The 54,958-nt window shown below is 59.0% G+C and carries 57 protein-coding genes, 7 tRNA genes and 1 pseudogene (1 of these 65 cut by a window edge); 42 read left to right on the top strand and 23 right to left on the bottom strand.

All coding sequences use genetic code 11. The features are described from left to right. Nucleotides 1–641: the 5' portion of a LysM peptidoglycan-binding domain-containing protein gene (locus AWT75_RS06700; protein WP_275575695.1), read on the bottom strand. Its footprint begins 235 nt before the window's first position; the window shows 641 of its 876 coding nt (coding positions 1–641); it begins with the start codon at nucleotides 639–641; the stop codon falls past the left edge of the window. Further along, on the bottom strand, nucleotides 620–802 hold the full coding sequence (locus tag AWT75_RS22705; protein ID WP_239689492.1) for a LysM peptidoglycan-binding domain-containing protein: 183 nt from the start codon (nucleotides 800–802) through the stop codon (nucleotides 620–622). The genes AWT75_RS06700 and AWT75_RS22705 overlap by 22 nt, the downstream gene beginning before the upstream one ends. Nucleotides 803–927: 125 nt before the next feature. Between AWT75_RS22705 and def the strand changes: the two genes are divergently transcribed. The 8 genes from def (at nucleotide 928) to AWT75_RS06660 (ending at nucleotide 9,482) form a co-directional block, all read left to right on the top strand. Further along, nucleotides 928–1,431, top strand: coding sequence for a peptide deformylase (gene def / locus AWT75_RS06695; protein WP_045846404.1), 504 nt, complete (start codon nucleotides 928–930; stop codon nucleotides 1,429–1,431). 82 nt (nucleotides 1,432–1,513) lie between these two features. Then, on the top strand, nucleotides 1,514–2,434 hold the full coding sequence (gene fmt / locus AWT75_RS06690; RefSeq protein ID WP_062788388.1) for a methionyl-tRNA formyltransferase: 921 nt from the start codon (nucleotides 1,514–1,516) through the stop codon (nucleotides 2,432–2,434). 34 nt (nucleotides 2,435–2,468) lie between these two features. After that, on the top strand, nucleotides 2,469–3,320 hold the full coding sequence (htpX, locus tag AWT75_RS06685) for a zinc metalloprotease HtpX (RefSeq protein ID WP_062788386.1): 852 nt from the start codon (nucleotides 2,469–2,471) through the stop codon (nucleotides 3,318–3,320). Between the two features lie 112 nt (nucleotides 3,321–3,432). After that, nucleotides 3,433–4,686, top strand: coding sequence for a 16S rRNA (cytosine(967)-C(5))-methyltransferase RsmB (gene rsmB, locus AWT75_RS06680; protein ID WP_062788384.1), 1,254 nt, complete (start codon nucleotides 3,433–3,435; stop codon nucleotides 4,684–4,686). 4 nt (nucleotides 4,687–4,690) lie between these two features. Then, a complete protein-coding gene (locus tag AWT75_RS06675; RefSeq protein ID WP_239689491.1) occupies nucleotides 4,691–5,245 on the top strand; it encodes a DUF4390 domain-containing protein in 555 nt (184 codons plus the stop codon). After that, nucleotides 5,245–7,350, top strand: a complete 2,106-nt coding sequence (locus tag AWT75_RS06670) for a sensor histidine kinase (protein ID WP_062788380.1) — start codon at nucleotides 5,245–5,247, stop codon at nucleotides 7,348–7,350. The genes AWT75_RS06675 and AWT75_RS06670 overlap by 1 nt, the downstream gene beginning before the upstream one ends. Then, on the top strand, nucleotides 7,350–8,618 hold the full coding sequence (locus AWT75_RS06665) for a sigma-54-dependent transcriptional regulator (RefSeq protein WP_045846398.1): 1,269 nt from the start codon (nucleotides 7,350–7,352) through the stop codon (nucleotides 8,616–8,618). The genes AWT75_RS06670 and AWT75_RS06665 overlap by 1 nt, the downstream gene beginning before the upstream one ends. Before the next feature lie 108 nt (nucleotides 8,619–8,726). After that, on the top strand, nucleotides 8,727–9,482 hold the full coding sequence (locus tag AWT75_RS06660; protein WP_062788377.1) for a HesA/MoeB/ThiF family protein: 756 nt from the start codon (nucleotides 8,727–8,729) through the stop codon (nucleotides 9,480–9,482). 213 nt (nucleotides 9,483–9,695) lie between these two features. On the opposite strand, the gene AWT75_RS06655 is transcribed toward AWT75_RS06660, so the two are convergent. From AWT75_RS06655 to AWT75_RS06635, 5 genes are all read right to left on the bottom strand, one after another. Then, on the bottom strand, nucleotides 9,696–10,187 hold the full coding sequence (locus AWT75_RS06655) for a TlpA disulfide reductase family protein (protein ID WP_045846396.1): 492 nt from the start codon (nucleotides 10,185–10,187) through the stop codon (nucleotides 9,696–9,698). 57 nt (nucleotides 10,188–10,244) lie between these two features. Next, nucleotides 10,245–10,652, bottom strand: a complete 408-nt coding sequence (locus AWT75_RS06650; protein WP_045846395.1) for an acyl-CoA thioesterase — start codon at nucleotides 10,650–10,652, stop codon at nucleotides 10,245–10,247. Nucleotides 10,653–10,680: 28 nt separating this feature from the next. Next, on the bottom strand, nucleotides 10,681–11,055 hold the full coding sequence (locus AWT75_RS06645; protein WP_045846394.1) for a hypothetical protein: 375 nt from the start codon (nucleotides 11,053–11,055) through the stop codon (nucleotides 10,681–10,683). 14 nt (nucleotides 11,056–11,069) lie between these two features. After that, entirely contained in the window at nucleotides 11,070–11,942 is an 873-nt protein-coding gene (locus AWT75_RS06640) for an energy transducer TonB (RefSeq protein ID WP_062788374.1), read from the bottom strand. Nucleotides 11,943–12,046: 104 nt separating this feature from the next. Next, the gene (locus tag AWT75_RS06635; RefSeq protein WP_062788372.1) at nucleotides 12,047–12,511 is read right to left on the bottom strand and encodes a Dps family protein; all 465 of its coding nucleotides are present in this window, start codon (nucleotides 12,509–12,511) and stop codon (nucleotides 12,047–12,049) included. A gap of 93 nt (nucleotides 12,512–12,604) precedes the next feature. Between AWT75_RS06635 and AWT75_RS06630 the strand changes: the two genes are divergently transcribed. Beyond that, nucleotides 12,605–12,901: a DUF167 domain-containing protein gene (locus AWT75_RS06630; RefSeq protein ID WP_045846391.1), complete on the top strand. Its 297-nt coding sequence runs from the start codon at nucleotides 12,605–12,607 to the stop codon at nucleotides 12,899–12,901. An 8-nt stretch (nucleotides 12,902–12,909) separates the two neighbouring features. On the opposite strand, the gene AWT75_RS06625 is transcribed toward AWT75_RS06630, so the two are convergent. Further along, nucleotides 12,910–13,335 (bottom strand): FxsA family protein, encoded by a 426-nt coding sequence (locus AWT75_RS06625; protein ID WP_045846390.1) that lies wholly within the window; start codon nucleotides 13,333–13,335, stop codon nucleotides 12,910–12,912. Here AWT75_RS06625 and cutA point away from each other — a divergent pair. From cutA to AWT75_RS06595, 6 genes are all read left to right on the top strand, one after another. Further along, entirely contained in the window at nucleotides 13,334–13,678 is a 345-nt protein-coding gene (gene cutA, locus AWT75_RS06620; RefSeq protein WP_062788369.1) for a divalent-cation tolerance protein CutA, read from the top strand. The two genes, AWT75_RS06625 and cutA, sit on opposite strands and share 2 nt — an antisense overlap. 153 nt (nucleotides 13,679–13,831) lie before the next feature. Beyond that, nucleotides 13,832–13,907, top strand: a tRNA-Lys gene (locus tag AWT75_RS06615). 10 nt (nucleotides 13,908–13,917) lie between these two features. Beyond that, nucleotides 13,918–13,993 (top strand) — tRNA-Lys (locus AWT75_RS06610). Between the two features lie 31 nt (nucleotides 13,994–14,024). Further along, nucleotides 14,025–14,100 (top strand) — tRNA-Lys (locus AWT75_RS06605). Between the two features lie 11 nt (nucleotides 14,101–14,111). Continuing rightward, a tRNA-Lys gene (locus tag AWT75_RS06600) sits at nucleotides 14,112–14,187 on the top strand. A gap of 130 nt (nucleotides 14,188–14,317) precedes the next feature. Continuing rightward, nucleotides 14,318–14,644 (top strand): hypothetical protein, encoded by a 327-nt coding sequence (locus AWT75_RS06595; RefSeq protein WP_062788367.1) that lies wholly within the window; start codon nucleotides 14,318–14,320, stop codon nucleotides 14,642–14,644. A 47-nt stretch (nucleotides 14,645–14,691) separates the two neighbouring features. On the opposite strand, the gene AWT75_RS06590 is transcribed toward AWT75_RS06595, so the two are convergent. Both AWT75_RS06590 and pyrE read right to left on the bottom strand, forming a co-directional pair. Then, complete coding sequence (locus tag AWT75_RS06590; RefSeq protein WP_062788365.1) at nucleotides 14,692–15,297, bottom strand: DUF4124 domain-containing protein; 606 nt, start codon at nucleotides 15,295–15,297, stop codon at nucleotides 14,692–14,694. Continuing rightward, nucleotides 15,298–15,942, bottom strand: a complete 645-nt coding sequence (pyrE, locus tag AWT75_RS06585; RefSeq protein WP_062788363.1) for an orotate phosphoribosyltransferase — start codon at nucleotides 15,940–15,942, stop codon at nucleotides 15,298–15,300. It abuts the gene before it with no gap. A 76-nt stretch (nucleotides 15,943–16,018) separates the two neighbouring features. On the opposite strand from pyrE, the gene AWT75_RS06580 reads away from it, so the two are divergent. From AWT75_RS06580 to AWT75_RS22695, 4 genes are all read left to right on the top strand, one after another. Continuing rightward, a complete protein-coding gene (locus tag AWT75_RS06580) occupies nucleotides 16,019–16,801 on the top strand; it encodes an exodeoxyribonuclease III (RefSeq protein WP_062788360.1) in 783 nt (260 codons plus the stop codon). Between the two features lie 182 nt (nucleotides 16,802–16,983). Continuing rightward, nucleotides 16,984–17,436 (top strand): hypothetical protein, encoded by a 453-nt coding sequence (locus AWT75_RS06575; protein ID WP_062788358.1) that lies wholly within the window; start codon nucleotides 16,984–16,986, stop codon nucleotides 17,434–17,436. Between the two features lie 137 nt (nucleotides 17,437–17,573). Continuing rightward, nucleotides 17,574–17,996, top strand: coding sequence for an alpha/beta fold hydrolase (locus AWT75_RS22700; protein WP_239689490.1), 423 nt, complete (start codon nucleotides 17,574–17,576; stop codon nucleotides 17,994–17,996). Further along, the gene (locus tag AWT75_RS22695; protein ID WP_239689489.1) at nucleotides 17,965–18,198 is read left to right on the top strand and encodes an alpha/beta hydrolase; all 234 of its coding nucleotides are present in this window, start codon (nucleotides 17,965–17,967) and stop codon (nucleotides 18,196–18,198) included. Before AWT75_RS22700 ends, AWT75_RS22695 begins: the two co-directional genes overlap by 32 nt. Before the next feature lie 74 nt (nucleotides 18,199–18,272). Here the strand turns inward: AWT75_RS22695 and AWT75_RS06565 are convergent, their stop codons facing one another. Together AWT75_RS06565 and AWT75_RS06560 are read right to left on the bottom strand one after the other, a co-directional pair. Then, complete coding sequence (locus AWT75_RS06565; protein ID WP_062788356.1) at nucleotides 18,273–19,109, bottom strand: sulfurtransferase; 837 nt, start codon at nucleotides 19,107–19,109, stop codon at nucleotides 18,273–18,275. Between the two features lie 190 nt (nucleotides 19,110–19,299). Then, entirely contained in the window at nucleotides 19,300–19,710 is a 411-nt protein-coding gene (locus tag AWT75_RS06560; RefSeq protein ID WP_062788354.1) for an HIT family protein, read from the bottom strand. A 169-nt stretch (nucleotides 19,711–19,879) separates the two neighbouring features. Between AWT75_RS06560 and paeA the strand changes: the two genes are divergently transcribed. The 3 genes from paeA to AWT75_RS06545 all read left to right on the top strand — a co-directional run bounded on the left by paeA (nucleotide 19,880) and on the right by AWT75_RS06545 (nucleotide 22,562). Further along, the gene (paeA, locus tag AWT75_RS06555) at nucleotides 19,880–21,187 is read left to right on the top strand and encodes a polyamine export protein PaeA (protein ID WP_204376893.1); all 1,308 of its coding nucleotides are present in this window, start codon (nucleotides 19,880–19,882) and stop codon (nucleotides 21,185–21,187) included. Nucleotides 21,188–21,323: 136 nt separating this feature from the next. Continuing rightward, entirely contained in the window at nucleotides 21,324–21,617 is a 294-nt protein-coding gene (locus AWT75_RS06550) for a hypothetical protein (RefSeq protein WP_045846384.1), read from the top strand. 192 nt (nucleotides 21,618–21,809) lie between these two features. Further along, on the top strand, nucleotides 21,810–22,562 hold the full coding sequence (locus AWT75_RS06545) for a glutathione S-transferase family protein (protein ID WP_062788351.1): 753 nt from the start codon (nucleotides 21,810–21,812) through the stop codon (nucleotides 22,560–22,562). Between the two features lie 52 nt (nucleotides 22,563–22,614). Here the strand turns inward: AWT75_RS06545 and AWT75_RS06540 are convergent, their stop codons facing one another. From AWT75_RS06540 to AWT75_RS06525, 4 genes are all read right to left on the bottom strand, one after another. Then, a complete protein-coding gene (locus AWT75_RS06540) occupies nucleotides 22,615–26,457 on the bottom strand; it encodes a DUF3683 domain-containing protein (RefSeq protein WP_062788347.1) in 3,843 nt (1,280 codons plus the stop codon). A gap of 218 nt (nucleotides 26,458–26,675) precedes the next feature. Beyond that, nucleotides 26,676–27,665, bottom strand: coding sequence for a 4-hydroxythreonine-4-phosphate dehydrogenase PdxA (pdxA, locus tag AWT75_RS06535; protein WP_062788345.1), 990 nt, complete (start codon nucleotides 27,663–27,665; stop codon nucleotides 26,676–26,678). 3 nt (nucleotides 27,666–27,668) lie between these two features. Beyond that, complete coding sequence (locus tag AWT75_RS06530; RefSeq protein ID WP_239689488.1) at nucleotides 27,669–28,958, bottom strand: peptidylprolyl isomerase; 1,290 nt, start codon at nucleotides 28,956–28,958, stop codon at nucleotides 27,669–27,671. A 2-nt stretch (nucleotides 28,959–28,960) separates the two neighbouring features. Further along, nucleotides 28,961–31,264 carry an LPS-assembly protein LptD gene (locus AWT75_RS06525; protein ID WP_062788434.1) on the bottom strand — a complete coding sequence of 768 codons (2,304 nt, stop codon included), beginning with the start codon at nucleotides 31,262–31,264 and terminating at the stop codon, nucleotides 28,961–28,963. 74 nt (nucleotides 31,265–31,338) lie between these two features. Between AWT75_RS06525 and amgK the strand changes: the two genes are divergently transcribed. From amgK to AWT75_RS06485, 8 genes and pseudogenes are all read left to right on the top strand, one after another. Beyond that, nucleotides 31,339–32,370: an N-acetylmuramate/N-acetylglucosamine kinase AmgK gene (amgK, locus tag AWT75_RS06520; protein WP_062788340.1), complete on the top strand. Its 1,032-nt coding sequence runs from the start codon at nucleotides 31,339–31,341 to the stop codon at nucleotides 32,368–32,370. Nucleotides 32,371–32,380: 10 nt separating this feature from the next. Next, nucleotides 32,381–33,079 (top strand): N-acetylmuramate alpha-1-phosphate uridylyltransferase MurU, encoded by a 699-nt coding sequence (gene murU / locus AWT75_RS06515; RefSeq protein ID WP_062788338.1) that lies wholly within the window; start codon nucleotides 32,381–32,383, stop codon nucleotides 33,077–33,079. Then, the gene (gene ruvC / locus AWT75_RS06510) at nucleotides 33,076–33,606 is read left to right on the top strand and encodes a crossover junction endodeoxyribonuclease RuvC (protein WP_045846364.1); all 531 of its coding nucleotides are present in this window, start codon (nucleotides 33,076–33,078) and stop codon (nucleotides 33,604–33,606) included. Before murU ends, ruvC begins: the two co-directional genes overlap by 4 nt. A gap of 60 nt (nucleotides 33,607–33,666) precedes the next feature. Then, entirely contained in the window at nucleotides 33,667–34,614 is a 948-nt protein-coding gene (locus AWT75_RS06505) for a prenyltransferase (RefSeq protein ID WP_082695991.1), read from the top strand. A 29-nt stretch (nucleotides 34,615–34,643) separates the two neighbouring features. After that, nucleotides 34,644–35,237 (top strand): Holliday junction branch migration protein RuvA, encoded by a 594-nt coding sequence (gene ruvA, locus AWT75_RS06500; protein WP_045846366.1) that lies wholly within the window; start codon nucleotides 34,644–34,646, stop codon nucleotides 35,235–35,237. A gap of 66 nt (nucleotides 35,238–35,303) precedes the next feature. After that, nucleotides 35,304–36,337: pseudogene (gene ruvB / locus AWT75_RS06495) on the top strand (Holliday junction branch migration DNA helicase RuvB). Between the two features lie 4 nt (nucleotides 36,338–36,341). After that, nucleotides 36,342–37,058: a glutamine amidotransferase gene (locus AWT75_RS06490; protein WP_062788333.1), complete on the top strand. Its 717-nt coding sequence runs from the start codon at nucleotides 36,342–36,344 to the stop codon at nucleotides 37,056–37,058. A gap of 68 nt (nucleotides 37,059–37,126) precedes the next feature. Beyond that, nucleotides 37,127–37,561, top strand: a complete 435-nt coding sequence (locus tag AWT75_RS06485) for a hypothetical protein (protein ID WP_062788331.1) — start codon at nucleotides 37,127–37,129, stop codon at nucleotides 37,559–37,561. Between the two features lie 105 nt (nucleotides 37,562–37,666). Here the strand turns inward: AWT75_RS06485 and proB are convergent, their stop codons facing one another. From proB to AWT75_RS06470, 3 genes are all read right to left on the bottom strand, one after another. After that, nucleotides 37,667–38,785: a glutamate 5-kinase gene (gene proB, locus AWT75_RS06480; protein ID WP_045846370.1), complete on the bottom strand. Its 1,119-nt coding sequence runs from the start codon at nucleotides 38,783–38,785 to the stop codon at nucleotides 37,667–37,669. Between the two features lie 71 nt (nucleotides 38,786–38,856). Beyond that, nucleotides 38,857–40,395 carry a hypothetical protein gene (locus AWT75_RS06475; protein WP_062788328.1) on the bottom strand — a complete coding sequence of 513 codons (1,539 nt, stop codon included), beginning with the start codon at nucleotides 40,393–40,395 and terminating at the stop codon, nucleotides 38,857–38,859. 129 nt (nucleotides 40,396–40,524) lie between these two features. Then, on the bottom strand, nucleotides 40,525–41,874 hold the full coding sequence (locus tag AWT75_RS06470) for an adenosylmethionine--8-amino-7-oxononanoate transaminase (RefSeq protein WP_062788326.1): 1,350 nt from the start codon (nucleotides 41,872–41,874) through the stop codon (nucleotides 40,525–40,527). Between the two features lie 188 nt (nucleotides 41,875–42,062). Here AWT75_RS06470 and AWT75_RS20780 point away from each other — a divergent pair, with 188 nt between their 5' ends. From AWT75_RS20780 to AWT75_RS06455, 4 genes are all read left to right on the top strand, one after another. Beyond that, on the top strand, nucleotides 42,063–42,485 hold the full coding sequence (locus AWT75_RS20780; protein ID WP_082695990.1) for a pilin: 423 nt from the start codon (nucleotides 42,063–42,065) through the stop codon (nucleotides 42,483–42,485). A gap of 17 nt (nucleotides 42,486–42,502) precedes the next feature. Then, nucleotides 42,503–42,943 (top strand): pilin, encoded by a 441-nt coding sequence (locus AWT75_RS23425; RefSeq protein WP_082695985.1) that lies wholly within the window; start codon nucleotides 42,503–42,505, stop codon nucleotides 42,941–42,943. A gap of 67 nt (nucleotides 42,944–43,010) precedes the next feature. After that, nucleotides 43,011–44,819 (top strand): PglL family O-oligosaccharyltransferase, encoded by a 1,809-nt coding sequence (locus tag AWT75_RS20770; protein WP_082695984.1) that lies wholly within the window; start codon nucleotides 43,011–43,013, stop codon nucleotides 44,817–44,819. Between the two features lie 93 nt (nucleotides 44,820–44,912). Continuing rightward, nucleotides 44,913–46,700 carry a PglL family O-oligosaccharyltransferase gene (locus AWT75_RS06455; protein WP_062788318.1) on the top strand — a complete coding sequence of 596 codons (1,788 nt, stop codon included), beginning with the start codon at nucleotides 44,913–44,915 and terminating at the stop codon, nucleotides 46,698–46,700. A gap of 120 nt (nucleotides 46,701–46,820) precedes the next feature. On the opposite strand, the gene rpoH is transcribed toward AWT75_RS06455, so the two are convergent. The 4 genes from rpoH to ftsY form a co-directional block, all read right to left on the bottom strand. Then, on the bottom strand, nucleotides 46,821–47,684 hold the full coding sequence (gene rpoH, locus AWT75_RS06450; protein ID WP_045846375.1) for an RNA polymerase sigma factor RpoH: 864 nt from the start codon (nucleotides 47,682–47,684) through the stop codon (nucleotides 46,821–46,823). Between the two features lie 192 nt (nucleotides 47,685–47,876). Further along, entirely contained in the window at nucleotides 47,877–48,785 is a 909-nt protein-coding gene (gene ftsX, locus AWT75_RS06445) for a permease-like cell division protein FtsX (RefSeq protein ID WP_062788316.1), read from the bottom strand. Beyond that, a complete protein-coding gene (gene ftsE, locus AWT75_RS06440; RefSeq protein ID WP_045846377.1) occupies nucleotides 48,782–49,435 on the bottom strand; it encodes a cell division ATP-binding protein FtsE in 654 nt (217 codons plus the stop codon). The genes ftsX and ftsE overlap by 4 nt, the downstream gene beginning before the upstream one ends. A gap of 74 nt (nucleotides 49,436–49,509) precedes the next feature. Further along, entirely contained in the window at nucleotides 49,510–50,634 is a 1,125-nt protein-coding gene (gene ftsY / locus AWT75_RS06435; RefSeq protein ID WP_062788314.1) for a signal recognition particle-docking protein FtsY, read from the bottom strand. Nucleotides 50,635–50,710: 76 nt separating this feature from the next. Between ftsY and AWT75_RS06430 the strand changes: the two genes are divergently transcribed. The 8 genes from AWT75_RS06430 to AWT75_RS06395 form a co-directional block, all read left to right on the top strand. Next, on the top strand, nucleotides 50,711–52,069 hold the full coding sequence (locus AWT75_RS06430; RefSeq protein ID WP_239689487.1) for a M16 family metallopeptidase: 1,359 nt from the start codon (nucleotides 50,711–50,713) through the stop codon (nucleotides 52,067–52,069). Further along, nucleotides 52,059–53,363: a M16 family metallopeptidase gene (locus AWT75_RS06425; protein ID WP_239689486.1), complete on the top strand. Its 1,305-nt coding sequence runs from the start codon at nucleotides 52,059–52,061 to the stop codon at nucleotides 53,361–53,363. Before AWT75_RS06430 ends, AWT75_RS06425 begins: the two co-directional genes overlap by 11 nt. A gap of 78 nt (nucleotides 53,364–53,441) precedes the next feature. Next, a complete protein-coding gene (gene rsmD / locus AWT75_RS06420) occupies nucleotides 53,442–54,002 on the top strand; it encodes a 16S rRNA (guanine(966)-N(2))-methyltransferase RsmD (protein WP_062788309.1) in 561 nt (186 codons plus the stop codon). A gap of 99 nt (nucleotides 54,003–54,101) precedes the next feature. Further along, on the top strand, nucleotides 54,102–54,353 hold the full coding sequence (locus tag AWT75_RS06415) for a YfhL family 4Fe-4S dicluster ferredoxin (RefSeq protein ID WP_045846381.1): 252 nt from the start codon (nucleotides 54,102–54,104) through the stop codon (nucleotides 54,351–54,353). A 139-nt stretch (nucleotides 54,354–54,492) separates the two neighbouring features. Further along, a tRNA-Tyr gene (locus AWT75_RS06410) sits at nucleotides 54,493–54,578 on the top strand. Nucleotides 54,579–54,631: 53 nt separating this feature from the next. Then, a tRNA-Gly gene (locus AWT75_RS06405) sits at nucleotides 54,632–54,705 on the top strand. 21 nt (nucleotides 54,706–54,726) lie between these two features. Beyond that, nucleotides 54,727–54,801 (top strand) — tRNA-Thr (locus AWT75_RS06400). A gap of 40 nt (nucleotides 54,802–54,841) precedes the next feature. Next, nucleotides 54,842–54,958: GTP-binding protein (locus AWT75_RS06395; protein WP_040724515.1), on the top strand; the 117-nt coding region annotated here is incomplete at its 3' end.

The raw sequence follows: 54,958 nt of genomic DNA, 5'->3' as shown, positions 1-54,958 counted from the left end.
TTGATCACTACGTTGGAGTATTGGGCCGCGCCGTCCACACCGTCATAGACCGAGATGATCTGTCCCTGGATATTGGCATCCGGGCTATGCGGTACATAGCTGACAAACTGGTCCCTGGGGGCCTTGATCAGGCGGTCGCCTACCAGAATCTCGCTGTTCACCTTGGTCAGGTGCATGGTCTGGATTTCTTCGCCCAGCTTGTCCACCACGGCATCACCGCCATACATCACCTCGTAGCCGAGGTTTTCCTTGGTAACCGGATCAATCAGCGGCTTGCTGGCACGGTACACCTGCCAGGTGCCGGTGCTGGCAACGCCATTGGCAAAAATGCGATCGCCAGAGCCAAAAGCCAGACGTTCTCCCGGACCGGCCACCAGGCGCGGCGAGCTCAGGAATTCTTCTTCGTTCACCACCAGCGGACGGTACAGGAAAGGCTCGATGGCCTTGGCCGGAATGCTGGCGATGGCCTTGTCGATGTCGGACATGCGGACCTGCGGCGACAGGCGTACATCACCCTGACGGCCTTTTTCCAGCGTCAGGCGCGGTTGGCCGTTGACATAGGTCAGTACCAGTACGTCGCCCGGGTAGATCCAGTGCGGGTTCTTGATTTCGCTCTTGTTCATCTGCCACAGGCGGGCCATTTCCACGGGCTCTTGAGATAACGGCCGGAAATACCCCACAGCGTGTCACCCTTCACCACGGTATAACGCGCCGGTGCGCCGGGCTTGATGGTCAGGGTGTCGGAAAAAGCCGGGAGAGCCAGTCCCAGAGCCAAAGCAAGCGATATAATACTTTTACGCATGAAAAGTGCCCCAATATTGAGTGTAATGAGCGCCCGCGAGCGCTCCTTTGACAAACGAGCATGCGTCAGACATGTCTATTATCGACGTGCTGATGGCATTACGACAACTTGGAGCAATAAAACCGATGGCGCTGCTGAACATTTTGCATTATCCGGATGCGCGTCTGCATACCGTGGCCACGCCGGTCGAGACCTTTGACGCTGCCTTGCAGACCCAGATCGACAACATGTTTGAAACCATGTACGAGGCCAAGGGTATCGGCCTGGCTGCCACCCAGGTGGACTATCACAAGCGGCTGGTGGTAATGGATATTTCCGAGGACCACAACGAACGCCGTGTCTTCATCAACCCGGTCATCATCGAAAAAGAAGGTGAAACCGTATACGAAGAAGGCTGCCTGTCGGTGCCCGGCATCTACGACAAGGTTACCCGGGCCGAGCGGGTCAAGGTGCGTGCACAGGATGCCACCGGTGCCCAGTATGAACTGGAAGCCGACGGCTTGCTGGCCATTTGCATTCAGCATGAAATTGATCATCTGGATGGCAAGGTGTTTGTCGAATACCTGTCCGAACTCAAGCAAGGCCGGATTCGCACCAAGCTGAAAAAGCGCGAAAAACAGAATATGTGATGAATGAACCTGTCCGGTACTGGTCGGACAGGTGATGCTGATAAAGACAGGCGCGTCCTGTCTTGCTGATTGCGGGTTGACGATGAAACTGATTTTTGCCGGTACGCCGGAATTTGCCGCGGCCGCGCTGCGCGCCTTGCTGGCCGCCGGTCATGAAATTGCCCTGGTGCTGACCCAGCCGGACCGTCCGGCCGGGCGTGGCATGAAGCTCAAGCCCAGTCCGGTGAAGGAAGTGGCGCTGGAACACGGCTTGCGGGTGGAGCAGCCGCTATCGCTCAAGACCGACGAAGCCCAGGCCATGCTGCGGGAGATCGGTGCCGAACTGATGGTGGTGGCGGCCTACGGCCTGCTGCTGCCCAAGGCGGTGCTGGACATTCCGCCGCGTGGTTGCCTGAACATCCATGCCTCCTTGCTGCCGCGCTGGCGCGGTGCCGCTCCCATTCAGCGCGCCATTCTGGCTGGCGATAGTGAAACCGGCATCACCATCATGCAGATGGATGTGGGGCTGGATACCGGTGCCATGTTATCGGTACACCCGCTGGCCATTAGCCAGGACGACACCGCGGCCAGCCTGCATGACAAGCTGGCTGTGTGCGGGGCCGAAGCCATTGTCAGCACCCTGGCGACACTGGATGGCCTGAATGCGCAGCCGCAGCCGGAACAAGGCGTCACCTACGCGCACAAGCTGACCAAGGCAGAAGCCGAGGTGAACTGGCAACTGCCAGCCGCCGACATTGCCCGTGCCATCCGTGCCTACAACCCGGCACCGGGTGCCTTTACCCAGCTGGCTGGCGAGCCGCTGAAACTGTGGCAGGCCCATGCCATTACCGGTCAGGCCGAGCCTGGCCTGGTGGTGCGTGCGGATGCCGATGGCGTGGTGGTGGGCAGTGGCGAGGGACTAGTGGTGCTGACGCAACTGCAGGCTGCTGGTGGCAAACGTCTGGGCGCACGCGACTTTGCCGCAGGCCGCGCCACGCTGGCGGGAACCCGTCTGGGACAGTAAGCGTCTTTCAACGGTCACAGCAAAAGGAGGGTAAATGAACAATATGTTCAAGACGGCCATGCTGATGGCCGCGTTTGTCGCTTTTCTCGGTGTGATCGGTGCCCTCATCGGGGGGCGGAACGGCTTGATGCTGGCATTGTTGTTTGCTGGCGGGATGAATCTGTTTGCCTACTGGAATTCAGACCAAATGGTGTTGCGTATGTACAACGCCCAGGAGGTGGATGCCCGGTCGGCACCCGAGTTTTACGGCATGGTGGCCGAGCTGGCACAGCGTGCCGGCCTGCCCATGCCACGGGTTTACGTCATCCACGAAGAGCAACCCAATGCCTTTGCCACCGGGCGAGACCCGGAACATGCCGCCGTCGCAGCCACCACGGGCATCATGCGCATGCTGGACTATCGCGAGCTGCGTGGCGTGATGGCGCATGAGCTGGCCCATGTGCGGCATCGTGACACCCTGATTTCCACCATCAGCGCCACCATGGCCGGTGCGGTGTCGGCGCTGGCCAACTTTGCCATGTTCTTTGGCGGGCGGGACGAAAACGGTCGACCGGTCAATCCGCTGGCCGGCATCTTGCTGGCCATCCTGGCGCCGCTGGCGGCCAGCCTGATCCAGATGGCCATTTCCCGCGCCCGCGAATTCGAGGCAGACCGCGGCGGAGCCGAAATTTCCGGCGATCCGCTCGCGTTGGCGGGTGCATTGCAGAAAATCGAGTACTACGCTCAAGGTATTGCCATGCCCACTGCGCAGGCCCATCCGGAAACCGCCCAGATGATGATCATCAACCCGCTGGCCGGGCTGGATGTGGGCGAGTTGTTCCGTACCCACCCGCATACCGAGGAGCGCATTGCCCGCTTGCACGCTATGGCGCGCGGCGTGGGCTGAACGTATCATGCGCATCTGAACGAACACACGGGCCGGTACCGCCAGACGGATACCGGCCGTTTTCATACGGCGAGAGCACAGTCCTCGCCGTTTGCCATTTCAAGGTTTTGACATGCATCGCATACAGCAACTGGCCGCCGAAGTGCTGGGCCAGGTGGAATCCGGCCGTACCCTGACCGAGGCGCTGGCCCAGGCACAACGCCAGAGCGCAGACCTGACTGCGCAAGAGCGCGCGGCCTTGCAGGACATTTGCTACGGCAGCCTGCGTCAACTGGCACGCTTGCGCTTCTGGTTGCGCCGCCTGGTGCCCAAGGCCTTGCCGGATGCCCAGCTGGAGCGGGTATTGCAGGTGGCTTTCTATCAGCTGGTATACACCCGCGCGGCCGATTACGCCGTCGTCAACGAGGCAGTGAAGCTGGCAGAGCGGCTGGCCCGCGGCAAGTTCAAGGCGCTGGTTAATGGCGTGCTGCGCAACTTCTTGCGCCAGCGCGAGGAAATGCTGCGCCTGGCGCAGAAAGATCTGGAAGCTGCCACCAATCACCCGCGCTGGTGGGTGAAAGCCATCCAGCAGGCCTACCCGCAAGAGTGGTCGTCCATCCTGGAGTGGAATAACAGCCATCCGCCGATGACGCTGCGCGTTAACGTCCTCAAGAGCACGGTGGCCGCCTATCTGGCCCAGCTCGAAGCGCTGGGCATGGGGGCAACAGCACTGGATGACGCCAGCGGCATCCTGCTGGACAAGCCGGTGAATGTGCGCGAACTGCCCGGCTTTGCTGACGGCGTGGTGTCGGTACAGGACTGGGGCGCACAGCAGGCTGCCCGCCTGCTGGACCTGCACGCCGGACAGCGCGTGCTGGATGCCTGTGCCGCGCCGGGTGGCAAAACATGTCATATGCTGGAAATGGCAGATGTGGAGATGACCGCGCTGGATATCGACCCGCAGCGATTGCAACGGGTGGCGGAAAACCTGCAGCGCGGTGGCTTGCACGCCAACCTGCACGCGGCCGATGCCGGGCAGGCGGCTGACTGGTGGGATGGCAAGCCGTTCGACCGCATTCTGGCCGATGTGCCTTGTTCGGCCTCCGGGGTGGTTCGCCGTCATCCTGACATCAAGTGGCTGCGCCGTCCGGGCGATTTTGCCACCCTGGCTGCCCAGCAGGCGCAGATGGTTGACACGCTATGGGGGCTACTCGCGCCCGGCGGGAAAATGCTATACGCTACGTGCTCGATTTTTCCGGAAGAAAATCAGCAGCAGTTGGCTGCATTCCTGGCGCGTCATGCCGATGCCGAATGCCTGAATCAGCAACAACTGTTGCCCTGTGAGCGTCATGACGGTTTCTATTACGCGCTGCTTGCGAAGCATTAGCCTGGTGTTATGGCTACTGGTCTGTGCCGTTCCCACGGCGCAGGCCGATGGCATTCTGGCGCGGCGTGCCGATGCCGAGCTGACGCAAGATGGCCAGCTTTCGCTCAGCACCCGCTTCCAGACCAAGTTATCCAGCAGCCTGAATGATGCGCTGGCACAAGGTGTCACCTTGACCTTCCGGCTGGAGTTCGAACTGACCCGGCCGCGCAGTACCGCCTATTACCTCAATCTGAAAGAGTGGTTCGAGCCACACGCCAGCCTCACGTTCAAGCTGTCCTATCAGTCCCTGACCAGTCGTTATCGCGTCACCATCGGCAGTTTTTCAAATTATTACCGCTCCCTGTCCGAGGCCATGGGTGCCCTGGGTTCCATTCAGGACTGGCGCGTCCTGCAAAGCGGTGCGCTCGATCCGCGCAACCCCGGCAGCGTGGCAGGCCGGGTGCGACTGGTGCTGGATATCAGCGAGCTGCCCAAACCCTTCCAGCTCAATGCCCTTGGCTCCGGCGAATGGAGCCTGTCCTCCAACTGGACCAGCATCACCATGAAAGAAGCTAGCTGATGCGCTACGCCGCCATTGCGCTGGCGACGTTCGGGGCCATCATGCTCTACCTGCTGGCCATTGCCACCGGCAATGCCTCCAAGCTGGCGGAATACTACTGGTGGGTGTTCGGGCTCAACAGCCTGTTGCTGGTTGGCCTGCTGGCCGTGGTGGGGCGGCAGCTCTTGCGGCTGCGCCAGCGGGTGAAGGGCCGGGTGTTCGGTGCCAAGCTGACCCAGCGTCTGGTGATGATGTTTGCCATGGTCGCCCTGGTGCCGGGCATGCTGGTGTTCACCATTTCCGCACAATTCCTGACGCGCAGTATCGAAAGCTGGTTTGACGTGCGGGTAGAGTCCGCGCTGGATCGCGGGCTGGAGCTGGGCAAGGGCGCGCTCAACTACGTACTGGAAGATGTGGCCCGCAAGAGCCGCGTGGTGCTGGACGATATTGACGGCATGCCGTCCCTGATGCTGCCGTCCCGGTTGGAGCGCCTGCGCGAACAACTGGGTTTGCGCGAGGTGGCCATCTTCAACAAATCCGGACAACTGCTCAACTTTGCCAGCAGCAATACCCGGCAATTGCCGCAGGCCCCATCCCGCGATGCCCTGCGCGGCCTGAAGCTGCGGCAGGGCAGCAAATCGGTGGAGAATGACGCCGCCGGACTCACCTTACGCGTATTGCTGCCCTATCGCACGCTGGAAGGCGAATGGCGCGTGTTGCAAGTGGTGCAGGCCGCGCCGCAATCCATTGCCCGCGATGCCGAGCAGATCGAAACCGCGCGTGCCGAATACCACCAGCTACTGTTGTCGCGCGATGGCCTGAAAACCTTCTACATGCTCACCCTGGCGCTAGCCTGTCTGCTGGCCCTGACCTCAGCGCTGGCATTTGCCCTGTTTCTGTCAGAACGCCTGTCCGCGCCGCTGTCCGAGCTGGCCGCAGGTACGCGTGCGGTGGCGCAAGGTGACTTCTCCAAACGCCACCCGGTATACCGGCGTGACGAGCTGGGCATGCTCACCACGCTGTTTAACCGCATGACCCAGCAGCTGGATGAAGCACGCCAGACGGCCAACCAGACCCAACAGGCGCTGGAAAGCGGCAAGCTTTACCTGGAAAGTATTCTGGCCAATCTCTCCGCCGGGGTGATTGCACTGGATGCGGCCTGGCAGCTGCGCGCGGCCAATACCAGTGCCGGACGCATTCTGGGTGTGGATTTTTCCGAGCTGGTGCCCTACCCGGTAGAGCAGTGGTCCACCCGGGTACCGGCCTTGATTCCCCTGGTGGATACCATGCTGCAGCATGGTGAAAACAAGCAGGAAGAAGAGTGGCAAACCCAGCTGGACTACATGACCGGGCAGGGCGCGCGCAGCCTGCTGGTACGCGGTGCCCGCTTGCCCGAACGCTCCGGAAGCGGTTATGTTGTGGTGTTCGACGACATTACCGAGCTGGCGCGGGCGCAGCGGGATGCGGCCTGGGGCGAAGTGGCCAAGCGGCTGGCGCATGAAATCCGCAATCCGCTCACGCCCATCCAGCTGTCGGCCGAGCGCCTGGCGATGAAGCTTTCCGCCAAGCTTGAAACTGCCGATGCGGACATGCTCAAACGCTCTACCGACACCATCATCAAGCAGGTGGCGGCACTGAAGAACATGGTGGATGCCTTCCGCGATTATGCCCGGGCACCGCGCATCAAACTCAGTGAACTTGATCTCAATCAGGTGGTGCGAGAGGTAAGTACGCTGTACGAATCCAATCCGGCTGTTAAGATTGAACTGGAAGAAAGGCCGCTGATGATCATGGGGGATGCCGCACTGCTGCGGCAGGTATTGCATAACCTGATGCAGAATGCACAGGATGCGGTCCTTGACGTTGACATCCCGATGATTCACATTAGCAGCCGACAAGAAGGAAGAAACGCGATCGTCTGCGTGCAGGACAACGGTTCGGGCTTTCCTGCCGAGCTCCTGCCACGCGCGTTCGAGCCCTATGTGACCAGCAAGCCCAAGGGCACGGGGCTGGGACTGGCGGTGGTGAAGAAAATAGCGGAGGAACACCATGGTCAGGTCACATTGGGGAATGGCGAGCAGCACGGCGCGCGCATTCTTCTCACCCTGCCATTGCTGGAGGCCTAATGCGTAGCAGCGATATATTGATTGTTGATGACGAGATCGGGATTCGTGAACTGCTCTCGGAGATCCTGCAGGATGAGGGATACACGGTTGCCCTGGCGGAAAACGCCGAGGTAGCCAGACAGTTGCGCAACCAGACACGTCCGGCGCTGGTGTTGCTGGATATCTGGATGCCCGACTGCGACGGTGTGACACTGTTGAAGGAATGGGCCAAGTCCGGCCAGTTGAACATGCCGGTGGTCATGATGTCCGGTCATGCCAGTATTGATACGGCGGTGGAAGCCACCCGTATCGGTGCTTTCGATTTCCTGGAAAAGCCGATTGCCCTGCAAAAACTGCTGACTACCGTACAGCGGGCTCTGAAGTATGGCGACATGCAAGCCAATACTTCGCTGAACCTGGACAAGCTGGGCCGCAGCGAACCCATCCAGGAACTCAAGCGTCAGCTGGAGCGGGTGGCCAAGGTCAAGTCGCCGGTGTTGCTGACCGGTGAGCCTGGCTCCGGTTTCGAACTGGTGGCGCGCTTTTTCCATCAGGGCAATACCCCCTGGGTAACGCCTGCCAAGCCGGAACAACTGGCTGATGCGCCGCTGGAGTTGCTGCAAAAGGCGAATAACGGCGTGTTGTTCCTGCCGGAAATCGGCCAGTACAACCGCCGGGTGCAGCAAGGTTTGCTGTTCCTGCTGTCCAAGCTGGATCGCTTCAATGTGCGCCTGCTGTGCTCCTGCAGCCGTCCCTTGCAGGAACTGCTGGTGGACCCGGAATGCGATAACCGTTTGCTGACTGCACTGTCCAGCGTGATCGTGCCGATTCCGCCGCTGCGTGAGCATGCGGAAGACATCATCTTCATCGCCGAACAGATCCTGATCGAGCTGGTGGAGTCACGGCAGATCCCCAACAAGAAACTGACCACTGCGGCGCTGAATGCCCTGCGTCAGTATGATTGGCCGGGGAATCTGGAGCAGCTGCGCAGCATCATCAAGAGCCTGGCGCTGACCTCCGAGTCGGATGATGTGGACGCCCCGGAAGTCAACAAGGTGCTGGCCCAGTTCCGCCATGAAAAACCGGTGGAAGAGTCCGGCTTCGACTTCAACATGCCTTTGCGTGAGTTGCGTGAACAGCTGGAGCGTCGTTACTTCGAGTACCACATCTCGCTGGAAAACGGCAATATGAGCCGCGTGGCACAGAAAGTGGGCCTGGAGCGCACTCACCTGTATCGCAAGCTCAAGCAGTTGGGCATCAAGTTCGCCCGCAAGGTGGTGGAAGAATAATCCGCCGCTTGCCCAACCAGACGCCAGCTTCGTGCTGGCGTTTTGTTTTTCCGGCTAGCTCGCAGGAACTATGGCGTCTGGCGACTGATTTCACTAAGCTTCACCCTCATGACAGATCTGAACGATGCGGCGCTGCTGCGCTATAGCCGGCATATCCTGCTGCCGGAAATCGATATCGAAGGCCAGCAGCGGCTGGCTGCCGCGCGGGTATTAGTGATTGGTGCCGGCGGGCTGGGCTCGCCGGTGGCGCTGTATCTGGCCAGTGCCGGTATCGGCCATATCACGCTGGCCGACGACGACGCGGTGGAGCTGAGCAATCTGCAGCGCCAGGTGGTGCACGATATGGCCTCACTGGGGCAGAACAAGGCTGAATCAGCCCGTGCCCGCATGCTGGCACTCAACCCGGATATTTCCGTGCGGTCGCTGGGTGAACGGCTGGATGCCGCGCGCCTGCTGGAGGAAGCCCGAGCGCATGATCTGCTGCTGGATTGTTCGGACAATTTCGCCACCCGCCATGCAGTAAACCGCGCCAGCGTGGCTGCCGGGGTGCCGCTGGTATCTGGCGCGGCCGTGCGCTTTGCCGGCCAGCTGGCGGTGTTTGATCCGCGTGTTGCCGGCTCACCCTGTTATCACTGCCTGTTTGCCGAGGAGGGCGAGGCATCTGATGGCCCGTGTGCGACCTTTGGCGTGTTGTCACCGCTGGTTGGAGTAATCGGCAGCTTGCAGGCGGTGGAAGCGGTGAAACTGCTGGCAGGCCGCGCACCGGTACTTGGCCGTCTGACCCTGTACGATGCACTGAGCGGTGAATTCCGCCAGATGAAGTTTGGTCGTGATCCGGCCTGTCCGGTATGTGCGGTGCGTTGACCGGACCTCGGTTGCGATTATTGGCAAACGCCTCTCGCTTTCTGTAAGGAAAGCCAACCCTTACGGGGTCCGGGCGGGGGGAATGGACGGGAAGGCTGCCGAAGAAATGGCTTAGTCGAAAGGCCCGGCCTTGCCGGGTCCAGTAGAGTCGCATCAAATCACTGCCTAAGCAGCAGAAAGCCCCGCTTTGGCGGGGCTTTCTGCTGACCGGGTTCAGGCGCCCAGTTGCTGGTTCAGGATCTGGTGTACTTCCTTGAAATCCATCACCCCGACATAGCGTTTGAGGATATTGCCCTGCTTGTCGATCAGGAAAGTGGTGGGTGCCAGCTGGATGTCACCAAATGCCTTGGCAATGCTGCCTTCGCCATCCAGGGCGACAAAGAAGGGCAGCTGGTATTTCTGTACAAAAGCCTGTACGTAGTTGGGCGGGTCATAGCTCATGGCGACCGCCATGATCTGCAAGCCCTTGCTGCCATACTGCTGGTGCAGCTTCTTGATTTCCGGCATTTCTTCCACACAGCCCGAACAACTGGTGGCCCAGAAATTCACCAGCACCACCTTGCCCTTGAGCGAGGTGGTATCGGCGTGCTGGCCGCCAAGCGAGGTGTAGCTGACCTGCGGTGCTGCATTGCGGTCGAACAGGGTGGTGTAGGCAATCAGGCCGACTACGGCCACGGCCAGGAGCGAGAGCAGAACCTTCTTCATGCGGGGTCATCCGGGAGGTGGAAAAACGGCAGCCCCACACGCGTGGGGCAACCGGCACTATTGGTCCAGCATGGATTGCAGGAGTTCCTTCAATTGTCCCTCAAGTGTCACCGCCTTGTTCTGCTTGGCGTCAAACACTACAAAGGTGACATCGGCTTCCGCCACCACCTTGTCAGTGCCTGCCAGGGTGACGCGCTGGTGCATGACTGCACTGCGGCTGCCGATGGATTTGACCGAGGTGGCAATGGCCAGCGCATCGCCCATGGTGGCCGGATAGCGGTAGTCGATATTGATGTTGACCACCACCAGTGCCAGACCGGACTGCAGGAACCAGGGCAGGTCGCCGCGTTCTTCAAAGAAAGTCCAGCGGGCTTCTTCCAGGAATTCCAGGTAACGGGCGTTGTTGACGTGGCCGTACAGGTCCAGGTGATAACCACGGACCTTGATATTTGTTTCATGTGTCATGTGTTTCCCCTCGGTGTGATGCTGGGTCTCAATCCTCGGCATTGAGGTCCAGCGGAACGAATGGCTCGCGCTCTAGTGGCGTCTCGACCATATCGGTAAGAACGGAGTGGATTTCAACATCGAACCACTCCAGGAACAGGGCCGGTGTCAGTTGCTCCGGCCACAGTGTTTCGTCATCGCACCAGTCGGCCAGCTCGGCCTGAAACAGCATGCGGTAGTGTTGCAGCACAAAATCGTGGGCGGATTCATAATCGTCCGCCGCCGGAATCAGCAGGGCGTTGCAATCCCGGGTAAGGCTGTCGAGCTCCAGCTGGCCGTCCAGATCGCCCGGCAATTGTTGCAGCCATGCGAGAAACGGTGCCCGGGGACGGATCAGGGCGATGCTGCGATTGACTTCAAACATGGTGAATCCTTGCATTAATGGCTGGAAAGCTGGTTGTCGCGGGTGAAGGCGAAGGTTTGCACGATGATTTTGGCACCTTGCTGAGCCAGTGCCGGTGGGAAGGGACTGAATGGTGCACTCATCTGGACGATGCGTCGTGCACCTTCATCCAGTACGTTGTGTCCGGAACCTCGCAGGATGCGGCATTTGAGCAGGCTGCCATCCGCGGCCACGGTCACTTCCAGCGTCACCGAGCCATGAACGTTCTGGCGGCGAGCCTCTTCCGGATAATTCAGGTTGCCGATCCGTTCGATGCGCAAGCGCCAGTCGGTCTGGTAGCGCGCCCATTCATAGCGGTGGGTACTGTCGCCACTCCCGTTTTTGCTACCGGACTCCTGTGCACTGTCGTTCAGTGCCACATCACCCCGTTGCACACTGTTCAGTTCGCCCACCTGTGCCAGCAATGCGGCTGCATTCACTGCCGCTGGCGGGCTGCTGTTGTCACCGGGACTGGGGGCAGGCAAGGTTGCGGCCTGCTTGTTGTCCGCTTTGCGGATGGTATGTACCTGGCGTTGCTGTGGCGCGGCCTGGGCAGGCTCTGCCGCTTGTGCGGCGGGTGTTGGCTGTTCGTTGAGATTGCGATGGCTGGCCTGGCGGAATTTTTCGGTGGTATTGCCACTGCCCTGATTATTGTCGGTGCCCAGGCGGTGGGTGTCCGGCGCGCTCTTGCTGGGCGTGCTGGCCAGGTTCACGCTGATGGTGTGGCTTTCTGCCAGTCGCAGCGGGCGGACCCATGAAATCATGCTGGAACCGAACAGCAAGACATGAGCCAGTACCGAAACGGCGATCATGATGATCAGCGTCAGTTTCTGGTTGTGGCTGGCAGGGTTGCGCAGATGGGCAGTCATGGTTGTGCGGCAGGCTCCGTAGGTCTGCTGCAGTTTAACATGCAGCAGCCATCCGCAAGAAAAACGCCGCGACTGGCGCGGCGTTGGCGGGATGATGCGTGGACTTATTTGTCCAGCATGCTGCGCAGCATCCAGGCCGTTTTTTCATGCACTTGCAGGCGCTGGGTCAGCAGGTCAGCGGTGGGTTCGTCCGAGGCGCGGTCAGCCAGCGGGAAAATGCTGCGGGCGGTGCGACAGAGGATTTCATGGCCATCCACCAGCTGGGCCAGCATTTCCTCGGCCTTGGGCACGCCGTTGGCTTCGGCAATGGCGGTCAGCTTGGCATAGTCGGCATAGCTGCCCGGTGCAAAATGCCCAAGGGCACGGATGCGCTCTGCAATCAGGTCGACAGCCAGTGACAATTCGTTGTACTGGGTTTCGAACATCAGGTGCAGGGTGTTGAACATCGGCCCGGTCACGTTCCAGTGGAAGTTGTGGGTTTTCAGGTACAGGGTATACGTGTCAGCCAGCAGCCGGGAAAGGCCATGTGCAATGTCTTGACGGTCTTGTTCGTTGATGCCGATATCCATATGCAAACTCCTGTTGGTAGCCATTCCGGAACGACGGTTTGCCAGTATGTGGCCCGGATCGTCTAGAATTGCCATTTTGCGAAAAAATACACCATGAAACCCTGGCTGGTCTGTAGCGGCAATACCGTGCGTCTGACGCTGCATGTTCAGCCCGGCGCCAGAAAAACCGAAGTCGCCGGTGAGCATGGCGACTGCCTGAAAATCCGTCTGGCCGCGCCACCGGTGGATGGCAAGGCCAATGCTGCCTTGCTGGCCTGGCTGGCAGACTGTTTTTCGGTTGGCAAGCGTGCGGTCAGCCTGCAGGCCGGTGACAAGAGTCGCCACAAAGTGGTTTCCATTGACACGGTGCTGGATGAAGCTGCCGTGCTCAAGCTGCTACATGTCCAGTGAGTGTGGCCTCAGGGCAGGTGACGTTGCGTGTCACTGCGCTTGGGGTCAACCCGGCTGAACTCGCCTTCTATCACATCATCGGCCATTGCGCCGGGATTTGCCATCGTGTTCAGCTTCGGCCCCTTGAATGGCAGCAGCAACAAGATGGCCAGCACATCACTCAGAATGCCCGGAATGGCAAACAGCAGGCCTGACAGTGCATAGCGCAAGGGCCAGAGCAAGGAATACAGGGAAACTTGCTGCCCCTGACGCACGACGCTGGTGAGGGTGATCAGTGCGCCCAGTTTCTGGTTGCGCAGCATCCAGATCCCCAGCAGGCTGCTGGCCACGACCAGCAGGAAGACCACCCCGCCACCAAGATGGTGGGCCAGTGTAACCAGCGTGGCGATTTCCAGTAAGGGATAAAGCAGTAACAGCAACAGAATTGCGCGCATGAATCGAGGTACCCGTATGAATTGTCTGATGGTGTTCTGCAATGTGCCGGATGAAACAACGGCCAGACACATTGCCCATGTTCTGGTGCAGGAGCAGTTGGCTGCCTGCGTCAATATTCTTCCGCCCTGTCAGGCGGTGTATCGCTGGGAGGGTGCGCTGCAGGAAGGCAGCGAATATCCCTTGCTCATCAAAACCACTGCTGCGGCTTATGCCGCACTGGAGCAGCGCTTGCAAGCCCTGCATCCGTATGATGTGCCGGAAATCATTGCATTGCCAGTCGCACAGGGCTTGCCTGCCTATCTGACATGGGTATCTTCCGAGGTGGTTTCAAGAGAGTGCTGAGCCGGGGCGACAATTATTTTCGACTGCTTTGCTGATTGTCAGGTTCCGGTGAATGTGCACGAATTTCGGGTCTATGCCTCGGTTTTTTCAAATTAATTCGGTAAAAGTATTGACTGAAAAAGGCTGTTTTATTATAGTTGCGAACTCTTTCGTGGGTCGGTAGCTCAGCCGGTAGAGCAGCGGACTTTTAATCCGTTGGTCGCGAGTTCGAATCTCGCCCGACCCACCACGTTTCATCCGGGTTGTTAGCTCAGTTGGTAGAGCAGCGGACTCTTAATCCGTAGGTCGAGTGTTCGAGCCACTCACAACCCACCAGTTTTTCCGGTTTTGCTGTATGGCAAGACTCGGGTCGGTAGCTCAGCCGGTAGAGCAGCGGACTTTTAATCCGTTGGTCGCGAGTTCGAATCTCGCCCGACCCACCACCGCTTCATGCGGGTTGTTAGCTCAGTTGGTAGAGCAGCGGACTCTTAATCCGTAGGTCGAGTGTTCGAGCCACTCACAACCCACCAGAATCAGCAAAAGCCCGGTCGCCAAGATGACCGGGCTTTTGTTTTGTGGCGGGTGCACGCCAGGGTCGTCAAGGCTGGCCGTGGTGTGGATAATGACGGGGTCAACCATGGCTGTGAGAGGGCCCAGGCAATGATCAAACAATTTGCTGTTGTACTGTTGCTGGCAGCACCGCTGCCACTATTGGCGCAGACGGTCGATGAACAATTGCTGTCGGCACAGATGGCTTACCAGCAGGCCAACAACCAACAGGAGCAGGCCGCCGAGCGGCTCAAGCAGGCACAAGCGGCCAAGCAGCAAGCCGACCAGCGCTTGCTTGATGCCCAGAATGCAGTACAGAAGGCGACAGATGAACTGGCTGCGGCCACCAGTGCCGACGCGGCTGCCAAACAGCAAATGCAGCAGCAGACCCAGCAATTGAATGAAGCCTGGAAACGCAAGGAAGCCGGTGGTCAGTAAGAGCCAGCTCCTGAATTGAAAAAAGCCGGTTAGTCCGGCTTTTTGCTTTACTGCTTGCTACGCGAGATCTGTTGGTAGCGCGCGATGTCTTCCTGCATTTTCTGGCGCACGTTGTTGTATTCCGCCTGTTTGGTGGCGATCAGTGTGCCCAGGCCCTTCTGTTCCTGCTGGATGACCTGGATATTGTGCTGCAGACCGGCAGGCACCGGACGATGCTGTTGCTGGTTGACAGTTTGCTCCTTGAGCATGTCGCGCAACTGCAGGTTCAGGGTTTTCATGCGGGAATACTGGGCATCCAGCGAGGCTTGCAGAATCCCCAGCTGTTTTTCGCGATCCTGGCGCAGCTCGTCCACATTGCGATAGCTTTCCAGCAAACTCTTGTCATAGCGGGCGCTATCCAGCTGGCGTTGCTGCTCCTGCTTGCGCACGGCTTCGCTGGCTTCGCGTTGTTGACGTGCCTGCTCGCTTTCTGCCTGCTTGCGTACCACGCCCTGACGGTTCAGTTCTGCCACGCCCTGCTTCTGGTGCTGCAAGGGCGGTGCATCGCTGTAATGCACCTTGCCCGCATCGTCCACCCACTTGTACAGGCCGCCATCAGCCATGGCGGCACCGCAACTCAGCAGAATCAACAGGGCGGGCAGGTGCTTGGTCATTTAGTCATTCACTCCATATTGGGCGCGGTAGTCACGTACCGCAGCCAGATGTTGTGCCAGCTCCGGGCTGCCTTCAAGGAAGCCCAGCAGGTCTTTGAGGGTGGCAATGGCGACCACCGGCATGCCATATTGCTGTGCCACTTCCTGTACGGCAGACAGTTCGCCCGTGCCGCGCTCCATGCGATCCAGCGCAATGGCAACACCGGCCGGGGTGGCACCTGCAGCACGAATCAATTCAACCGATTCGCGCACCGAGGTTCCGGCGGAAATCACGTCATCAATGATCAGGACACGGCCTTGCAGCGGGGCACCAACCAGCGTGCCGCCTTCGCCGTGATCCTTGGCTTCCTTGCGATTATAGGCAAACGGAACGTTGCGGCCTTGTTCGGCCATGGCCATGGTGGCACCGGCTGCCAGAATGATACCCTTGTAGGCCGGTCCGAACAGCATGTCGAACCCGATATTACTCGCCATTATGGATTTGGCATAGAAGCGAGACAGGTGCAGGGTGGACAGGCCGTCGTTAAACAGGCCGGCATTGAAGAAGTACGGCGATTTGCGCCCTGCCTTGGTGATGAACTCGCCAAATTTCAAAACCTGCTTGTCGAGTGCAAAACGGATAAAATCTTGGCGGAAATCGCTCATATCATTCCTCTTAGAAACTAGTTAACTATCTGAACGGCTGGAAAATTTGCCGGCAAGGATAGCACAGGAGACTGCATTGCTTCGAATCGTTTCAGCCAACCTCAATGGTATCCGCTCGGCGGACAAGAAGGGTTTTTTTGACTGGATGTCCACCATCGGGGCGGATTTCGTTTGTGTGCAGGAGCTGAAGGCGCAGGCAGGGGACCTGAGCGAGCGCATGCGGGCACCGGACGGCATGACCGGCTATTTCCACTATGCCGAGAAAAAAGGTTATAGCGGCGTGGGGGTCTACACGCGCCGCCAGCCGGATGCGGTGATCGAAGGGCTGGGCGTGGACTGGATCGACGCCGAGGGACGCTTCCTGCAGCTGGATGTTGGCAATCTCAGTGTGATTTCGCTCTATCTGCCGTCTGGTTCCAGCAGCGATGAGCGCCAGCAGGTGAAGTTCCAGTTTCTGGATGTGTTCATGCCGCACCTGGAGCAACTCAAGGCAGCGGGTCGGGATATCGTCATCTGCGGGGACTGGAACATTGCCCATCAGGAAATCGACCTGAAAAACTGGAAGGGCAATCTGAAGAATTCCGGTTTCCTGCCGGAGGAACGGGCCTGGATGAGCGACTTGCTGGGGCGCGTGGGCTGGTGCGATGTCTGGCGTACCCTGTACCCGGATCAGCCCGGCTACAGCTGGTGGAGCAACCGCGGTCAGGCTTATGCCAAGGATGTGGGCTGGCGTATCGATTACCACATCGTCACCCCGTCCTTGATGGCCTTGGCCAAAAGCGCATCGGTCTACAAGGAGGAGAAGTTCTCCGACCACGCCCCGCTGATCGTCGATTACGCACTGGAGCTGCCAGCCTGAGCGCTGCCGGGCGCTGCTTGATGAATTTGTGTTGAGCCGGTTGCGATTGCTAACACATCGCAATGATTGTTTTCACCAGTGGCAGCTTGCCGGGGCTAGGATGAAGGCATCGGGGCAGATTGCCTGCGCTGCCTTTGGCCTGCCGCAGGTGAGCGTGAACAACACTTATCTCAGGACGCGCCATGAAACATCGTCTGCTGTTTTGCTTGCTGGCATTGACCGCCGCCACCCCGGCGCTGGCGGCCAATGTCGGTATTTCGGTCAATATCGGAGAGCCGGGCTTCTACGGCCAGCTGGATATTGGTGATTATCCGCCACCGGCCTTGTTGTACCCGCAACCGGTGATTGTCAGCCCGGTGGTGGTGGCACAGCCACCCATCTACCTGCGGGTGCCACCGGGCCATGCCCGGCACTGGGATCGCTATTGCAGCCGTTACCATGCCTGTGATCGCCGGGTGTATTTCGTGCAGGACCAGTGGTATCGCCAGGAATATGCGCCGCGCTATCTGCGCGAGCACCCGCATGGTCACCATGACAATGGTTGGCATGAGGGCGATGACCACCGCGGGCATGGACCACGGGACGGACGTCCGGGCGAGCCCTGGCCGGACCAGGGTGGACCGGGCCGCCACTGAGCTTGTCGTTTTCCCTTGCACACCGCCGGTCATGCCGGCGTTTTGCATTCTGTGGCAAAGCGCTTTAGCCTGTGCTCAGAATGACAAACCCGTCCTGGCAGACAGGGCGCAACCACGGTGCAGCATGAGTACGCCTGATGCACCGGCAACAAGCAAGGGTGATGATGCTGGACGATGATGATGTAGTGCTGATTACCGTGCCTGGCTGGGGTAATTCCGGTGACAAGCACTGGCAAACCCTGTGGGAGCTGACCTACCCGCTGGCGCGGCGCGTGCAGCAGCAGGACTGGCTGTACCCGGAGCGCGAAGCATGGGTAGCGGCGCTGGATCAACTGGTGCGGGACACGCCCGGCCGTATCGTGCTGGCAGCACACAGTCTGGGCTGTCATACCACGGTGGCCTGGCTGCGCACGGTGGATTTCCTTACCCAGCGGCGCATCAAGGGCGTGCTGCTGGTGGCGCCACCGGCACTGCCGATTACCGAGGCAAGGGCGCGCGCCAGTGGCGAAACTGCCGGCTGCTGCGGCCATGCCGGCGTTTACCGGTTTCGAACAGCCTGACGCGGGCGCATTGCCGGTGCCGGCGGTGATGGTGGCCAGCCGGGATGATCTGTTTTGTGATTTCGCCACTGCCGAGTCCATGGCCTCAGGCTGGGGCGTGCGCTTGCTGGACGCCGGCAAGGCCGGTCACATGGGCAGCCATGCCGGGCTGGGAAGCTGGGCGGCGGGTCAGCAGTTGTTGCAGCGTTTCATCCTGGCCTGAACTGGCCTGTGACGAAAAACCGCCGTCCCGGATAGCGCAGACGGCGGTTTTTTCATGGTGGTCACTTGGTTAACTTAGCGGGCGACCGGGCGCTCCGGATCGCTGCACCATTCGCTCCATGAGCCCGGATACAAGCGGCTGCCGGTCAGCCCGGCATGTTCCATCGCCAACAGGTTGTGGCAGGCGGTGACGCCGGAACCGCACTGATGCACGATTTCTTCCGGGCTGATGCCAGCCAGTACGGCCTCCCATTCGCTGCGCAGGGTCGCCGGGTCCTTGAAGCGGCCATTGCCATCCAGATTGTGCTGGAAGAAGCGGTTGCGTGCGCCGGGGATATGGCCGCCGACCGGATCCATGGTTTCGCCTTCGCCACGGAAGCGCTCCGGACTGCGGGCATCCACCACGACAAAATCCTGTTCTTCCAGATTGGCCAGTACCTGATCGGCATCGACGGTTTCGATCAGGCTGGCCTTCACCGGGAAGCGGCGCGGCATATGGCGCTTCTTGTCGGTTTCCAGCGTGGCACCGGCCTGTTGCCAGGCCTGGATGCCACCATCCAGTACCGCTACCGCAGCATGGCCCAGCCAGCGCAGCAGCATCCAGGCGCGGGCGGCGTACATGCCTCCGGCGTCGTCATAGCACACTACTTGTACATCGGCGGTAATGCCGGCAGCACCCAGGTCCACTGCCAGACGCTGGCCGTCCGGCAGCGGGTGACGGCCATTGCTGCCGGTTTTCACGCCGGACAGGTGGTAATCCAGGTTGAGGTAAAGGGCACCGGGAATATGGCCGGCTTCGTAAGCATGCGAGCCGTATTCCGGGTCGGTCAGCTGGAAGCGGCAGTCGAGGATGACGGTGTGTTCCGGGTCCAGTGTCTGTAACTGGGCCGGGCTGATGAGGGTGGTGTACATCGGCAACTCCTGTGTGAGTGGTGGGCGGGTCGGGTCGACCTGCCGGTCTCGGGAGGAGCCGCTTACGAGCCGGCCCAGGGGCCGGCTTGAAAGCGGTTCCGCGTCATCGCTGGCAGCATTTGCCACCAGCATGATCGCTCTAGCCTACACAGAAGCCATGGCCGCGGGCAAGTTGCCGGGGATGGCGCGCTCAGCTGGCAGCTTGCTCCAAGAGGGCAGTGCGCAGCAGTCCGGCCAGTTGCGGCTGGCTGTGGTCGGCCCCTTCGCGCTGCGGGCTGGCCCAGATCGGGCTGGGGAAATGGGCATCATCGGCAAAGCGCGGAATCACATGCCAGTGAAGGTGTGGCACCACATTGCCCAGGCTGGCCAGATTGATCTTGTCCGGCTGCATGACGTGGCGGATGGCTATTTCGGTACGCATCACCCAGTCGAGCAAATGACTGCGATCGGTGACGGTGAGGTCACTCATTTCGCGTACATGCTGTTTCCAGATGACGCGGCAAAAGCCGGGATAGCCGGCTTCTTCTACCAGCAAGACCCACAGTCGGGCATCTTCGTACAGCAATTCGCCGGCAGGCAGGGTGCAAAGCGGACAAGTCATGAGCGGATCGCCTTATTCTGTTGAAGGATGTCGCTCATTCTACCGTGCCACGGCCTTGCGGTTTTTTTTCGTCTGTTATACTGACTCCACTGTCCGCATGTTCAGTCCTGTCATGCGGAATGGCTATCCTGTACAAGACATCCCGTCGCTAACTCCCTGGAAATACTGTGTGAATCTGGTTCAGAACCTGATGGTGATTGCCGTACTGATTTTGATCAGTGCCTTCTTTTCCGTATCGGAAATCTCGCTGGCGGCGGCACGCAAGATCAAACTGCGGCAAATGGCCGAAGAGGGCGACGTGCGTGCCGAACGCGTGCTGGCCTTGCAGGCGCAGCCGGGCTTGTTCTTTACCGTGGTGCAGATCGGCCTGAATGCCGTGGCCATCATGGCCGGTATCATGGGCGAGGCGGCCTTTACCCCCTATTTTGCCCAGGCACTGCATCTGGTGTTTTCCGCCGACTGGGTGGAACGGGTCAGCTTTCTGCTGTCTTTCGTCACCGTCACGGCGCTGTTCGTACTGTTTGCCGACCTGATGCCCAAGCGCTTGGGCATGTCGGCACCGGAGCAGATTGCGGTGCGCGTGGTACGGCCGATGCAGGCCTGTGTGCGGCTGTTCATGCCCTTGGTGTGGCTGTTCAACAGCCTGGCCAATGCCTTGTTCCGCCTGTTTGGCCTGCCCACCGCGCGGCCGGACGACCTGACGCCGGATGATATCGTGGCAATGATGGAAGCCGGGGCCGAGGCTGGCGTGCTGCAGGAGCAGGAACATCACCTGATCGAAAACGTGTTCGAGCTGGAAAGCCGCACCGTGCCGTCGTCGATGACCGCGCGCGAAAGCGTGGTGTATTTCACCCTGCAGGAAGAAGAAGCCAGCATCAAGCGCAAGATTGCCGAAAGCCCGCATGCCAAGTATCTGGTATGTGACGGCGTGGTGGATGCTGTCGTTGGCTATGTGGATTCCAAAGACATCCTGACCCGGCTGGTGAATCAGCAAAGCGTGTCGATCAAGCGTGAGCTGACCATCCGCAGTGTGCTGATCATCCCGGACAGCCTGACCCTGTCCGAGCTGCTGGAGCGCTTCAAGGCCTCGCGCGAGGACTTTGCCGTGGTGATGAACGAGTACGCGCTGGTGGTGGGCATCATCACGCTGAACGACGTGATGAGCACGGTGATGGGCGACCTGGTGTCGCAAAGCCAGGAAGACCAGATCGTGCAGCGTGATGCCGACAGCTGGCTGGTGGATGGCGCCTCGCCGGTGGAGGACGTACTGCGTGCGCTGGATATCGATGGCTTCCCGGATGACGAGAACTACGAAACCATTGCCGGTTTCATGATGTACATGCTGCGCAAGATTCCCAAGCGCACCGACCATGTCGAGTACGCGGGCTACAAGTTTGAAGTGGTGGACATCGACAATTACCGTATCGACCAGTTGCTGGTCACCCGTGTGCAGGCACCCGCTCCGGCTGGGGGCTGAGGCGGTTACGAACGCTTACACGGCCTTACAAGAGTCTCACAGACGCGCAGCTTTCCCCTCCCTAAGATGCAGTTCATGGAGACAGCAAACACGCTGCCCCCGGAACCCAACAAAGTCGCCTTACGGGAGAATGACCATGAAAAAGATCGCCGCCCTTGCCCTTGCCGCCGTGTTTGGTCTGGCTTCCGCTGCCGGTTTTGCTGCCGATGCCTCTGCTCCGGCTGCCAAGCCTGCTGTCGCTGCGCCGGCCAAGGCCCATGCCAAGGCACACCATGGCAAGAAAAAACATCATCAGGTGAAGAAGGCCCGCAAGGCCGCTTCGGCACCTGCCGCACAAAAGGCACAAGCTGCCAAGAAGCATGTGCACAAGCATCACCACCGCCATGCGGTGAAGCATCACCAGCATGCCCCGCGCAAGCTGAACCAATAAGCCATAAGCCGCACAGCGGCAGCTCACTCGCAGTATGTAGTGCTCAAGCAAGAGGAGGCGCAAGCCTCCTTTTGCTTTTGGCTAGTCCGGAATGACCGGTCTGATCTGGCGCAATATCCCAGCATATACCGACAATGCACATGTCATTGCGTGGCATCATGCTGGCTCTGCCAATACGGGCCGGATGGGCTGATGCTGACACTCTACCAATTCCCCTTTTCCCATTTTTGCGAAAAAGCCTGCTGGGCACTGGACCTCAAGCAGCAGCCCTACCGCGCGGTCAACCTGTTACCTGCCTTGCATCTGGCCTGGAGCCGGCGCATGGCCAGTGCCAGTTCACTGCCCATTTTGCGTGACGGGCCGTATATCGTGCAGGATTCGGCCGCCATCATCGACTATCTGGACCAGCGCTGGCCACAGCAGAGCCTGACACCGACAGACGGGAACCTGGCCCGGCAGGCGCGGCAATGGGAGCAATGGCTGGGCGATGAAATCGGCGTGTCCTTGCGCTTGTGGTTCTATTCTCACGTGCTGCGTCAGCGTCAGTACGCGATGGCTTTTCTATTACGGGGTGCGTCGCGTGGTCAGGGACTGGCGTTTCAGGCACTGTTCGGCCTGATCCGCCATGCCATGTTTTACAAGATGCGGATCAACCCGCAGAGCGCTGCTGCAGCATTGCCACAGCTGGAGCGGGCACTGGATACGCTGGAAGCTGCCTTGCAAGGGCGGGATTATCTGGTGGGGGATGCCTTCAGCCGGGCCGATCTGACCGCCGCTTCCCTGCTGTGGCCGATGCTGCCGTGGAGTGGTGATGAGACGGCCATGCAGGCCTGCCTGCCCGAGGTGATCAGGCAATGGCGGCAGGGCTTCACGCAGCGTCCGCTGTATGGCTGGCTGCAGCGCACCTACCGCCTGCATCGCCCCGTATCTTGCATTCAGCCATGAAAAAACCGCAGGCCGGAGCCTGCGGTTTGTAGGGTAGTACCAGGGTGATGGCTTACAGCAGCACGCGTTCGATACCACCGTTGCGGGCTTTTTCCACGTAGTCCTTCATCCAGTTCTTGCCCAGGATGTGCTTGGCCATTTCCACCACGATGTAGTCGGCTTCGGTGCCGGTATCCGGGCTGTAGCGCGACAGACCCTGCAGGCAGGACGGGCAGGAAGTGAGAATCTTCACCGGCTGCTCGGTTGCACCGATCTTGGCCAGATCCTTGTTGATTTCCTCTTCCTTGCGCGAGCGCACCTGGGTGGCAATGTCCGGACGGCTGGCGGCAAAGGTGCCGGATTCGCCGCAGCAACGGTCGTTCAGCGTCACGCCACCGCCCAAGAGCTTGTTGGCCACGTCCAGCGGCTGGTAGGCCTTCATCGGAGTGTGGCAGGGGTCGTGGTACATATACTTCTGACCGCCAATCCCGTCCAGCTTCAGGCCCTTCTCCATCAGGTATTCATGGATGTCGATGATGCGGCAGCCCGGGAAAATGTCCTCGAAGCGGTATTTCGCCAGCTGGTCGTAGCAGGTGCCACAGCTCACCACCACGGTCTTGATGTCCAGATAGTTCAGCGTGTTGGCCAGACGGTGGAACAGCACGCGGTTTTCCGTGGTGATGGCTTCGCCCTTGTCGGCGTAGCCTGCCGACGTTTGCGGGTAACCACAGCACAGATAGCCTGGCGGCAGCACGGTCTGGGTGCCGACATGCCACAACATGGCCTGGGTGGCGAGGCCGACCTGGCTGAACAGGCGTTCCGAGCCGCAGCCGGGGAAGTAGAACACCGCTTCGGCATCTTCCGCCACTTGCGGGTTGCGGATGACCGGCACCACATTGGCATCCTCCACATCCAGCAGCGCACGCGCGGTTTTCTTCGGCAGGCCGCCCGGCATCGGCTTGTTGATGAAGTGAATGATTTGTTCCTTCACCGGTGCCTTGCCGACGGTGGATGGCGGCTGCTTGGTTTGTCCGCCGGTCAGGTGCAGCTTCTTGCCCACGCTGTAACCCAGGCGCTGTGCCTTGTAGGCAAAGCCGACCAGACCGCCACGGATGGCCTTGATGGTGGACGGATCCTTGACGGTGAGGAAGGCCATGCCCAGCGCGGTGCCGGGGTTGAAGCGCTTGTTGCCGGTCTTGCGCAGGAAGTTGCGCATGGCGACCGACACATCGCCGAAGTCGATCTTCACCGGGCAGGGTTTCACGCAGCGGTGACATACCGTGCAGTGGTCGGCCACATCGGACAGCTCGTCAAAGTGCTTCAGGCTGACGCCACGGCGGGTTTGTTCTTCGTACAGGAAGGCCTCGGTCAGCAGGCCGACGCCCAGAATCTTGTTGCGCGGGCTGTACAGCAGGTTGGCGCGCGGTACGTGGGTGGAGCACACCGGTTTGCACTTGCCGCAACGCAGGCAGTCCTTGACGCTGTTGGAAATGGCACCGATGTCGGATTGTTCCAGGATCAGCGACTCCGCCCCCAGCAGCGAGAACGACGGGGTGTAGGCCATGGTGAGGTCGGCACCCGGCAACAGCTTGCCGCGGTTGAAATGACCGTTGGGGTCCACGCGCTGCTTGTAGGCGCGGAAGGGGGCGATTTCCTCTTCGGTGAGGAATTCCAGCTTGGTGATGCCGATGCCGTGCTCGCCGGAAATCACGCCGTTCAGGCTGCGTGCCAGTTCCATGATGCGGGCCACCGCCTTGTGCGCGGTTTGCAGCATGTCGTAGTCGTCGGAGTTGACCGGCAGGTTGGTATGCACATTGCCGTCACCGGCATGCATGTGCAGCGCCACGAACACGCGGCCGCGCAGCACTTTCTGGTGCAGTGCGTGCACGGCATCCAGAATCGGCGCATCGGCCTTGCCGGAGAACAGGTTTTCCAGATCGTTCAGCAGCTCGTCCTTCCAGCTGACACGCAGCTGGAAGTCACGCATGGCGATGAACACGCTGGACGGGCTGGCATTGGCATCCACCAGCGGTGCATCCGGCCACAGGCTGCGGTACTGGGCAAACGGGGCATCCAGATTGTCCAGCAACCACTGCCAGCGCTGACGCAGGGTGGCAATCAGCTCCAGTGCAGAACTGCGACGCTCGCCGATGATTTCGTCGGCCGAGACGGCGCCGCCTTCGGTATCCACCGGCAGGTTGCCCTGGAAGTATTCGCTCAGCGTATCCAGCAGGCGCAGCTTGTTGGCGACGGATAGCTCGATATTGATGCGTTCGATGCCGTCGGAGTAATCGCCCAGGCGCGGCAGCGGAATCACCACGTCTTCGTTGATCTTGAAGGCATTGGTATGGCGCGAGATGGCCGCAGTGCGCGAGCGGTCCAGCCAGAACTTCTTGCGTGCTTCCGCCGTGACGGCGATAAAGCCTTCGCCGGTACGGGCATTGGCAAAGCGCACCACCTGGCTGGCGGCTTCGGCTACCGCGTTCTCATCGTCGCAGACAATGTCGGCGATCAGCACCATTTTCGGGCGCCCCTTGCTCTTGGCCTTGGTGGCATAGCCCACGGCACGCACGTAGCGCCAGTCCAGGTGTTCCAGACCGGCCAGTTGCACACCGGCAGCATGACCGGCACCGCCTTGCTTGAAGTAGTCGGTGATTTCCACGATGGCCGGGGTGGCCTGGGCCACGGTGCCGAAGAATTCCAGACACACGGTGCGGGTGTGCGCCGGCATGCGGTGCAGCACAAAGCGCGCGCTGGTGATGATGCCGTCGGTACCTTCCTTCTGTACGCCAGGCAGGCCGGCCAGGAATTTGTCGGTCACGTCCTTGCCCAGGCCGACCTTGCGGAAGGTGGGGCCGGGGATGTCCAGCTGCTCGGTGGACAGGACGGTCTTGTCGTCTTCCTTGTAGCGGGTGATGCGGAAGCTGGCCACGTCTACATCGTGGATCTTGCCGTAGTTGTGGCCCACCCGTTCGATAAACATCCAGTTACCGTTGGGGTCCACCATTTTCCAGCTGGCCAGGTTGTCCAGCGCAGTCCCCCACAGCAGGGCTTTCTTGCCGCCGGCATTCATGGCGACGTTACCGCCAATACAGGAGGCTTCGGCGGAGGTGGGGTCCACGGCAAATACCAGGCCGGCAGCACTGGCTGCCTCGGCCACGCGAGCGGTGACCACACCGGCACCACACTGGATGGTGGCGCGCTGGCCATCCAGGCCGGGCAGGGCGATGTATTCCACGCCGTTGTGCTGCACCAGCTTTTCGGTGTTGATGACGGCGCTGCGGCGGTCCAGCGGCACGGCACCGCCGGTGTAGCCGGTACCACCGCCACGCGGGATGATGGTGAGTTCCAGCTCGATCAGCGCCCGCACCAGTGGCGCGATTTCTTCTTCGGTATCCGGTGACAGCACCACGAAGGGGTATTCCACGCGCCAGTCGGTAGCGTCGGTCACGTGCGAAACACGGGCCAGGCCATCAAACAGGATGTTGTCGCGGCGGGTGTGGCGGCTGAGCTTTTTCAGGATGGCCTGCCGCAGTTCGCGGGTTTCGGCAAATTGCTGCTCGAAAGCATTCACCGCCTGGCGGGCGGCAGCAATCAGCTGGCCCACCTTGTCATTGCCTTCGCGGCGCTTTTCCACTTCCTGCAGGCGGTGGTGCATGGCTTCCACCAGCGCGGACAGGCGCTTGGGGTTGTCCAGCAGATCGTCTACCAGGTAGGGGTTACGGTCCACTACCCAGATATCCCCCAGCACTTCAAACAACATGCGGGCAGAACGGCCGGTCTTGCGCTCGCTGCGCAACTCTTCCAGCAGCGCCCACATGGGTGCGCCCAGAAGCCGGATGAAGATTTCCCGGTCCGAATACGATGTGTAGTTATAGGGGATCTCGCGGAGACGCTGATGGGTGCTGGTGGTCATGGTCCGTGCTGCTGTAATTGTTTGAATACATTAGCGGCTAGTTTAGCCCAATTGCTGCGTTGCGAAAAATGCCGTTCACGTCATTTTTACATTTTGATATAAAGATACCGACCTGTTCTGGATGTTGTCCGACAAAACAGGCCCGTCTGCCTTAAGGTATTGCCACAAAAGGAAAAGCCCCTGTTATTAGCAGGGGCTGTGGTGTTTTGGCGGCAGTTTCACTGCTGTGTGACAGCCAGCTGTGCAGCCAGACGCACGGCTTCATACAGGCTGCCCGGATCGGCCCGGCCGGTGCCGGCCAGGTCCAGTGCCGTGCCGTGGTCCACCGAGGTGCGGATGATGGGCAGACCCAGCGTGATGTTGATGCCGGCCCCGAAGCTGGCGTGCTTGAGTACCGGCAGGCCCTGGTCGTGGTACATGGCCAGTACCGCATCAGCCGTGGCCAGCTTGTCCGGGTTGAACAGGGTGTCAGCCGGTAGCGGGCCGATCAGCTGCATGCCTTCGGCGCGCAAGTCTTGCAATACCGGTTCGATGACGTCGATTTCCTCACGTCCCATGTGGCCGGATTCCCCTGCATGCGGGTTGAGGCCCGCCACCAGAATGTGCGGATTCTGCAGCCCGAACTTGTGCTGCAAATCGCCATGCAGGATGCGGATGACGGCTTCCAGCTCCGGCTTGGTGATGGCGTCGGCCACGGCTCGCAGCGGCAGATGGGTGGTGACCAGCGCCACCCGCATGCCGGCCCCGGCCAGCATCATCACCACGCGCGGGGTGGCGGTGTGTTCTGCCAGGTATTCGGTATGGCCACTGAATGGCACGCCCGCATCGTTGATCACGCCCTTGTGTACGGGCGCAGTTACCATGCCGGCAAACTCACCGGACAGACAGCCGGCAATGGCTGCATCCAGCGTATCCAGCACATAACGGCCATTGCGCGCATCCAGCACGCCCGGCTTGACTGGTGCAGCCAGCGGCACGTGCAGGACCTCCAGCGTACCGGCCTCGGGGGCCGGCTGGCCGGCCTGGTAAGGGCGGAATTGCAGTTGGTGCAGGCCCAGCTGCAGTGCACGCTGTTGCAGCAGGGGCAGGTCGGCAATCACCACCAGCCGGGCATTTACCGTGAGGCGGCCCAGGGTGAGTACCAGATCCGGGCCGATGCCGGCCGGTTCTCCGGCGGTGACAGCCAGCAGGGGGCGTGCCGCAGTCATGGCTTACTTGTCATCCAGGCGCTGTTCGACAAAGGCGGAATCACGCAGCTGACGCACCCAGTCCAGATAAGCCTGGTCCAGCTTGCGCAGGCGCAGCTGCTGCTTGATGGTCTGACGTTCGCGATCGGCGGAGACATCCTGGTTGCGCTTGGCGTCCACCAGGATCAGGTGCCAGCCAAACGGGCTGCGTACCGGCTCGGACACCGTGCCCACCGGCAGGGCCAGCATGGCTTTTTCGAATTCCGGCACCATGTCGCCCTTGTTCACCCAGCCCAGATCGCCGCCTTTGACATTGCTGCCGTCTTCGGAATACAGCTTGGCCATTTCGGCAAACTTGGCACCGCGCAGAATACGGTCGCGGATTTGCAGGATGCGGTTCTTGGCGTCAGTATCCGACACCGCTTCATTGGTGCGAATCAGGATATGCGAGGTGTGGTATTGCTCGACCACCAGCGGCTGGTTGCCGCCACGCTTCTCGATCAGCTGGAAAATCATGAAGCCTTGCGGTGTGCGAATGACGCCGGTGTGCTGGCCCGGGTTGAGGCTGTCCAGCAGCGATACGAATTCCTGCGGCAAGGTGGCAGCCGGACGCCAGCCCAGATCGCCGCCCTTGATGCCGTTCGGTGCATCGGAGTAAGTGGCTGCCACCTTGGCAAACGGCTGCTTGTCATTCAGCTCGGCCAGTGCCTTGCTGGCCTTGGCCGCCAGGTTGTCCAGCTGCTTGGCGTCGGCACGTTCCGGGGTGCTGACCAGAATGGTGGCCAGGTGGTATTCGTTGCGATTGGCACTCTGGGCACTTTTCAGTACCTGATCCACTTCGCTGTCAGTCACATTGATGCGCGAGCCGATTTCATTGTTTTTCAGACGGGCCAGAATGATTTCGCGGCGGATTTCCTCACGGAAGCGGGCAAACGGCACGCCTTCCTTGGCCAGCTGGGCTTGCAGGCCTTTTACGTCCAGCTTGTTCTGCTTGGCGAGGTCGGCAATGGCCAGGTCCAGGTCATGGTCATCCACGCGGATGCCGTTGCTGTTGGCGTATTCCAGCTGTGTCTGCTCGGTAATCATCTGCTCCAGCACCTGATGCGCCAGAACGTCACGCGACGGCGGGGTGACATTCTGCCCTTTCAGTTGCTGGATGACGGCATCAATACGGTTTTGCAGGTCCAGATTGGTGATGACGGTCTTGTTGACCACCGCCACGATGCGATCCATTTCATTGACCGGGTTGGCCGGTGCTGCGTGGGTCGTCTGGACGAGTGTTGCAATCAACAGAGCAAGCAGGGTTTTTTTCATGGTCAATTGGATCGGATATCGGAAATGTTGGAGTAGCCGGGAATGGCCAGTTTCAGGTCGGATGTCGGGCTGCTGCCCAGACTGCCCAGACCACGCAATTCCAGCTGGAAGAAAATACCGGTGCTCTTGGAGGCGGAAGAAATGGTGGTTGCCAGGGTATTGGTATGTTTCACCACCACACGCGCCGTCCAGCAGCCGTCGTTGTACTCTACCCCGAGCAGATGCTCAAGTGGCTTGCTGTCGATCAGGGAATAGCTCTCGCGGCCCACGGCATACCATTGCCGCACGATGGGCCATTGCACACCGAAGTCAACCATGCGCAGCGGACCATATTGCGTGGTGTCACCGTACTGTTCGTAACGGCCATAGCGGTAGCGCAGGCTGACGGTTTTGCCCGGAGCCGGGTTGTAGCGCACTTGCATGTTGTAGCGCTGGGTTTTGGCCAGATCCTGGTTGTACTCATAGGTACTGTCCAGACGCCAGGCCTGGTCAAGATCGCCGCCCAGGCTACCCAGCAGGCCCTTGCCGTTGTTCTGCAGGGTGATCTGGTTGCCGTATAACGAGGTGTCTTCGTTGCGGAAGTAATAGCGCTGACCCAGCATCAGGCGCAGTCGTTCGATACCGGTTTCAGCGCTGATCAGACGGCTGGTCAGGGCTGCGGTCAACTGGTTGGCCGCATTGATGCGGTCCCAGCTGGAAAAGCGGTTTTCCGAGAACAGCTGGGCGAAGTTGAAGTCGTTTTCCGAGCTGTCAAAGTTCGGAATCTTGCTTTGGTCCTTGGCCGGGATGTAGACGTAGAACAAACGCGGTTCCAGTGTTTCTACAAAATTGCTGCCATGGAAGCTGGTATCGCGCTCGAAATACAGACCGGAGTCGGTGCTGAAAATCGGCAAGGTGCGGGTGATGGTGCTGCCCGGTGTCGTATTGTTACCCAGCGGATTCAGGTCGTACTTGGTGTAATTGACGCCGAATTTGGGGCGGAAGAAGCCCCAGCTCTTGTCCAGCAGATTCCAGGTGACACTGGGATAGGCAACAAAGCGGTCACCGGTCTGCAAGGTGGGGTGCGAGAAACGTGTCAGGTCGCCTTGCAGATTGAAGCTGAAACCGGATGGCAGCTGCTGGTTGGCCACCAGGGTCAACTGCGGTACACGGGCATAGGGCTGGTCGGCCGGAATCAGCGGGTCTTCCAGTGTCTGGTAGCGCTGCACGCGCAGCATGGCTTCCAGATTGCCGCCTTGCCAGCTGGTGTTGTACTTGGTCCAGGCCTGGCGCAGCAGGTTGACATTGATGGCCTGCAGGGTGCGGTCACCAAAATCGTCGAAGTATTTCGTGTCGGAGACGTAGTTGTAGTCGTAGCCAAAGGTCAGCCCCGGCAGCAGGTTTTGCTTGTGGGTGGCGTACCAGGCGTAGCGATTGGTGTGGGTCAGCTTGTCGTTGCGCAGCTGCTCGGTATAAATGCTGCCCTCGTAGTCCGGCTCCAGGTAACGGAACTCACCGGCCAGCATGGTGCCCCGCTTGAGGTTGATGTGCGGGGTGAGGGTGGCATCGAAATTGGGCGCGATGTTCCAGTAGTAGGGCAGCGCAATGTCAAAACCGGTGGTGCCGGAACGGAAGGTGGGCGTAAGCAGGCCGGATTTGCGGCTGCCATCCAGCGGGAAGTCGATCCAGGGTGTGTACAGGATGGGGACGCCCTGGAATTCTACCCGGGCATTGCGGGCAACACCGATATTGGTGGCGTAGTTCAGGTCCAGCGTGGAGGACTTCAGATACCACGAGTCATCCCCCACCACGCAGGAATTGACCCTGCTGTTGATCAGGCGGTACTGATCCGGCCCGGTGAACTGGGCTTCACTGCCATCGCCACGGAAGGCAATGCCGGATTGCGCCAGGCTGCGCTTGGCACCGCCGGGCTTGTTATTGGTATCCGGGCTGCCCATCTGGAAGGAAGGCTGCTGGGCCGAACCGGTATGTTCGTCCATCCAGTAGTCAAGCGTGGTGCCGGTGACAACGTCCTTGTCACGCGTCAGGCGGAAGTGGTTGCCCGCCTTCACCCGGTTCTGTTGCTGGTAGTAGTCCAGCCAGTCCGCTTCCAGGGTCTGGTTGTCGCGAATCACCACCACATCGCCACTGGCTTTCAGCTTGTCCTGCATCTGCCCGTCCATGTGGTCGGCAGTGACATGCGTCTGCCCCTGGGTGGTGGGCGTGGTATTAAGCGCTTCCGGCGCATTGTCTGCGGCCTGGGCGGCAGAAACCGAGAAAGCGGCTGCCAGAGCCAGCGTCATTTTCGTGGGCTGCAGTTTGAGCATGCACAAAGCCATATCGTGTGGACAGGTGAGCAGGTTAAAATCAGCAGATTCTATCAGCATCGTGACGAACCGACATGCAACGTTTGGAACAACTCAAGAGCTGGCTTGACAGCCTGTATCCGCAAACTGACATCATGGTGGAGTTTGCCGCGGCCGACGCCGACTTCCGTCGCTACTTCCGTGCCCACTTCCCGGATGGCACTTCGCGCATCGTCATGGATGCGCCGCCAGAGAAAATGGACACCGATCCTTACGTGAAGGTTCGTGAGATTTTTTCGGTGGTGAATGTCCCGCAGATCATCGCCCGCGATCGAGAGCAAGGCTTCATGTTGCTGGAGGATCTGGGCAAGATCACCCTGCTGGCCGCACTGGAACATGACACACGTCCGCTGGTGCATCGTCATCTGCTGCTGGAGGCGGTGGATACCCTGCTGGCCCTGCAGCAAGCCAGCCGTCCCGATGTGTTGCCAGAGTACGACGAAGCCTTGCTGCGCCGGGAACTCAGCCTGTTTCCGGAATGGTATTGCGCCAAGGAACTGGGCAAGCCGCTCAACTTTGCGCAGCGCCAGTTATGGGATGCCGGCTGTGAAAAACTGCTGGCGGCCATCCTGCCGCAAAACAAGGTTTTCGTGCATCGCGACTTCATTGTCCGCAACCTGATGCTAACCTCCGGCCACCCCGGCGTGCTGGATTTCCAGGACGCGGTATATGGCCCGATCAGCTACGATCTGGTGTCCCTGCTGCGCGATGCCTTCATCGAGTGGGAAGAGGATTTCGTGCTGGATATCGCCATCCGCTATTGGGAAAAAGCCCGGGCCCTTGGCTTGCCGGTGCCGGAAAGCGTGGATGATTTCTACCGTGATTTCGAATGGATGGGCGTGCAGCGCCACCTGAAAGTGGCCGGAATCTTTGCAAGACTTTACCACCGTGACGGCAAGGAAAAGTACCGCAGCGAGATTCCGCGCTTCATCAAATACCTCAAACGCACCACCCGCCGCTATCAGGAACTGGCTCCGCTGTATCAGTTGCTGCTGCAACTGGTGGGCAAGGACGAGACCGATGCCGAGCTGCAATCGGCCTACCCGGTGCTGAGCGTCAAGGGCTGATGGCGTGGGCATGAAAGCGATGATTCTGGCGGCCGGTCGTGGCGAGCGCATGCGCCCGCTGACCGACCACACGCCCAAACCCTTGCTGCCGGCTGGTGGCAGGCCGCTGATCGAGTGGCATATCCGCCGTCTGGCGGCAGCGGGTATCCGCCAGCTGGTGATCAACCACGCCTGGCTGGGTGCGCAAATCGAACAGGTGCTGGGCGACGGCAGTCGCCTTGGTGTGGAGATTGCCTACTCGCCGGAGAGTACCGCGCTGGAAACGGCCGGTGGCATTGCCACCGCGCTGCCCTTGCTGGGCGATGCCCCTTTCCTGGTGGTGAATGGCGATGTGCTGAGCGATGTCGATTTCACCGCCTTGCAGCAACAGGCAGCACAGCTGGATGGTAGAACCCGTTTGGCTCACCTGCTGCTGGTGGACAATCCGCCGCACAATCCGGCCGGTGATTTCGGCCTGCTGGCTAATGGCCTGCTGGCAGCCAGGCCAGATGCGGGTAACGGGCTGACCTTCTCCGGCATTGCCGCCTACCATCCGGCCTTGTTTGCCGATACGCCCGCCAGCCAGCCGGCCAAGCTGGCACCGCTGCTGCGTGCCGCCATGGCGGAAGGGCAGGTGAGTGGCAGTCGACTGGATGGCTTGTGGCTGGATGTGGGCACTCCGGAACGGCTGGCCGAGGCCGATGCCATTGCCGCGGGCTGGGCTGCGTGAGCCGGCGCATTCTGGGCGTGGACCCCGGTAGCCGCATTACCGGTTTCGGCGTGATCGACCTGATTGGCCAGCAGCGTCATTATGTGGCTTCCGGCTGCATCCGCACTCCGCAGGGTGCACCGCTGGCCGAGCGCATCAAGGTCATCATCGACGGGCTGTTCGGCGTGATCGACACCTATCAGCCACACGAAGCGGCCATCGAGCAGGTGTTCGTCAACGTCAATCCGGCGGCCACGCTGATGCTGGGCCAGGCGCGTGGTGCCTGTGTCTCCGCCCTGGTGCTGCGCAATCTGGCTGTCTCGGACTACACCGCCTTGCAGGTCAAGCAATCGGTGGTCGGTCATGGCAAGGCGGCCAAGGAGCAGGTGCAGCACATGGTGGTGCGCATGCTCAATCTGTCCGGCACGCCACAGGCCGATGCGGCGGATGCGCTGGCCGTGGCGCTGGCACATGCCAACCTCAGTGGCGGTGCCATCGGCCAGCTGGCACGGCAGGGCCTGAAAGTGCGTGGCGGGCGTCTGGTCTAGCGCAAGCACAGTTGGTCGTGGCTGCGCTATGCTGTGGTCATCGTCCTGACGGAGCACTGCATGCCTCCTTCTCCTGTTGCCATCGAACCGCAAGCGGCTGATCTGGCGCATCATCCGGTGCGCTGGTGGCTGGCCACCCGGCCTGCCTTTCTCACCATCACGCTGGCCGGTGCATTGCTTGGCATCGCCGCCAGCGGCTGGGCAGCATTGCAACAGCACTGGCCCTTGGCACTGCTGGGCCTGATCCTGGCCTTGCTCACCCATGCTGCGGTCAATGTCATCAATGATGTGGCCGACCATCACAATGGCACGGATGCCGCCAATACCGCGCGGCTGTTTCCGTTTACCGGTGGCAGCCGTTTCATCCAGAACGGTGTGCTCAGCGCCACACAGATGCGCAGCCTCGCCCTTGGGCTGTTTGCTCTCGTCATTGTCGGTGGGTTGTATCTGGTCAGCTTGCGTGGCCTGCCGCTTTTGCTGATCGGTGTGGCTGGCGTGCTGCTGGGCTGGGCGTATTCAGCACCGCCCTTGCAGCTGAACAGCCGCGGTCTGGGAGAGCCCAGTGTGGCAGCCTGCTTTCTGTTGTTGCCACAGGGCATGGCGGTATTGCTGACGGGTAGCTGGCAGAGCACCTTGCTATGGGCCAGCTGGCCTTATGCCATCCTCACCAGCCTGCTGTTGTATATCAATCAGTTTCCCGATCGCGACGCCGACCGGCAGGCCGGCAAATGGCACTGGGTGGTGCGCTTGCCACTGGCGCAGGCCCGCATGGTCTACGGCTTGCTTGTCGTGCTGGCCTATGGCCTGCTGGCCGTACTGGTGTGGCAGCAGCGGCTGCCGTTGTTAGCTGCACTCGGTTTGCTGACCTTGCCGCTGTCCGGCTTTGCCAGCGTGCAGCTGTGGCAGCATACGGACGAACCGTCACACTTGCGCCCGGCCATCATCGCCACCATCATGGCGGCCAATCTGTATCCACTGTTGTTGGCCGTGGCCTTGCTGCTGGCCTGAGCAATCAATTTCACCGGAGTATTTTTGTCATGATCGGACGCCTCAGCGGCACTCTTATCGAAAAGCTGCCACCGCAGGTGGTGGTGGACGTCAATGGCGTCGGTTACGAAGTGGATGTGCCGATGACAACGTTTTACCAGCTCCCGGCCCTGGGCCAGAAGGCCACGTTGTTCACCCATCTGGTGGTGCGGGAGGATGCCCACCTGCTGTTCGGCTTTGCCAGCAAGGAAGAACGGGAGACCTTCCGTCAGCTGATCAAGGTCAGTGGCATCGGTGCCAAGATTGCGCTGGCCATCCTGTCCGGCATGACAGCGGATGAACTGGCGGTGGCCATTGCCAGTGAGGATATCAAGCGCCTATCTTCCGTTCCCGGCATCGGCAAGAAAACTGCGGAACGGCTGGTGCTGGAGCTGCGTGGCAAGCTGGCCACCGGCAGTAATCTGGCCGTACCCGGCGGCCTGCCGTTTGCCGCCACGCCGGACGAAAAAAGCGATATCGTCAATGCCCTGCTGGCACTTGGTTACAACGAGAAGGAAGCCGCTGCCGCCACCAAGGGCCTGCCTGCCGACGTGACCGTCAGCGACGGTGTGCGCCTCGCTTTGAAGAATTTGATGAAGGGCTAGCCTGCGGCCTGTTGGGTCAGGTGGTAAGATGGACGGATTCAAAATCCAGCCACCACGGCAGTACCCATGATCGAAACCGACAAGCTGATTGGCGGCGCACCCGAGCGACGCATCGTTACCCAGCAAAGCCTGTCCTCGCAGGAAGAAGCACTGGAGCGCGCGCTGCGCCCCAAGCAGCTGGATGAATATGTGGGCCAGAAGAAGGCACGCGAGCAGCTGGAAATCTTCATCGAGGCCGCTAAGCGCCGTGGTGAAGCGCTGGACCACGTGTTGCTGTTCGGCCCGCCCGGCCTGGGCAAGACCACGCTGGCGCATATCGTGGCGCGCGAGATGGGTGTCAACCTGCGCCAGACCTCCGGACCGGTGCTGGAACGTGCAGGCGACCTGGCAGCGCTGCTGACCAATCTGGAGCCGCACGATGTGCTGTTCATCGACGAAATCCACCGCCTGAGCCCGGTTGTCGAGGAAATCCTCTACCCGGCGCTGGAGGATTACCAGATCGACATCATGATTGGCGAAGGCCCGGCCGCACGCTCGGTCAAGCTGGACCTGCCGCCCTTCACCCTGGTGGGGGCCACCACCCGTGCCGGCATGCTGACCAATCCGCTGCGCGACCGCTTCGGCATTGTGGCGCGGCTGGAGTTTTATACCCCGGAAGAACTGACGCGGATTGTCAGCCGTTCTGCCGGGCTGCTGAATGTCACACTGGGCGAAGATGGCGCTTTCGAGGTGGCACGCCGTTCGCGCGGCACTCCGCGTATTGCCAACCGCTTGCTGCGTCGGGTGCGTGACTATGCCGAAGTGAAATCCGACGGCGTTGTCACGGCCCAGGTGGCTGATGCTGCGCTGGCTATGCTGGATGTCGACCGGCCGGTCTGGACGTGATGGACCGCAAGCTGCTGGCTGCCATTCTGGAGAAGTTCGGCGGTGGCCCGGTGGGGCTGGACAATGTCGGTGCGGCCATTGGTGAATCCACCGACACCATTGAAGATGTGATCGAACCCTTCCTGATCCAGCAAGGCTATTTGCAACGTACCCCGCGCGGCCGCATGGCCACGGCACTGGCGTACACCCATTTTGGCCTGCCGCTGAAAGACTAGTCCCATGCAGAAAATCATCATCAAGACCGGGCGTACCTACCCGGCGCTGGCCGAAAAACTGGGTGATTTTGAACACTGGATTACCCGTGAAATGCAAGCTGCTCCCGATGAGTGGCGCGTGGTGGACGTGCAGCGTGGCGAAACCCTCCCCGCAGTGGAGGACTGCGCCGCGGCGGTGATTACCGGATCCCCGGCCATGGTGAGCGATCGCGAGGACTGGAGCGTGTCCACCGCACAGTGGCTGCGTCAGGCGGTGGCGCGTGCGCTTCCGGTATTGGGTATCTGTTATGGCCACCAGTTGCTGGCTGATGCCCTGGGCGGCAGCGTGGGCTACCACCCCAAGGGGCCGGAGGCAGGGGTAGTTGAGGTCGACCTGTTACCTGCAGCAGCAGAAGACCCGCTGTTTGCCGGCATGCCCGCCAGCTTTCCGGCGGCGGTCATTCACTGGCAGTCCGTCAGTGCCTTGCCTCCGGGGGCGGTACGGCTGGCAGCCAACGCATTCGAACCCAATCATGCATTCCGCCTGGGTTCGGCCTGGGGCGTACAATTTCATCCCGAGTTCGATCTTGCCGCCATGGGCGCTTATCTGGCGCATCTGGCACCCACGCTGCAAGCGGCAGGTCTGGCACCAGAAGCGTTGCGGACACGGTTGTGCCCCACGCCACAGGCTGCGGCTGTGTTGCAGCGGTTTGCCCGCCTGCTGCAACAGCCATCGGTCTGAGCGTGGCGCGCTGTACATGAATTGATCTGTTATCTGAACCTGATTTGGTTTTCCAGAAAGGAAACATCATGTTTTATGCACTGTTTGCTGCCATTGTCGTGGTTGCCCTGGCTACTTCGCTGGCAGTAGTGCGTTTTTTTGACCCTGCCATCGTCAAGATCCTGCGCCGTACTCTGGGACAGGACCTGGCCGATGCCTGGCGCTACTACATCAGCTTTGCCATCGTGGTAGCAGGGATCTCCGGCGGCGTCCGCCCCTGGAATCTGGAGCAGTATCTGCCGCCCACTGCCGGCAAGGGCAGTACCCAGCTGGAACTGACCGGTGCGCGCTGGGTGCTGGAATTGTGGAACGCGCTGACCGAAACCCTGCGCTCGATGGCGCTGGTGATGTTCCTGTTCTTCATCTGCCTGATGATGGCTTATGTGATTGCCCGTGCGCTGGAATTGCGCCGTGCACGCGAGCTGGAAGCTGGTAAAAACGTGGATGCGCCCGGGCAGGAGTGATACGGCACCTGGCCTGGTCTGTCTGCAGTCCCGGCTGGCTGTTGCACATGCAAAAGGCGGCTTGCGCCGCCTTTTTTGTGCCTGTCACCACTTTGAAACCAGGGTTTACAGGGTGACCATATTGTCGCGGTGAATCAGTTCCGGTTCCACCATATAGCCCAGTGTGGCTTCAATCTCGCGGGTGGTTTTCTTCATGATCAGCCGGGCTTCGTCCGAGCTGTAGTTCACCAGGCCGCGCGCCACTTCCAGCCCTTGCGGGTCCACGCAGGCCACCGCTTCACCACGCAGGAAGTCGCCTTCGATGGCAGTAACCCCTACCGGCAGCAGGCTGGTACCACGTTCGCGTACTGCCAGTGCCGCACCATTGTCCAGCACGATGCGACCGGTCAGCTTCAGGTGGTCAGCCAGCCATTGCTTGCGTGCTGCCATGCGGTTGGTCGGTGCCAGCAGCTGGGTGCCAATGCCTTCGCCATCGGCCAGACGCGACAGCACATCATGTTCGCGACCACAGGCAATCACAGTGTCGGCACCACTGCGGGCCGAACGCTTGGCGGCGAGAATCTTGGTGATCATGCCGCCGGTACCAATGCTGGAGCCTGCACCACCGGCCATGTCTTCCAGCGCAGCATCACCTGCCTGCGCTTCGTGCACGAATACCGCATCCGGATGCTTGCGCGGGTCGGCAGTGTACAGGCCTTGCTGGTCGGTCAGGATGATCAGCGCATCGGCTTCAATCAGGTTGGTGACCAATGCACCCAGCGTGTCGTTGTCGCCAAAACGGATTTCGTCGGTGACCACCGTGTCATTCTCATTGATGATGGGGACGACATTAAGATTGAGCAGGGTGGTGAGTGTGGTGCGCGCATTCAGGTAACGGGTGCGGTCGGCCAGGTCTTCGTGGGTCAGCAGGATTTGCGCGGTTTTCAGGCCGAAAGAGCGGAACGCGGTTTCATAGGCCTGACACAGGCCCATCTGGCCCACGGCAGCAGCGGCCTGCAGTTCGTGAACCCCCTTGGGGCGTACCGACCAGCCCAGGCGCTGACAGCCTTCGGCAATGGCCCCGCTGGAAACCAGCACCACCTGTTTGCCACGGCGTTTCAGTTCGGCAATCTCGGCAGCCCAGCGCGCCAGCGCCGCCAGGTCCAGTCCCTTGCCATCATTGGTGACCAGGCTGGAACCTACCTTGACCACAATCCGGTTGGCGGCATGAATCACCGAGCGCATACAAAACCCTTCTGCTGCAATAAATGAAGAAGCTGAAGAGTTTACCGCAAACCGGACAGCCTGGGCGTGGCTCAGAAGTGGTCGCTATCGCGAAATTCCATCAGCTGGAAGTGGGGGGATTGCTTGTCCAGCCTGGAGGAGCGTACCAGCATGTCACCCTTGTCATCCCACAGGCGGAATTCGCGCAGCCGGCTGAACGGGCGGCCTTGCATCAACAGCAGGGCCGGTCGGCGCAGGCTGGCAATGGCCGGGAGGCGCAGGGCAAATTGCGGGGTGTCGCTGGGATGGGTAATGGTGGGAATCACCATGACGGCTTCGGGTTTGGCCGCGATGATTTCCACCCCGCATTCCACATCGACCCCGTCCGGCAGCAAGGATACCCAGCACACCATGCACAACTGGGCGCTGTCGGGTTTGCCCGGATGGGTCAGCAACACAGCTTCGCCGGCGCGCAAGGTCTGACCGCGTGGCTGGCCGCGCAGCAGAAAGCCGGTGGCGCTCTGGTTCACCACCACAAACAGGCTGGGTGGCGGCGGTGCGCGGGTAGTGGGGGGCGGTGCGGCTTCTTCGTTGCCGGCCTGCACCCAGCTCATGCCGTTGCTGCGATACCAGATGGCCGGCACGGTGGAAATCAGTTCGATTACTTCCTGGATCGGCAGGCGCTGGTGTCGGCGGCGGCGCGGTTGCTGCCATTCGGCAGCCAGCGATTGCAGCAGGTGCAGCTCATCGTAAGTCTGGCTGGGGTTGCTGCTGGTGTTCTGTACCTTGGTCAATTGCTCGATGCTGTGATTCAGCACGGTAATGGCCGGTACCAGGTCCAGCAGATAACATCCCGCTTCCAGGGTTTCCGCCTGGATACGCAGAAAGCGCGGCGGTTCGTCACGGCAGGCATCCACCAGATAGCCATGGGCCTGCCCCTGGATTGCCTCAACCGGAACCAGACCGGTTTGATGGGCCAGATCCATGATCAACTGCTTGGCCACCAGTAATTCCGGCATGGACAGCCGGTTGGTGGAGGTCAGCCCCAACAGCAGGATCTGGCGGTAAATGGTGGCTGGTGAATCGTCGTTTTCCAGATGCTTGTCCTGCCAGCCGCGCGCCAGGGCAAAGCTGAACAGCTGGTGGCAGTCGTACCAGAAGTGTGCCGGTGGCGGGCTGTAGCTCTGGCAGCAGATACTCAGCAACTGGCGTGCCGACATCATGGTGTACAACAGCAGTTCGATGCGTTGTTGCTCGCGTTCCAGCAGGCCGCGTTTGGCCAGCCGCTCGCTCAGCGTGCGTTTGAAGGCAATGAAAATGGCTTCGAACAGGGCTGCGCCCAGCATGGCCAGCTGGCGGGTGCGCGGTGCCGAGGTCAGATCGGTCTGGATGATTTCACTTTCCAGCGCCGGGTAGTAGCGGTCCAGCCCTTTCAGGTATTGCAGCAGCAGCTTGTGGCGGTTGGCCACTTCCATCGGGGTACGGCTGAGATTGCGCAAGGCATCCAGCATCTGGCGGCCGCATTCATGCAGGTCGGTGTACGGCAAGCGTTCTACCCAGCTGGCAACGCTGTCAGGGTTGGTGTCTACCAATCTCGGGTCCATATCCAGAGCGGGCAAGGCAAGCTGCATCGTGCATCCTGTGGCTAGGCGGGTAAGGGAATGAGTTCTGGCGGAATGACAAACCATATGGATGGTTGATCTGCCATTCCTTGTATCGCTCATGCTATTTGAATCAAGCCCGCCTAGGCAAGGTAATCCTCATGGCAATGCGGTGACCGGCCCGGTCAAAATTGTGTTTTCTTGATGCAAGGCATCCAGCACGGCGCAGGTGGCCTGGAACAGCTGCATCATTTCCGCGGGCTGCATGACATAAGGCGGCATGAAGTACACCGTCTTGCCGATTGGTCTGACCAGACAGCCCAGTTTCAGCATGGCCGAGAAAAACGCTTGTGCAAAGTCGGCGCGCGGGCTTTCTACATCAAATGCCCAGATCATGCCGGTATGGCGGAAGTGACGCACATCCGCTCGTGCAGCCAGCGGTGCCAGAATGTCAGTAAAGGTGGCGGCCAGTTCGCGGTTGCGCGCAATGATGTCTTCGTCGGCAAAAATGTCCAGCACCGCCAGGGCGGCGCTGCAAGCCAGGGCATTCCCGGTGTAGCTGTGGGAGTGCAAAAAGCCGCGGGTGACATCATCGTGATAAAACGCCTGGTAGATGGTGTCGGTGCTCAGTACACAGGACAGGGGCAGGAAGCCACCGGTAATGCCTTTGGACAGGCAGAGAAAGTCCGGTTTGATACCGGCCTGCTCGCAGGCAAACAGCGTGCCGGTGCGGCCGAAGCCCACGGCAATTTCATCGGCAATCAGGTGAACCTGATACTGATCGCACAGGCGGCGCAGTTCTGTCAGGTAGACCGGGTGGTACATGACCATGCCGGCCGCACCCTGTACCAGCGGTTCCACAATGATGGCCGCCATTTCGCCAGCCTTTTTTGCCAGCACATTTTCCAGTGAGCGAATGGCGGCCATGGCCACATCCTCGGCGCTCTGTCCCGGTCGGGCTTGTCGCGCATCCGGCGATGGCACCCGCACGCCAGGCTTGAGCAGCGGCGCATAGGTGGCGGAGAACAGCGGTACATCGGTGACGGCCAGCGCGCCGGCGGTTTCACCGTGATAGCTGTTATCCAGACTGATGAAACGGCACTTCTCCGGCTGGCCGATGTTCTTCCAGTAATGAAAGCTCATCTTCAGGGCAATTTCGGTGGCGCTGGCACCATCCGAGGCATAGAACACATGGCCAAGTCCGGTCAGCGCGGACAGGCGCTCGGACAGTTCGATCACCGGCCTGTGGGTGAAACCGGCCAGAATCACATGTTCCACCTCATCCAGTTGTTGCCTGATGGCCTGCTTGATGCGCGGATGGCCATGGCCGAACAGGTTTACCCACCAGGAACTCACGGCATCCAGGTAACGATTGCCGTCAAAATCCTCCAGCCATACCCCTTCGGCTTTGGCGATGGGGATGATGGGCAGGGTTTCGTGGCGTTTCATCTGGGTGCAAGGGTGCCAGACGCTGTCGCGGCTGCGGTTCAGCCAGTCCTGGTTGCTCATGAGGGCTCCTGTATGCGGGAATGGCAGGATGCTAACACAGCCAGTCCCGGCAGCTGGAACTGACAAAAAACGTCACATGCTGACAGCCTATGCAAGCTGAGTGATGACGTGCCACCCTGAAAATACGGCACGCAGCCACCTGGCACGCTTTCTGCATTATGTAGTCCATGCATACCACGGAGAGGGGCATGCGACGCAATAACGGTTTTACCTTGATTGAACTGATGATAGTGGTAGCCATCATCGGCATTCTGGCTGCGATTGCGATACCGGCGTATCAGGACTACACCGTTCGGGCGAAAGTGGCAGAGGGCTTGACTTATGCTGATCATGCCAAGACTTCAGTCAGCGAGTCTTACATTTCGAATGGATACTGGCCTTCAACCAATGCCAGTGCAGGTTTGCCAAGCAGTCTTACCGGCAACTACGTCAGTAATGTACAAGTTGCAGCAAGTGCTGGTGTCAGTGTGATTACCGTTTCATTTAATGCATCAACTGCTTCGGGTTTACAGCTAACACTTACACCAAGTGTTACAGCCAGTAATATTGTATCTTGGACTTGTTCCAGCAACGGCCTTTATCCAAACTATTTGCCGGCTAACTGTCGGTAATTTCTAGGGAGTATCAAATGCAAAAGCAAATCCAACAGGGTTTTACTCTGATCGAGCTGATGATTGTTGTTGCGATCATTGGTATTTTGGCTGCCATCGCCATTCCGGCATATCAGGATTACACAGTACGTGCCAAAGTTTCTGAAGGTCTGGCCGCAGTCGCTGCAGCTAAAACCTCGGTGTCGGAATATGCCATCAGTAATGGTACTATGCCTGGTACAGCTGCTTCTGCAGGCTTCTCTTCTGTTGCAACCAAGTATGTTTCTTCAGTTGCTTACTCGCAAACCAGCAATACTGTCGGTGTGTTGACTGTTACGATGGCTAGTAGCGTCGGTGGTAATGTAACTACTACAGCGAATACCTTTACTCTGACTGGTACTATTTCTAGCGGGACTGTAGACTGGAAATGCGCAGCCGGTACAATTCCTAGTCAGTACTTGCCTGCTAATTGCCGTTGATCATATAGCTTAATTTGTGATTATAAAGGGGTGCTTTTGCACCCCTTTGTTTATTTTGGTGTGGAAGATGAGAAAAATATCTAATTATTTTATTGGGCTAATCATTGTTTTCCCATTTTTTAGCTTTATTAGATTTCCACCTTCCCCTGATTGGTATTTCAGCGCTATTTCCATCGTGGGTTTGGGTGTGGCATTTGTGCTGTTTGCATGGAGAAATGTGCAGCTGGACCTCTCGGTGATGTCAGTTGGTTTGTTGTTATTTCTGTTGGCATGTATCGGGTCTGGGCATGTTAAAGCACCTGAAGAATTGTCGGTGCTATTGTTGTTGTCTCTTTTCTCCCTATATGTAAAGAATGGTATTGATGGGGAAGGTCGTAGTGAATTTATTGTATCGCTTTGCATGCTGTTCTTTTGTGCATCGTTGGTGCAGGTGTTGCTTGGTTATATACAAATAATGGGTTTGGCCCCTTATTTTAATGGATTTGTTGTGTATGACGCTGTAAATCCTCGTGGCAATATTATGGGTAATATTGGTCAGCGAAATCAATATGCCCAATTTTTGACGTGGGGTTTGGTGGCGGCTTGCTATTTGTATTCTATTAGAAAACTGAGGGCATTATTTTTTTGGGCTTCAATAGTTCTTTTTTCGCTTCTTATTTCCTGGTCTGGTGCGCGACTGATTATTCTTTATGGTTTGATGATGTGTTTTCTTTCTTGGATTTGGTTGCGTACAAGTCATGGGGATGCGGTAGTAAAAAGAATGGCTTTTGCCATTTCTGGTGCTGTTATTTTAGTAGTATTAGTACAGATTTTTAATCATCAGCTATGCCAAATTCTTGCTTACATTGGCATGCCGATTGATGTTGAGAGTGGTTCTGATAGGGTTATGGCTGCGGGTGTGGGAGCGCGTAGACGTATCGAGTGGAGTAAAGCTTGGGATATTTTTCTCTCTCATCCTTTTTTTGGTGTCGGTCTTCGAGGTTATGCAGCTGAGTCTGTTCGTTTGGAGGCATTTGGAGGGTGGCCGAAATCCCCTGAGAGTTGGTTATTCAATAATTCTCATAACCTAATCTTCCAGTTATTGGCCGAAACAGGTCTTGTTGGTTTGCTACCTGTAGTAATTTGTTTGGTGATGATTTTTTGGGGATATTTGAAGTTTGGTGCTAAGAGCGGTGAAAACTTGTTCTTGCTTTCAGTTTTTTCTGTGATCGTAATTCATAGTTTATTTGAATACCCATTGTGGTACTTGCCATTCATTCTTTGTCTGGTTGTTGTTGGGGTTTTGGCTCCATTGCCTAGTGTCAATCTGAAGCTTCGTGGTTTGATTGTTCGGACAATTGCAGTTTGTGTTGCAGTTCTTTGTTTGGTAAATTTTTTGATTGGTCATGGTGCGTATAAGATATTATTCGAGAGTCAGCGTCCTACTGCAAATGTTACTGAAAATGTTAAAAGAATAAAATCATTGGTTGAGTTGGGTGCTAATCCTTTTTGGAGGGATGAGGCGGATATGGAGTTGGTTGCTTACTTTCAGCCGACTAAGGATCAGTTTAAATATAAGATTGATCATTTCGAACGCCTAGCAGAGATAACGCCGTATCCTGAAGTATTATTCAAGTTGTCCATATTGCGAGCATTGGATGGGCAGGCCAAAAAGTCCCAAGAGGCGCTGGTATTGGCAATCGCAAATTATCCTGATTTTGTTGATGCTTATGTGGCAAATTATGCACGTTATAATTTTGCAGAAATTGAGCCGCTGAAGAAAATTGCCAAGCGTGCGGCCGAAGAGTATGCCGCGCACGGTGGTAATACGGAGGCTGGCCGTATCGCCGCCGTCATGACCGTCGCCGCCCCCGTCACCCGCAAAGCGCTGTTCTGATCGTCCACAGGCACCGTCGGCCCAGGCTGGCGGTGTCTTCCTGTCAGACATGCGGTATCCTCCTTGTTTTGCTTTCGGCTCCCCTATTTCATCATGTCCTTTCCGACGATCTCCCGCCGCATGGCCTTGCTGGCGTTTTGCCTGATTGCCATCCTGCCCTTTGCATCCCGCATTCATTTTGTGCCGCTGCCGCAATGGTTTGGCGAGATGAATGTGGTGTGGTTGATGCTGGCTTCCGCCGTATTCCTGCTACCGTCGGCAACTTTGTTTGAACGTGTACCACGCGCCAGTTGGTGGTGTTTGTTGCTCGCACTGCTGTGGGGTGTGCAGCCGCAGCTGGTGCAGGCCCTGTTTCCCGGCATGACCTATGCCACCGCACTGGCCTGGCTGGTGGTGGCCTTGCTGGCGGGGCTGTCCTACAGCCTGCAGCAGACATTCGGACCGCGTGATTTTGCCATCTGGCTGGCGCGGGCAGTGATTGTGGGTGGTTTGGTGCAGTCGCTGATTGGCCTGGCACAGCTGACCGGCCTTGCCCACACGCTGGGCCTGTTTTATGACAGTGCGCACCCCACTACCAATATCTTTGGTCATATCGGCCAGCGTAATCAGTACGCGCATTATCTGATGTGGTCGGTGGTGAGCGGGGTATACCTGTTTGCCGTGGACCGCATGGCGCGTGGCTGGCTGGCCTTGCTGGTGGTGTGGCTGGGGCTGATGCTGGCTTATGCTGCATCGCGTACCACGCTGTTGTATCTGCTGGCTCTGACCATGCTTGGCTTTGTATGGCACTGGCGCATGCGTAGCCAGGAGTCGCGCCGCCTGATGTGGGCCATGTTGCTGGCCTGTGTGGTGATCTTTGCCGCGCAGTTTGCCTTGCCTTTGGTCAATCACCTGATTTCGCTGTTCACCCATGCCAATGTGACCAATGCCTCCGGCGTGGAGCGGCTGGCGGCTAATGGGGATGACATGGGTTCGCGCCGTATTGCCGAAATGACCAAGGCCTGGATGACCTTCAAAACCCACCCGTTGTGGGGGGTGGGTTGGTCGCAATATGCAGCGGAAAGCGTACGTTTGCAGCCGCTGCCGCAGTTTGCCAGTGCTGGCTTCAATAGCGGCCTGTTCACCAATTGCCATAACCTCATTTTGCAATTGCTGGCGGAAATGGGCCTGCCCATCACCCTGGCCGTGGTAGTCGGCTTTGCCTGGGTGGTATGGCCATTCTTCAGCGAGCGTGCCGAAGCTGAAGGCATGCTGGCGCTGGGTTGCATGGCGGTGACGCTGATTCACAGCATGCTGGAATACCCGCTGTGGTATCTGTATTTCCTCGCCATGCTGGTGGTGTTTGCTTCGATGGCACCGGCACGGACTGCGCGTGCCGGCTTGCTGGTCCGGGCAGCCTGGCTGTTGGGTATGGTGTATGTGGGCTATCTGTCGATTGTCACCTGGTCCACCTACAACGAGCTGGTGGGCTTGTATACCCAGACGGATAACCCGGCACGCGATGCCAAGCGCCAGCAGCGCCTGGCGCAGATCATGGATGAGCATCCGCTGTTTGCCTATCATGCCCTTAGCACGCTGGATGATTATCTGACTGCGGATCGCAGCAACCTGACGCAGAAATTGCAGTGGGAAGAACGCCTGACTGCTTTCCGCCCCTATCCGGATGTGATGATGAAAAAGGCGCAGATGCTGGCGCTGGCGGGTAAGCAGGATGAGGCGCGCAAAACCGTGGCCACGGCACTGGCATCCTTCCCGACCTATGCCAAGGATTATCTCGATGGTATTGATGAGGATGTGCCCGAATGGCAAGGCCTGCGTGCCGAGGCGCAACGCGTCTTTGACAAGCTGCCAGCCAAGTACCGGGGTGGGGAAGGGGAGTGAGTGTTGCTGCAAACCGCCGCCCGAAAGGTGGCGCTTGTATCACTCAGACGGTAAAGCAGTGAAGAAAATGAAAAAGCCCGCGTCGTTTGGCGCGGGCTTTTTGTTATGGCGGGTGACGGCTTAGTCGTCGATCACCACACCTTCACTCAGTGCGGCCTTCATTTTCCCCAGCGCTTTGGCTTCGATCTGGCGAATGCGTTCGGCCGAAACACCAAACTCGGCAGCCAGTTCGTGCAAGGTGGAACCGCCATCGTCTGCCAGCCAGCGGGCTTCCACAATGCGGCGGCTACGGGCATCCAGAGTGGACAGCGCATATTCGATGCCTTCGGTCTGCAGGTGATCGAAAGCCTTGCGTTCCAGTGCGCGGGTCGGCTCATGGTGGGCATCAGCCAGCCAGTCGATCGGTGCATACGACTCGTCATCACCGTCATCGGCCATTAGCGCGATATCCTGCCCGCTCATGCGGGTTTCCATTTCACGTACTTCTTCCGGCTTCACGCCAAGGTCTTCGGCAATCTGCTGCGCTTCCTGCTCACTCAGGGCAGAAAAGCTGCTTTTCATGCTGCGCAGGTTGAAGAACAGCTTGCGTTGTGGCTTGGTGGTAGCAATGCGCACCAGACGCCAGTTACGCAGGATGAATTCGTGAATTTCTGCCTTGATCCAGTGCACGGCAAAGGAAAACAGGCGAACACCGCGACCGGGCTCGAAGCGCTTTACCGCTTTCATCAGGCCGATATTGCCTTCCTGGATCAGGTCGGCTTGTGGCAGGCCGTAACCGGCATAACCACGGGAAATGGATACGACGACACGCAGGTGCGACAGAACCATCTGGCGAGCGGCATCCAGGTCGTTTTCTTCCTGGAAGCGGGTGGCCAGTTCTGTTTCCTGTTCGGGGGTCAGCATGGGAACACTGTTCACCGCCTGGATGTATTGCTCCAGGCTGCCGCTGGACGACGGAACGGGCAAGGCAAATGTTGTGGTCATCAGTGTAACTACCTCCTTGGGTAGTGCTATCTTAGCACTCGCATATAGAGAGTGCTAGCAAGCAAAGGTTCCACCGTCAATGAATTTTTCTATGATGCCGATAGCTTTTTTCAAGTCGCTACCGGGTATTCATCAGGGACGGCCAGTTGTCACCTTAAGTGAAAACCGGCCGTGGCGGGAAGGGGAGGATTGTTAACGAGGTTGTATCTGGCGCAGGTGATGGTCGGACGCCAGGCGGGCACCCAGCATGGCCAGCAAGGCAGAAACGGCCAGTACCACGGCCAGCTCCACCGGCGTCAGGCCACGCAGCGAGACGGCTTCGTTATAAAGCTGGGCAAACTCATGAATGGCCGGGTTGGCCGTCACCACCAGCCAGCTGGTCAGCCCCCAGGCAGCCAGTCCGGCCAGCAAACCCTGCCACATGGCGTGATACATGAAGGGTCGGCGGATGAAGCTGTCCGGTGCGCCAATCAGCTTGGCCACTTCAATTTCGTCACGCCGTGCCAGAATCTGCATCCGCACCGCATTGTAGGTCACCAACACCAGTGCGATGCCCAGCGCAGCACCCAAAAACCAGGTCAGTTGCTTGCCCATTTCCACCATGCCGTACAGGCGCTTGGCCCAGCGGGCATCAAACTGGGCGGTCTCCACCATGGGCAGGCCGGACAGCTCTTTTTGCAGCATTTCCAGTTCGTGCGGTTCCAGCGTCTTAGGGGTAACCACAAAGGCGTCCGGCAGCGGATTGTCAGTCAGTCCTTCGCTTAAGCCTGCCAGTCCATTGCGCTTTTCCAGGTCAGAGAGCGCCTGTTTCTTGCCAATGAACTGGAAACTCTGGATGCGCGGGTGCTTGGTCAGGGTGCTGGAGACAGCGGCCAAGTCTGCTTCTTCGGCAGACTGCTCCATGAACAGGGTGATCTGCGGCGTGGCGGTCAGTCGGCCGGCCCATTCCTGGATGCTGCTCACACTCAGGTACAGCGATAGCGGCAAGGCCAGCGCAATCGACAACATCAGCAGGGTAAGCAGGCTGCCAAATGGCTGACGGACAATCTTGCCCAAAGCCTGCCGTGCACTTTGCCAGTTCAGATACAGATAATGTTTCATGCGGCGAACTGCCCTTCTTTCAACCGGATGATACGGCGACCATAGTCTTCCATCAGTGTTTCATCATGGGCGGAAATCACCACGCTGACGCCAACCTGATGGAAGGATTTGAACAATTCCATGATGTCCAGTGCATAGGCGCGGTCCAGGTTGGCTGATGGTTCATCGGCCAGCAGCAAGCTGGGGCGGTGTACTACGGCACGGGCAATGCACAGCCGCTGCTGTTCACCACCGGACAGGCGGATAGGCATGGTTTTCTCTTTTGACAGCAAGCCCACCTTGTCCAGCGCGGCACGGACGCGGCGCGCGGCATCGCGGCGGTCAAAGCCGATGATGTCCAGCGGCAACATCACATTGTCGAATACCGAACGGTCGAACAGCAGCTTGTGGTCCTGAAACACCATGCCGATATGCTGCCGGACATAGGGAATCTGGCTGTTACGCAGCTTGGACAGGTTTTGCCCGCTGACAATCACGCTGCCGCTGGTGGCGCGTTCTATCCCGGCCACCAGTTTGAGCAAGGTGGATTTGCCTGCACCGGAATGCCCGGCCAGAAACACCATTTCACCGGTATCGATGGTAAAGGAAAGGTTCTTCAGGGCCTCGTTGCCACCGGGATAACGCTTGGTGACCTGGTCGAACTGAATCATGCGCTGGATTCCCCTTGATCCGGAAAGACATCACCGGCAGTGGTCTGCCGGTGCTCAAAGATTGTGTTGCTGACTTAGTCGAACAAGGCGTCGACATAGTCCTTGCTGTTGAAGGGCCGCAAATCGTCAATGCTTTCACCCACGCCGACAAACCGTAGCGGAATGGGACGCTGCTTGGCAATGGCGGCAATCACGCCACCTTTGGCGGTGCCATCCAGCTTGGTCAGAATCAGGCCGGTGAGGCCCAGCGCGTCATCGAATACCTTGACCTGGCTGATGGCGTTCTGCCCGATATTGGCGTCCAGCACCAGAATCACCTCATGCGGGGCATCCGGCAGGGCCTTCTGGATGACGCGCTTCACCTTCTTGATTTCTTCCATCAGGTGCAACTGGGTGGGCAAACGGCCAGCGGTATCTGCCAGTACGATATCAATGCCACGCGCCGTGGCGGCCTGGATGGCGTCATAACAAACAGCGGCGGCATCACCGCCTTGCTGGGCAATCACGGTGACGTTGTTGCGCTCGCCCCAGGCCATCAGCTGCTCGCGCGCAGCCGCGCGGAAGGTATCGCCAGCTGCCAGCAGCACGCTCTTGCCTTGCTGCTGGTAGTACTTGGCCAGTTTGCCAATGGAAGTGGTTTTACCGGCACCGTTCACCCCGGCCATCATGATGACAAACGGCTTCTTGCCGTTGACATCCAGCGGCTTCTCCAGCGGGTGAATCAGCTCGTTCAGCGAATCCTTCAAGGCGCCTTTCAGTTCGCTGCCGTCTTTCAGACCTTTCAGGCTGACGCGCTCGCGCACATCCTTTAATAGATGCAAGGTGGCATCCATGCCCATGTCGGCGGTCAAGAGGACGGTTTCCAGCTCCTCGTACAGATCCTCATCAATCTTGCCGCCACCAAACAAACCGGCCAGCGATTTGCCCAGCTTGTCGCGGGTTTTGGAAAGGCCGGCCTTCAGGCGCTCGGTCCAGCTGAGTTTTTTGGCGGGTGCGGCGCTTTCTGCTGCCGGGATTTCCGCTGCGGTAACCGTGCTGGCGACAACCGGCGCAACGGCTTCAGCCTGCACGGCAGGAGCTGGATTGTTTTCCGGTACGGCAACCGGCGATTCGACAGCCGTGCTCTGGGTCGGCTCGGTTTGCGGTTCGATAACCGGGGTTTCAACCGGCTTTGGCTTTTTCTTGAAGAAACTAAACATGCGTCTGTGTAGTCTGGGGAAGCGATAAATGGCTAAATTGTATCCTTAAATGAGCAACAGGGCAGAAACGATGGTGATGAAAGCAAAATCAGGGCTGATCCTGGGCATGCTCCTGCTATTGGCGGGCGTGGTGATGGCGGCGCCGCAAGAGACAATACTGCCCAACGGCATGAAGGTAGTGGTGGTACGCGATGCGAGATCACCCGTGGTGGTTTCCCAGTTGTGGTACCGGGTGGGGAGTGTGGATGAGGTCAATGGGCATACCGGCCTGTCACATTTGCTGGAACACATGATGTTCAAGGGTACGGCCAGTGTTGCGGATGGCGAATACTCCAGACGGATTGCCCAGGCCGGTGGCAAGGAAAACGCCTTCACCAGTCGCGACTACACCGTGTATTTTGCCCAGCTGTCTGCCGACAAGCTGCCCTTGCTACTGGAGCTTGAGGCCGACCGCATGGCCAATCTGCAAATAGATGAAGCAGCTTTCCGACGTGAACTGGAAGTCGTCAAGGAAGAACGTCGCCTGCGCACTGACGACCAGCCCGCCGGCCTGTTGCAAGAAGCGCTGTATGCCAATGCCTTTGTGGCAAATCCTGTTCGTTACCCGGTGATTGGCTGGATGGATGATCTGGTCCATGCCCGGGCGGATGACCTGCGCCAGTGGTATCGCCAGTGGTATGTGCCAAACAATGTCACCCTGGTGATTGTCGGTGATGTCAATCCGCCTCGTGTATTTGAGCAGGTCAGGCATTACTTTGCCGGTCTCCCGGCCAAAGCATTACCGGTGCGTAATCCGCAGCGTGAACCCTTGCAGCAGGGCATCAAGCGGGTGGAGCTGAGTGCGCCGTCACAGTTCAATTATCTGAGTATGGCCTGGCATGTGCCTGGGCTCAGTTCCGGGGCGGATGGTCAGGCTTATGCCTACGCCCTGTTGGAGGCCGTGTTGTCGGGAGATGCCGCTGCACGTCTGCCTAGTCAGATGGAAAGGGGAAAGGCGCTGGCACATTCGGCAGCTGCCGATTACAGCATGCTGGGCCGGGGCGAGGCCTTGTTTGTCATTACCGCCACACAAGCACGTGGCAGGCAGCCGGCAGAACTGGAAGCTGCCATCCGTCAGCAGCTGCGGGATATCGTCGAGCGTGGTGTCAGCGAGCAAGAACTGGCACGTGCCCGGCTCCGGCTGGATGCGGATGAGATTTACCAGCGTGATTCACTGTTTGCCCAGGCCATGCGCGTAGGTACGCTGGAGTCTGTCGGCTTTTCCTGGCGTGATGCCGACCGCATCCGGCAGCAAATGCAGCAGGTAACTGCGGAGCAAGTACGCCAGGCAGCAGCTTCCTTGCAGGATGGCCAGCTTACTGTTGTCACCCTGCTGGGCAAAGGCGGCGTAAATACAATGGCCGGTCAATTGAAGGGAGATGGATTTGTCCGTTAAAACAATGACCCTGGCTGCCGTGATGGCCCTGTTCAGCTCGCTGGCAAGTGCAGTCGAGATTCAGTCGTGGATTACACAGCAAGGCGCCCGCGTTTTGCTGGTAGAAGCACATGACAACCCGATACTGGATGTGCGGGTTGACTTTGACGCAGGTAGCCGGCGCGACCCGCCAGGTAAAGAAGGGCTGGCAGCCATGGTGGCAGGCCTGCTGGATAGTGGTACCACCCGGCTGGATGAAGATGCCATCCAGCAACAGCTGGCCAACAGTGCTGCACAGCTGAACGGCTTTGCCGAACTGGAAACCGCCGGCCTGCGCATGCGCAGCCTGAGTCGTCCTGATCTGCAAGAGCGCGTCACCGGACTGGCCACCCAGCTGCTTACCCAGCCGACATTTGCCGTGGCCGTGTTGAATCGCGAACGGCAACGCGCCATAGAAAGCCTGCTGCAAAGGCAGGAAGATGCCGGGGCAAGCGCAGACATCACCTTGCAACAGCGCATGTATGGTGATCACCCCTACGCCAGGCCCGCATACATCACGGTCAACAGCCTGCAAGCCATCCAGCGCGAAGATCTGCTGCAGTTCTGGCAACAACATTACCGCGCAGCAGGGGCCGTGGTATCCATTGTCGGAGACATAAAACGTCAGGATGCTGAATTACTAGTCAATACCATGCTGCGTAACTTGCCGCAAAGCACGCAGCCTTTGCCGGATATTGCACAAGCAACACCGCAGCCTGTTGCCCGGGTTCACCTGACACGACCAGGCAGCCAGACCCATATTGCACTGGGCATGCCGGTTCTCAGGCGTGACGATCCGGACTACTACCCATTGCTGCTGGGAAATTACATTCTGGGTGGTGGTGGCTTTGACTCCCGCCTGATGCAGGAGCTGCGTGTGCGGCGCGGTTTGACCTACGGTGTGCGCAGCCACTTCACACCATTGCAACAAGCAGGGCCATTTGTCATTTCACTGGCCACCCGCAATGCAGAGGCCGGACTGGCGCTGCAGACAACGCGTGAGGTATTGGCAGGCTTTATAAAGGAAGGACCGACAGAAACAGAGTTGAACCAGGCCAAGGCCAATATCATTGGCGGCTTTCCATTGCGCTATGACAGCAACAGCAAATTGCTGCCCTATCTCGCTGTTATCGGTCAGTACCACTTGCCATTGAGCTATCTGGAAGATTACCCGCGCGCCGTAGCCCAGGTGAGCATTGCGCAGATTCGTGATGCCTGGCAACGCCGGATTGACCCGCAGCAAATGCAGATTGTGACGGCAGGCGCTACACCTTGAGCGTCAAACTGCTTGCGATGCAGCATGCCAGGCGGGAAAAGAGTAAACTCTCGCCCTTGTGTTTTCAGCCCATGCATCATGAATCAGCAGCGAAACAAAGTCCGTATCATCGGTGGGCAGTACCGCCGCCGCTTGTTACCTTTCCCGGATGCCGAGGGCTTGCGGCCCACACCGGACCGCGTCAGGGAAACCGTATTCAACTGGTTGGGTCAGGAACTCTATGGCAAACGCTGCCTCGACCTGTTTGCCGGTAGCGGGGCACTGGGGTTCGAAGCCGCATCGCGCGAGGCAGCTCGCGTGGTCATGGTGGAGAAGTCGCGCAAGGTGGTCGAGTCGCTCAAGGCGAATCGTCAGCTGCTCTCCGCAACGCATATAGATGTAGTTGCCATGGATGCAATGCACTATGTGCAAGGCTGTCGTGAAAAATTCGATGTCATCTTCCTGGATCCGCCATACGACTCGACACTATTGCAGCAGGTGCTGCCTTTGACAGCAGCGCTGCTGGCAGAAGACGGTGTGGTGTATTTCGAGGCCAGGCATTGGCCTGAAGCCCTCAGCGGCTGGGAAGTCATCAAGCAGGACAAGGCGGCATCCGTGCATTACGCACTGGCAAGGCCGCTGGAAGAAGAATCGCTGTAATGCACCTGCAGGTCGCCGCATAAAGATATAACGGGGCGAACTTGCGACTGCGGCAGGTGGATGACAGAATCAATACTGTGAATACTTGAGGAAATTACTATGTCTCTCATGATTACCGACGAATGCATCAACTGCGACGTCTGTGAACCGGAATGCCCGAACAACGCCATTTCGCAAGGCGAAGAGATCTATCAGATCGACCCCAACCTGTGCACCCAGTGTGTTGGTCATTACGACGAACCGCAGTGCCAGCAAGTCTGTCCGGTGGATTGCATCCCGCTGGATCCGGCGCATCCGGAAACCCAGGAAGAACTGCACGCAAAATATCTGCAGATTTCCGGCAAAGCCTGATCAAGGCTAAGTGCTTGATGCAAAAAGCAGAGCCCCGCCCTGTGCGGGGCTTTGTGCATTTTCCGGCAAAAATAATTAAAAAAAATGCGCTACAGGTGTTGACGGAAGAAACGGGTATCTATACTATTCGGGTCTCTCAGGGGGGGTTACCCCAGCGGTCAACGGGTCCGGACTGTAAATCCGGCGGCTCAGCCTTCGAAGGTTCGAATCCTTCTCCCCCCACCAGAATTAATTACGTCTTGGCGGCGTGTAGTATGAAAGCCGTTTAGTTGTTGCAGGCGGGTGTAGCTCAATGGTAGAGCAGAAGCCTTCCAAGCTTACGACGAGGGTTCGATTCCCTTCACCCGCTCCAAGCGTTATTGCCTGTTTAAGGGCCCATGTAGCTCAGGGGTAGAGCACTCCCTTGGTAAGGGAGAGGTCGGCAGTTCAATTCTGCCCATGGGCACCACCCATTTGTTTGTTAGAGACTCAATTCAGGAAATTTTGCCATGGCTAAGGAAAAGTTCGAGCGGACCAAACCGCACGTAAACGTCGGCACCATCGGTCACGTTGACCATGGTAAGACCACCCTGACCGCAGCGATCACCACCATTCTGTCCAAGAAG

Source organism: Aquitalea pelogenes, assembly GCF_001515305.1.
Taxonomy (GTDB): Bacteria; Pseudomonadota; Gammaproteobacteria; order Burkholderiales; family Chromobacteriaceae; genus Aquitalea; species Aquitalea pelogenes.
The sequence above is the reverse complement of the archived record's forward strand: the minus strand, read 5'-3'. Positions and strand labels throughout refer to the sequence as shown.

Bases quoted from the DNA above. Each gene is read 5' to 3' on its own strand.
- AWT75_RS22705 (WP_239689492.1), bottom strand. From the start codon at position 802: ATGCGTAAAAGTATTATATCGCTTGCTTTGGCTCTGGGACTGGCTCTC.
- def (WP_045846404.1), top strand. From the start codon at position 928: ATGGCGCTGCTGAACATTTTGCATTATCCGGATGCGCGTCTGCATACC.
- fmt (WP_062788388.1), top strand. From the start codon at position 1,514: ATGAAACTGATTTTTGCCGGTACGCCGGAATTTGCCGCGGCCGCGCTG.
- htpX (WP_062788386.1), top strand. From the start codon at position 2,469: ATGAACAATATGTTCAAGACGGCCATGCTGATGGCCGCGTTTGTCGCT.
- rsmB (WP_062788384.1), top strand. From the start codon at position 3,433: ATGCATCGCATACAGCAACTGGCCGCCGAAGTGCTGGGCCAGGTGGAA.
- AWT75_RS06670 (WP_062788380.1), top strand. From the start codon at position 5,245: ATGCGCTACGCCGCCATTGCGCTGGCGACGTTCGGGGCCATCATGCTC.
- AWT75_RS06665 (WP_045846398.1), top strand. From the start codon at position 7,350: ATGCGTAGCAGCGATATATTGATTGTTGATGACGAGATCGGGATTCGT.
- AWT75_RS06660 (WP_062788377.1), top strand. From the start codon at position 8,727: ATGACAGATCTGAACGATGCGGCGCTGCTGCGCTATAGCCGGCATATC.
- AWT75_RS06655 (WP_045846396.1), bottom strand. From the start codon at position 10,187: ATGAAGAAGGTTCTGCTCTCGCTCCTGGCCGTGGCCGTAGTCGGCCTG.
- AWT75_RS06650 (WP_045846395.1), bottom strand. From the start codon at position 10,652: ATGACACATGAAACAAATATCAAGGTCCGTGGTTATCACCTGGACCTG.
- AWT75_RS06645 (WP_045846394.1), bottom strand. From the start codon at position 11,055: ATGTTTGAAGTCAATCGCAGCATCGCCCTGATCCGTCCCCGGGCACCG.
- AWT75_RS06640 (WP_062788374.1), bottom strand. From the start codon at position 11,942: ATGACTGCCCATCTGCGCAACCCTGCCAGCCACAACCAGAAACTGACG.
- AWT75_RS06635 (WP_062788372.1), bottom strand. From the start codon at position 12,511: ATGGATATCGGCATCAACGAACAAGACCGTCAAGACATTGCACATGGC.
- AWT75_RS06630 (WP_045846391.1), top strand. From the start codon at position 12,605: ATGAAACCCTGGCTGGTCTGTAGCGGCAATACCGTGCGTCTGACGCTG.
- cutA (WP_062788369.1), top strand. From the start codon at position 13,334: ATGAATCGAGGTACCCGTATGAATTGTCTGATGGTGTTCTGCAATGTG.
- AWT75_RS06625 (WP_045846390.1), bottom strand. From the start codon at position 13,335: ATGCGCGCAATTCTGTTGCTGTTACTGCTTTATCCCTTACTGGAAATC.
- AWT75_RS06595 (WP_062788367.1), top strand. From the start codon at position 14,318: ATGATCAAACAATTTGCTGTTGTACTGTTGCTGGCAGCACCGCTGCCA.
- AWT75_RS06590 (WP_062788365.1), bottom strand. From the start codon at position 15,297: ATGACCAAGCACCTGCCCGCCCTGTTGATTCTGCTGAGTTGCGGTGCC.
- pyrE (WP_062788363.1), bottom strand. From the start codon at position 15,942: ATGAGCGATTTCCGCCAAGATTTTATCCGTTTTGCACTCGACAAGCAG.
- AWT75_RS06575 (WP_062788358.1), top strand. From the start codon at position 16,984: ATGAAACATCGTCTGCTGTTTTGCTTGCTGGCATTGACCGCCGCCACC.
- AWT75_RS22700 (WP_239689490.1), top strand. From the start codon at position 17,574: ATGCACCGGCAACAAGCAAGGGTGATGATGCTGGACGATGATGATGTA.
- AWT75_RS22695 (WP_239689489.1), top strand. From the start codon at position 17,965: ATGCCGGCGTTTACCGGTTTCGAACAGCCTGACGCGGGCGCATTGCCG.
- AWT75_RS06565 (WP_062788356.1), bottom strand. From the start codon at position 19,109: ATGTACACCACCCTCATCAGCCCGGCCCAGTTACAGACACTGGACCCG.
- AWT75_RS06560 (WP_062788354.1), bottom strand. From the start codon at position 19,710: ATGACTTGTCCGCTTTGCACCCTGCCTGCCGGCGAATTGCTGTACGAA.
- AWT75_RS06550 (WP_045846384.1), top strand. From the start codon at position 21,324: ATGAAAAAGATCGCCGCCCTTGCCCTTGCCGCCGTGTTTGGTCTGGCT.
- AWT75_RS06545 (WP_062788351.1), top strand. From the start codon at position 21,810: ATGCTGACACTCTACCAATTCCCCTTTTCCCATTTTTGCGAAAAAGCC.
- AWT75_RS06540 (WP_062788347.1), bottom strand. From the start codon at position 26,457: ATGACCACCAGCACCCATCAGCGTCTCCGCGAGATCCCCTATAACTAC.
- pdxA (WP_062788345.1), bottom strand. From the start codon at position 27,665: ATGACTGCGGCACGCCCCCTGCTGGCTGTCACCGCCGGAGAACCGGCC.
- AWT75_RS06530 (WP_239689488.1), bottom strand. From the start codon at position 28,958: ATGAAAAAAACCCTGCTTGCTCTGTTGATTGCAACACTCGTCCAGACG.
- AWT75_RS06525 (WP_062788434.1), bottom strand. From the start codon at position 31,264: ATGCTCAAACTGCAGCCCACGAAAATGACGCTGGCTCTGGCAGCCGCT.
- amgK (WP_062788340.1), top strand. From the start codon at position 31,339: ATGCAACGTTTGGAACAACTCAAGAGCTGGCTTGACAGCCTGTATCCG.
- murU (WP_062788338.1), top strand. From the start codon at position 32,381: ATGAAAGCGATGATTCTGGCGGCCGGTCGTGGCGAGCGCATGCGCCCG.
- AWT75_RS06505 (WP_082695991.1), top strand. From the start codon at position 33,667: ATGCCTCCTTCTCCTGTTGCCATCGAACCGCAAGCGGCTGATCTGGCG.
- ruvA (WP_045846366.1), top strand. From the start codon at position 34,644: ATGATCGGACGCCTCAGCGGCACTCTTATCGAAAAGCTGCCACCGCAG.
- AWT75_RS06490 (WP_062788333.1), top strand. From the start codon at position 36,342: ATGCAGAAAATCATCATCAAGACCGGGCGTACCTACCCGGCGCTGGCC.
- AWT75_RS06485 (WP_062788331.1), top strand. From the start codon at position 37,127: ATGTTTTATGCACTGTTTGCTGCCATTGTCGTGGTTGCCCTGGCTACT.
- proB (WP_045846370.1), bottom strand. From the start codon at position 38,785: ATGCGCTCGGTGATTCATGCCGCCAACCGGATTGTGGTCAAGGTAGGT.
- AWT75_RS06475 (WP_062788328.1), bottom strand. From the start codon at position 40,395: ATGCAGCTTGCCTTGCCCGCTCTGGATATGGACCCGAGATTGGTAGAC.
- AWT75_RS06470 (WP_062788326.1), bottom strand. From the start codon at position 41,874: ATGAGCAACCAGGACTGGCTGAACCGCAGCCGCGACAGCGTCTGGCAC.
- AWT75_RS20780 (WP_082695990.1), top strand. From the start codon at position 42,063: ATGCGACGCAATAACGGTTTTACCTTGATTGAACTGATGATAGTGGTA.
- AWT75_RS23425 (WP_082695985.1), top strand. From the start codon at position 42,503: ATGCAAAAGCAAATCCAACAGGGTTTTACTCTGATCGAGCTGATGATT.
- AWT75_RS20770 (WP_082695984.1), top strand. From the start codon at position 43,011: ATGAGAAAAATATCTAATTATTTTATTGGGCTAATCATTGTTTTCCCA.
- AWT75_RS06455 (WP_062788318.1), top strand. From the start codon at position 44,913: ATGTCCTTTCCGACGATCTCCCGCCGCATGGCCTTGCTGGCGTTTTGC.
- rpoH (WP_045846375.1), bottom strand. From the start codon at position 47,684: ATGACCACAACATTTGCCTTGCCCGTTCCGTCGTCCAGCGGCAGCCTG.
- ftsX (WP_062788316.1), bottom strand. From the start codon at position 48,785: ATGAAACATTATCTGTATCTGAACTGGCAAAGTGCACGGCAGGCTTTG.
- ftsE (WP_045846377.1), bottom strand. From the start codon at position 49,435: ATGATTCAGTTCGACCAGGTCACCAAGCGTTATCCCGGTGGCAACGAG.
- ftsY (WP_062788314.1), bottom strand. From the start codon at position 50,634: ATGTTTAGTTTCTTCAAGAAAAAGCCAAAGCCGGTTGAAACCCCGGTT.
- AWT75_RS06430 (WP_239689487.1), top strand. From the start codon at position 50,711: ATGAAAGCAAAATCAGGGCTGATCCTGGGCATGCTCCTGCTATTGGCG.
- rsmD (WP_062788309.1), top strand. From the start codon at position 53,442: ATGAATCAGCAGCGAAACAAAGTCCGTATCATCGGTGGGCAGTACCGC.
- AWT75_RS06415 (WP_045846381.1), top strand. From the start codon at position 54,102: ATGTCTCTCATGATTACCGACGAATGCATCAACTGCGACGTCTGTGAA.